This window comes from Colwellia sp. TT2012, assembly GCF_001440345.1.
In the GTDB taxonomy this organism is placed as follows: domain Bacteria; phylum Pseudomonadota; class Gammaproteobacteria; order Enterobacterales; family Alteromonadaceae; genus Colwellia.
Window position 1 is genome coordinate 461,370 of sequence record NZ_LJYX01000021.1, and the last position, 57,671, is coordinate 519,040.

Annotated in this window: 49 protein-coding genes, 2 tRNA genes, 2 pseudogenes and 1 riboswitch (1 of these 54 only partly in view); of the genes and pseudogenes, 34 read left to right on the plus strand and 19 right to left on the minus strand. The window is 39.5% G+C overall.

Annotation, left to right across the window (positions count from 1 at the left end; translation table 11 throughout):
• The first annotated feature begins 28 nt into the window (after window positions 1-28).
• The 3 genes from ASU03_RS16010 (at window position 29) to pckA (ending at window position 3,281) form a co-directional block, all read left to right on the plus strand.
• Window positions 29-433: an RNA-binding S4 domain-containing protein gene (locus tag ASU03_RS16010; RefSeq protein ID WP_057832772.1), complete on the plus strand. Its 405-nt coding sequence runs from the start codon at window positions 29-31 to the stop codon at window positions 431-433.
• Between the two features lie 5 nt (window positions 434-438).
• The gene (hslO, locus tag ASU03_RS16015) at window positions 439-1,311 is read left to right on the plus strand and encodes an Hsp33 family molecular chaperone HslO (protein WP_057832773.1); all 873 of its coding nucleotides are present in this window, start codon (window positions 439-441) and stop codon (window positions 1,309-1,311) included.
• A 332-nt stretch (window positions 1,312-1,643) separates the two neighbouring features.
• Entirely contained in the window at window positions 1,644-3,281 is a 1,638-nt protein-coding gene (pckA, locus tag ASU03_RS16020; protein WP_057832774.1) for a phosphoenolpyruvate carboxykinase (ATP), read from the plus strand.
• A 105-nt stretch (window positions 3,282-3,386) separates the two neighbouring features.
• On the opposite strand, the gene envZ is transcribed toward pckA, so the two are convergent.
• The 3 genes from envZ to ASU03_RS16035 all read right to left on the minus strand — a co-directional run bounded on the left by envZ (window position 3,387) and on the right by ASU03_RS16035 (window position 6,075).
• On the minus strand, window positions 3,387-4,676 hold the full coding sequence (gene envZ, locus ASU03_RS16025; protein ID WP_057832775.1) for a two-component system sensor histidine kinase EnvZ: 1,290 nt from the start codon (window positions 4,674-4,676) through the stop codon (window positions 3,387-3,389).
• Between the two features lie 9 nt (window positions 4,677-4,685).
• Window positions 4,686-5,408: an osmolarity response regulator transcription factor OmpR gene (gene ompR / locus ASU03_RS16030; RefSeq protein ID WP_057832776.1), complete on the minus strand. Its 723-nt coding sequence runs from the start codon at window positions 5,406-5,408 to the stop codon at window positions 4,686-4,688.
• A gap of 145 nt (window positions 5,409-5,553) precedes the next feature.
• A complete protein-coding gene (locus tag ASU03_RS16035; protein WP_057832777.1) occupies window positions 5,554-6,075 on the minus strand; it encodes a hypothetical protein in 522 nt (173 codons plus the stop codon).
• Between the two features lie 375 nt (window positions 6,076-6,450).
• On the opposite strand from ASU03_RS16035, the gene ASU03_RS16040 reads away from it, so the two are divergent.
• Entirely contained in the window at window positions 6,451-6,933 is a 483-nt protein-coding gene (locus ASU03_RS16040) for a TlpA disulfide reductase family protein (RefSeq protein ID WP_057832778.1), read from the plus strand.
• 5 nt (window positions 6,934-6,938) lie between these two features.
• On the opposite strand, the gene ASU03_RS22125 is transcribed toward ASU03_RS16040, so the two are convergent.
• Together ASU03_RS22125 and ASU03_RS16045 are read right to left on the minus strand one after the other, a co-directional pair.
• The gene (locus tag ASU03_RS22125; RefSeq protein WP_157465944.1) at window positions 6,939-7,070 is read right to left on the minus strand and encodes a chitobiase/beta-hexosaminidase C-terminal domain-containing protein; all 132 of its coding nucleotides are present in this window, start codon (window positions 7,068-7,070) and stop codon (window positions 6,939-6,941) included.
• A gap of 87 nt (window positions 7,071-7,157) precedes the next feature.
• Window positions 7,158-7,994 (minus strand): mechanosensitive ion channel family protein, encoded by an 837-nt coding sequence (locus tag ASU03_RS16045; RefSeq protein WP_057832779.1) that lies wholly within the window; start codon window positions 7,992-7,994, stop codon window positions 7,158-7,160.
• Window positions 7,995-8,169: 175 nt separating this feature from the next.
• Here ASU03_RS16045 and ASU03_RS16050 point away from each other — a divergent pair, with 175 nt between their 5' ends.
• Together ASU03_RS16050 and ASU03_RS16055 are read left to right on the plus strand one after the other, a co-directional pair.
• A complete protein-coding gene (locus tag ASU03_RS16050; protein ID WP_057832780.1) occupies window positions 8,170-10,734 on the plus strand; it encodes a DUF748 domain-containing protein in 2,565 nt (854 codons plus the stop codon).
• A gap of 44 nt (window positions 10,735-10,778) precedes the next feature.
• Window positions 10,779-11,492, plus strand: a complete 714-nt coding sequence (locus ASU03_RS16055) for a potassium channel family protein (RefSeq protein ID WP_057832781.1) — start codon at window positions 10,779-10,781, stop codon at window positions 11,490-11,492.
• 151 nt (window positions 11,493-11,643) lie between these two features.
• Here ASU03_RS16055 and ASU03_RS16060 read toward each other — a convergent pair whose 3' ends face one another.
• The 4 genes from ASU03_RS16060 to ASU03_RS16075 all read right to left on the minus strand — a co-directional run bounded on the left by ASU03_RS16060 (window position 11,644) and on the right by ASU03_RS16075 (window position 17,385).
• Window positions 11,644-13,524, minus strand: a complete 1,881-nt coding sequence (locus ASU03_RS16060; protein WP_231731611.1) for a glycoside hydrolase family 3 protein — start codon at window positions 13,522-13,524, stop codon at window positions 11,644-11,646.
• 128 nt (window positions 13,525-13,652) lie between these two features.
• Complete coding sequence (gene elbB, locus ASU03_RS16065) at window positions 13,653-14,309, minus strand: isoprenoid biosynthesis glyoxalase ElbB (protein ID WP_057832782.1); 657 nt, start codon at window positions 14,307-14,309, stop codon at window positions 13,653-13,655.
• 347 nt (window positions 14,310-14,656) lie between these two features.
• Window positions 14,657-15,898: a multidrug effflux MFS transporter gene (locus ASU03_RS16070; protein ID WP_057832783.1), complete on the minus strand. Its 1,242-nt coding sequence runs from the start codon at window positions 15,896-15,898 to the stop codon at window positions 14,657-14,659.
• Window positions 15,899-15,903: 5 nt separating this feature from the next.
• Window positions 15,904-17,385, minus strand: a complete 1,482-nt coding sequence (locus ASU03_RS16075; RefSeq protein WP_057832784.1) for an aminotransferase-like domain-containing protein — start codon at window positions 17,383-17,385, stop codon at window positions 15,904-15,906.
• 142 nt (window positions 17,386-17,527) lie between these two features.
• On the opposite strand from ASU03_RS16075, the gene ASU03_RS16080 reads away from it, so the two are divergent.
• Both ASU03_RS16080 and ASU03_RS16085 read left to right on the plus strand, forming a co-directional pair.
• The gene (locus tag ASU03_RS16080; protein WP_057832785.1) at window positions 17,528-18,445 is read left to right on the plus strand and encodes a DMT family transporter; all 918 of its coding nucleotides are present in this window, start codon (window positions 17,528-17,530) and stop codon (window positions 18,443-18,445) included.
• 527 nt (window positions 18,446-18,972) lie between these two features.
• Complete coding sequence (locus tag ASU03_RS16085; protein WP_057832786.1) at window positions 18,973-19,941, plus strand: class 1 fructose-bisphosphatase; 969 nt, start codon at window positions 18,973-18,975, stop codon at window positions 19,939-19,941.
• A gap of 182 nt (window positions 19,942-20,123) precedes the next feature.
• Here the strand turns inward: ASU03_RS16085 and rlmB are convergent, their stop codons facing one another.
• The 3 genes from rlmB to ASU03_RS16100 all read right to left on the minus strand — a co-directional run bounded on the left by rlmB (window position 20,124) and on the right by ASU03_RS16100 (window position 24,177).
• Window positions 20,124-20,879: a 23S rRNA (guanosine(2251)-2'-O)-methyltransferase RlmB gene (gene rlmB / locus ASU03_RS16090; protein ID WP_057832787.1), complete on the minus strand. Its 756-nt coding sequence runs from the start codon at window positions 20,877-20,879 to the stop codon at window positions 20,124-20,126.
• 50 nt (window positions 20,880-20,929) lie between these two features.
• Window positions 20,930-23,413, minus strand: a complete 2,484-nt coding sequence (rnr, locus tag ASU03_RS16095) for a ribonuclease R (protein WP_057832788.1) — start codon at window positions 23,411-23,413, stop codon at window positions 20,930-20,932.
• 125 nt (window positions 23,414-23,538) lie between these two features.
• Window positions 23,539-24,177, minus strand: a complete 639-nt coding sequence (locus ASU03_RS16100) for a tetratricopeptide repeat protein (RefSeq protein ID WP_057832789.1) — start codon at window positions 24,175-24,177, stop codon at window positions 23,539-23,541.
• 245 nt (window positions 24,178-24,422) lie between these two features.
• On the opposite strand from ASU03_RS16100, the gene ASU03_RS16105 reads away from it, so the two are divergent.
• On the plus strand, window positions 24,423-25,592 hold the full coding sequence (locus ASU03_RS16105) for an HD-GYP domain-containing protein (protein WP_057832790.1): 1,170 nt from the start codon (window positions 24,423-24,425) through the stop codon (window positions 25,590-25,592).
• 216 nt (window positions 25,593-25,808) lie between these two features.
• On the opposite strand, the gene erpA is transcribed toward ASU03_RS16105, so the two are convergent.
• Together erpA and ASU03_RS16115 are read right to left on the minus strand one after the other, a co-directional pair.
• Window positions 25,809-26,150 carry an iron-sulfur cluster insertion protein ErpA gene (gene erpA / locus ASU03_RS16110; RefSeq protein WP_057832791.1) on the minus strand — a complete coding sequence of 114 codons (342 nt, stop codon included), beginning with the start codon at window positions 26,148-26,150 and terminating at the stop codon, window positions 25,809-25,811.
• 356 nt (window positions 26,151-26,506) lie between these two features.
• Window positions 26,507-27,226 (minus strand): DUF6776 family protein, encoded by a 720-nt coding sequence (locus ASU03_RS16115; protein ID WP_231731612.1) that lies wholly within the window; start codon window positions 27,224-27,226, stop codon window positions 26,507-26,509.
• A gap of 23 nt (window positions 27,227-27,249) precedes the next feature.
• Between ASU03_RS16115 and ASU03_RS16120 the strand changes: the two genes are divergently transcribed.
• The 6 genes from ASU03_RS16120 to hemL all read left to right on the plus strand — a co-directional run bounded on the left by ASU03_RS16120 (window position 27,250) and on the right by hemL (window position 34,666).
• Entirely contained in the window at window positions 27,250-28,971 is a 1,722-nt protein-coding gene (locus tag ASU03_RS16120; RefSeq protein ID WP_057832792.1) for a chloride channel protein, read from the plus strand.
• Window positions 28,971-29,417, plus strand: a complete 447-nt coding sequence (gene hemJ, locus ASU03_RS16125; protein ID WP_057832793.1) for a protoporphyrinogen oxidase HemJ — start codon at window positions 28,971-28,973, stop codon at window positions 29,415-29,417. The genes ASU03_RS16120 and hemJ overlap by 1 nt, the downstream gene beginning before the upstream one ends.
• Window positions 29,418-29,587: 170 nt before the next feature.
• Entirely contained in the window at window positions 29,588-31,675 is a 2,088-nt protein-coding gene (locus ASU03_RS16130; protein WP_057832794.1) for a trypsin-like serine protease, read from the plus strand.
• Window positions 31,676-32,093: 418 nt separating this feature from the next.
• A complete protein-coding gene (locus tag ASU03_RS16135; RefSeq protein ID WP_197411264.1) occupies window positions 32,094-33,107 on the plus strand; it encodes an aspartate carbamoyltransferase in 1,014 nt (337 codons plus the stop codon).
• Between the two features lie 74 nt (window positions 33,108-33,181).
• A complete protein-coding gene (locus tag ASU03_RS20855) occupies window positions 33,182-33,343 on the plus strand; it encodes a hypothetical protein (RefSeq protein ID WP_157465934.1) in 162 nt (53 codons plus the stop codon).
• Between the two features lie 39 nt (window positions 33,344-33,382).
• Window positions 33,383-34,666 (plus strand): glutamate-1-semialdehyde 2,1-aminomutase, encoded by a 1,284-nt coding sequence (gene hemL / locus ASU03_RS16140; RefSeq protein ID WP_057832795.1) that lies wholly within the window; start codon window positions 33,383-33,385, stop codon window positions 34,664-34,666.
• A gap of 128 nt (window positions 34,667-34,794) precedes the next feature.
• Here the strand turns inward: hemL and ASU03_RS16145 are convergent, their stop codons facing one another.
• Entirely contained in the window at window positions 34,795-35,187 is a 393-nt protein-coding gene (locus ASU03_RS16145; protein ID WP_057832796.1) for a hypothetical protein, read from the minus strand.
• A gap of 103 nt (window positions 35,188-35,290) precedes the next feature.
• Window positions 35,291-36,523 (minus strand): molybdopterin molybdotransferase MoeA, encoded by a 1,233-nt coding sequence (gene moeA, locus ASU03_RS16150; RefSeq protein ID WP_057832797.1) that lies wholly within the window; start codon window positions 36,521-36,523, stop codon window positions 35,291-35,293.
• 293 nt (window positions 36,524-36,816) lie between these two features.
• Window positions 36,817-37,010: riboswitch (molybdenum cofactor riboswitch) on the plus strand.
• On the opposite strand from moeA, the gene moaA reads away from it, so the two are divergent.
• From moaA to ASU03_RS16200, 10 genes are all read left to right on the plus strand, one after another.
• Window positions 36,997-37,968 carry a GTP 3',8-cyclase MoaA gene (gene moaA / locus ASU03_RS16155; protein ID WP_057832798.1) on the plus strand — a complete coding sequence of 324 codons (972 nt, stop codon included), beginning with the start codon at window positions 36,997-36,999 and terminating at the stop codon, window positions 37,966-37,968. Its footprint overlaps the riboswitch before it by 14 nt.
• 2 nt (window positions 37,969-37,970) lie before the next feature.
• Window positions 37,971-38,636, plus strand: a complete 666-nt coding sequence (locus ASU03_RS16160; RefSeq protein ID WP_057832799.1) for an NTP transferase domain-containing protein — start codon at window positions 37,971-37,973, stop codon at window positions 38,634-38,636.
• Window positions 38,637-39,090: 454 nt separating this feature from the next.
• A complete protein-coding gene (gene moaB, locus ASU03_RS16165) occupies window positions 39,091-39,684 on the plus strand; it encodes a molybdenum cofactor biosynthesis protein B (protein ID WP_057832800.1) in 594 nt (197 codons plus the stop codon).
• Window positions 39,684-40,193 carry a cyclic pyranopterin monophosphate synthase MoaC gene (gene moaC / locus ASU03_RS16170; protein WP_057832801.1) on the plus strand — a complete coding sequence of 170 codons (510 nt, stop codon included), beginning with the start codon at window positions 39,684-39,686 and terminating at the stop codon, window positions 40,191-40,193. The genes moaB and moaC overlap by 1 nt, the downstream gene beginning before the upstream one ends.
• A gap of 580 nt (window positions 40,194-40,773) precedes the next feature.
• Complete coding sequence (gene moaD, locus ASU03_RS16175) at window positions 40,774-41,022, plus strand: molybdopterin converting factor subunit 1 (RefSeq protein ID WP_057832802.1); 249 nt, start codon at window positions 40,774-40,776, stop codon at window positions 41,020-41,022.
• Between the two features lie 3 nt (window positions 41,023-41,025).
• The gene (moaE, locus tag ASU03_RS16180; protein ID WP_057832803.1) at window positions 41,026-41,508 is read left to right on the plus strand and encodes a molybdopterin synthase catalytic subunit MoaE; all 483 of its coding nucleotides are present in this window, start codon (window positions 41,026-41,028) and stop codon (window positions 41,506-41,508) included.
• A gap of 1 nt (window position 41,509) precedes the next feature.
• Complete coding sequence (gene modA, locus ASU03_RS16185; RefSeq protein ID WP_057832804.1) at window positions 41,510-42,310, plus strand: molybdate ABC transporter substrate-binding protein; 801 nt, start codon at window positions 41,510-41,512, stop codon at window positions 42,308-42,310.
• Window positions 42,311-43,033, plus strand: coding sequence for a molybdate ABC transporter permease subunit (gene modB / locus ASU03_RS16190; RefSeq protein ID WP_057832805.1), 723 nt, complete (start codon window positions 42,311-42,313; stop codon window positions 43,031-43,033).
• Complete coding sequence (gene modC / locus ASU03_RS16195; RefSeq protein WP_082627310.1) at window positions 43,026-44,195, plus strand: molybdenum ABC transporter ATP-binding protein; 1,170 nt, start codon at window positions 43,026-43,028, stop codon at window positions 44,193-44,195. The genes modB and modC overlap by 8 nt, the downstream gene beginning before the upstream one ends.
• A gap of 29 nt (window positions 44,196-44,224) precedes the next feature.
• Window positions 44,225-44,974, plus strand: a complete 750-nt coding sequence (locus tag ASU03_RS16200) for a HesA/MoeB/ThiF family protein (RefSeq protein WP_057832806.1) — start codon at window positions 44,225-44,227, stop codon at window positions 44,972-44,974.
• A gap of 13 nt (window positions 44,975-44,987) precedes the next feature.
• Here the strand turns inward: ASU03_RS16200 and ASU03_RS16205 are convergent, their stop codons facing one another.
• Window positions 44,988-45,554: a DUF1285 domain-containing protein gene (locus tag ASU03_RS16205; protein WP_057832807.1), complete on the minus strand. Its 567-nt coding sequence runs from the start codon at window positions 45,552-45,554 to the stop codon at window positions 44,988-44,990.
• 234 nt (window positions 45,555-45,788) lie between these two features.
• On the opposite strand from ASU03_RS16205, the gene ASU03_RS16210 reads away from it, so the two are divergent.
• The 6 genes from ASU03_RS16210 to ASU03_RS16230 all read left to right on the plus strand — a co-directional run bounded on the left by ASU03_RS16210 (window position 45,789) and on the right by ASU03_RS16230 (window position 52,279).
• Window positions 45,789-47,948 carry a S9 family peptidase gene (locus tag ASU03_RS16210; RefSeq protein ID WP_082627311.1) on the plus strand — a complete coding sequence of 720 codons (2,160 nt, stop codon included), beginning with the start codon at window positions 45,789-45,791 and terminating at the stop codon, window positions 47,946-47,948.
• A 900-nt stretch (window positions 47,949-48,848) separates the two neighbouring features.
• Window positions 48,849-50,276, plus strand: coding sequence for an alanine dehydrogenase (locus ASU03_RS16215; RefSeq protein ID WP_057832808.1), 1,428 nt, complete (start codon window positions 48,849-48,851; stop codon window positions 50,274-50,276).
• Between the two features lie 252 nt (window positions 50,277-50,528).
• Window positions 50,529-50,604, plus strand: a tRNA-His gene (locus ASU03_RS16220).
• Between the two features lie 45 nt (window positions 50,605-50,649).
• A tRNA-Pro gene (locus ASU03_RS16225) sits at window positions 50,650-50,726 on the plus strand.
• A gap of 805 nt (window positions 50,727-51,531) precedes the next feature.
• Window positions 51,532-51,678 (plus strand): hypothetical protein, encoded by a 147-nt coding sequence (locus tag ASU03_RS20860; RefSeq protein ID WP_157465935.1) that lies wholly within the window; start codon window positions 51,532-51,534, stop codon window positions 51,676-51,678.
• A gap of 121 nt (window positions 51,679-51,799) precedes the next feature.
• Window positions 51,800-52,279 (plus strand): hypothetical protein, encoded by a 480-nt coding sequence (locus tag ASU03_RS16230; protein ID WP_057832809.1) that lies wholly within the window; start codon window positions 51,800-51,802, stop codon window positions 52,277-52,279.
• Window positions 52,280-52,378: 99 nt separating this feature from the next.
• Here the strand turns inward: ASU03_RS16230 and ASU03_RS21145 are convergent.
• Window positions 52,379-52,870, minus strand: a pseudogene (locus ASU03_RS21145) (tyrosine-type recombinase/integrase); the annotation flags it as partial.
• Between the two features lie 20 nt (window positions 52,871-52,890).
• Between ASU03_RS21145 and ASU03_RS20875 the strand changes: the two are divergent.
• Both ASU03_RS20875 and ASU03_RS16235 read left to right on the plus strand, forming a co-directional pair.
• Complete coding sequence (locus ASU03_RS20875; protein ID WP_157465936.1) at window positions 52,891-53,067, plus strand: hypothetical protein; 177 nt, start codon at window positions 52,891-52,893, stop codon at window positions 53,065-53,067.
• 112 nt (window positions 53,068-53,179) lie between these two features.
• Window positions 53,180-54,535, plus strand: a complete 1,356-nt coding sequence (locus tag ASU03_RS16235) for a Fic family protein (RefSeq protein ID WP_057832810.1) — start codon at window positions 53,180-53,182, stop codon at window positions 54,533-54,535.
• 79 nt (window positions 54,536-54,614) lie between these two features.
• Here ASU03_RS16235 and ASU03_RS16240 read toward each other — a convergent pair.
• Window positions 54,615-55,682 (minus strand): annotated as a pseudogene (locus tag ASU03_RS16240) (site-specific integrase).
• Between the two features lie 1,034 nt (window positions 55,683-56,716).
• Between ASU03_RS16240 and ASU03_RS16245 the strand changes: the two are divergent.
• Window positions 56,717-57,671, plus strand: partial view of a hypothetical protein gene (locus tag ASU03_RS16245; protein ID WP_057832811.1) — the 5' portion only. The gene runs 440 nt beyond the window's last position; 955 of the gene's 1,395 nt are visible here — the first part of the coding sequence; its start codon is at window positions 56,717-56,719; its stop codon lies beyond the right edge, outside the window.

The following is a 57,671-nucleotide window of genomic DNA, read 5'->3' on the forward strand; positions in this document are numbered from 1 at the left end:
AGGTAAAAATCCCACGGTTAGGTTTATTATGTCCACAAGTAAAACCCCTCAAAATAGCTCAACTCGATTAGATAAATGGCTCTGGGCAGCTAGGTTCTATCGAACTCGAGCAATTGCCAAACAAATGATTGATGGTGGCAAAGTTTTTTACAACGGCCAACGCACTAAGTCAGGTAAGGCCGTATCAATCGGTGATATAATAAAAATTAGACAAGGATTTGAAGAAAAAGTAATTACCGTAGTCGCCTTAGCTGACAAACGAAGCGACGCGACTTTTGCTCAAACCTTATACCAAGAAAGTAAGCAAAGTATTGATAGCCGGGAAAAAAATGCCCTAGCGCGTCAACAAGGCATTTTATTAAGTCCCGCTAGCGAGACTAAACCAGATAAAAAACAACGTAGAAAACTACGTGAATTTAAAGAAAGGATCTAACCTCCATGAGCCAATTCAATGTATTAAATCGCTACTTATTTACCGATGCCCATGCCCGTGGTGAGCTTGTTCAGTTAAATAGCAGTTTTAAAAATATTCTTAACAATCATAACTATCCTGCGGGTGTCGCTAAATTGTTGGGTGAATTACTCAGCGCTACCTGCCTATTAACTGCGACGTTGAAATTTGAAGGCGATATTACCGTACAATTGCAAGGCGATGGTCCTGTCGGCTATATGTCGGTTAGTGGTAACAATAAACAGCAGATGCGCGGTATTGTTAAACTAGCGACAGCAACATCAGCAAATACTTTGCAAGAATTAATTGGTAAAGGCACCATGATTATTACCATACGCCCTAATGCAGGTAAGGCTTATCAAGGTGTTGTTGCCTTAGATAAAGACAATCTTGCCGATTGCTTAGCCCATTACTTTGACGTTTCAGAACAAATTCCCACTAAAATATGGCTATTTAGTGATAGTGAACAGCAATTAACGGCGGGTGCTTTGGTGCAATTATTACCCGATAGCGATAATAGTGTTGAAAATAAAGAAAAACAGCTCATTGACTTTGAGCACTTATGCCAGCTTACCAATACCATTAAAAGTGAAGAAATATATTCACTCGAAGCCGAAGCTTTGCTCTATCGCTTATACCACCAAGAGCAAGTTAATCTTTTCGAGCCACAGGCGGTTAGTTACTTATGTGGTTGCTCTGCTGATAAATGTTTGGCGGCAATAGCACAAATAGAGCCGAGTGAAATAAAATCTATCTTAGCCGAGCAAGGTAAAATTTCCATGACTTGTGATTATTGCATCACCACTTATGATTTTGATGAACTAAGCTTGCAAAGTTTCATTTCGAAAGTTAACCCTTAAAAAAATGGCTTTTTTTCAATAGAATCCAGCCATAATAGCCGGCCTTAATTATCATTTATTCCACATAGTGATAATTAAGTGCTAGCAGAAATATCGTTACACCCCATTATTTACCTGGTTTTAGAGCGATTTAAGTTAAATAATAATACCCTTCAAACTAACCATTCATTTTATTTATAGTGAAAACGTTCACATTAAACTATTTTTTACTTTCGTTTTGATCGCTATTATCCTAAAATAGCCGGAATGAAGGCAGCGTGAAAACTTTCACGGTACACTTCATCACCTACTTACTTAAATATAAATTTGTCATACTTAGGAGTGAATTTGCTATGACCGCCCCGAAAAACTCAATTGACTTGTCACAATACGGCATCAACGATGTTAATGAAGTTGTTTATAACCCATCGTATGAGTTGCTTTTTAGTGAAGAAACTAAAGCTGGCCTTGAAGGCTTTGATAAAGGCGTAGTGACTGAACTTGGTGCAGTTAATGTAGACACGGGTATATTTACCGGTCGTTCTCCTAAAGATAAATATATTGTTCGTGATGACGTAACACGCGATACAATATGGTGGTCTGATCAAGGTAAAAATGATAACAAACCTATGACTCCTGAAACATGGGCTCATTTAAAAAGTTTAGTGACAACGCAACTTTCTGGTCAACGCTTATTTGTTGTTGATACTTATTGTGGTGCTGATGAAGCAACACGTTTAAAAGTACGTTTCATTACTCAAGTTGCTTGGCAAGCTCATTTTGTTAAGAACATGTTCATTCGCCCTACTGACGCTGAATTAGAAAGCTATGAACCTGATTTCGTCGTCATGAACGGTGCTAAAACGGTTAACGATAAGTGGCAAGAGCAAGGTTTAAACTCTGAAAACTTTGTTGCTTTCAACTTAACTGAAAAAATTCAATTGATTGGCGGTACTTGGTACGGCGGCGAAATGAAAAAAGGTATGTTCTCTATGATGAACTACTACCTTCCGCTGCAAGGTGTTGCTTCTATGCATTGTAGTGCCAACGTTGGCGAAGATGGCGATACCGCTATTTTCTTCGGCTTGTCTGGTACGGGTAAAACAACGCTTTCTACCGATCCTAAACGTCAACTTATCGGTGATGATGAACATGGTTGGGATGATAACGGCGTATTTAACTTTGAAGGCGGTTGTTATGCCAAAACAATCAACCTAAGTAAAGAAAATGAACCCGATATATACAAGGCAATCCGTCGTGATGCCTTATTAGAAAACGTTACCGTTGATGCCAATGGTAAAATTGATTTTGATGATAACTCAAAAACTGAAAACACTCGTGTTTCATACCCTATCCATCATATTGATAATATCGTTAAACCTATTTCTCGTGCGGGTCATGCTAAGAAAGTAATTTTCTTAACGGCTGATGCTTTTGGTGTTTTACCACCTGTTGCTAAATTAACACCAGAGCAAACTGAATATTACTTCCTATCAGGTTTTACCGCGAAATTAGCGGGTACTGAACGTGGTATCACCGAGCCAACACCTACGTTTTCAAGTTGTTTTGGTGCGGCTTTCTTAAGCTTGCATCCAACGCAATACGCTAAAGTATTACATAAACGTATGGCAGCAGCTGGCGCTGAAGCTTACCTAGTTAATACCGGTTGGAATGGTACTGGCAAGCGTATTTCAATTAAAGCAACTCGTGCCATCATTGATGCAATTTTAGATGGTTCTATCGATAACGCTGAAACAATAGTTATTCCAATGTTTAACCTTGAAATACCAATTAAGCTTGCCGGTGTTGAGGGTGATATTCTTGACCCACGTAATACTTACCAAGATGCCAGTGTTTGGCATGATAAAGCCGCCGCGTTAGCACAACGTTTTGTCAATAACTTTGAAAAATTCACCGATACTGACAATGGCAAAAAGTTAGTAGCCGCCGGTCCTCAACTGCAAAAAATTGAGTTAAAAGCCGTTAGCTAATCAGCTAAAAAATACCCATAAAAAAGCCACAAGTATTCACTTACTTGTGGTTTTTTTGTTTGCTCAATTGAGGCAGTGTCGCTCTCACCTGTCACGGTTAAGGACTTAGAAGCTGAGAGGCAAAGACACTTTTGCTTGTAAACCACCTGATGATTTGTTTGAGAGTTCGACTTTGCCACCATGGGTATCAACAATACGTTTAATAATAGCTAGACCTAAGCCACTGCCTTCAGTACCACGAGCGGTATCACCTTGAGTAAAAGGTTGAAATAATCGTTCAATATCGGCATCAGGAATACCGGCACCGTTATCACTGACAATAAAGAAAGCATAGTCATTCTCTACGCCAGTAAAGACATCAATTTCACCTGAGGTATAACGAAGGGCATTTTGCACTAAATTGGCAAGGGCGCGTCTAACAGCAACATGCCGTAAAGGGATTTTAGGACATTCACTGGGGTGAAACGTTATCACCCTATCACTTGGCCTTTCAACGTTCAGCACTTCATCAACCAAGACATTTAAATCGCCAAGTTCGGCCTTATCTTTAGAGTCGTGACGAAGATAATCAATAAACTGATCAATAATATTATTCATATCCTCGATATCGATTTCTATACCTTCTTTAAGAAAGCCGTCTTGATCTTGCATCATTTCACTCGCCAGCCGAATACGTGTTAATGGCGTACGCAAATCATGAGAAATACCTGCCATTAATAAATTCCGATCATCTTCGAGCTGCTTAATACCCTTAGACATATGATTAAAGGCTTGTGTTACCGCCATAATTTCAGAAGTACCTCGCTCCACTAACGGCTCAGGAAAGTCTCCTCGGCCAACATCTTCTGCCGCTATTTCTAATGACTTCAACGGTCGGTTAAGCTGTCTAACAAAAACCCAGCCGCCCATAACACTGAGTAAACCAATAACCACCATAAAGAAGATTAACGGATTAAAGTTACCTTTTTCCATACCACTGAGGGGAATTTTCACCCAAAGATGAGGGGCTTGCGGGGCGCGAATCCAAAATAAATATTCATTGCCATCAGAAATACGCACTTCTGCCTCACCACCAAGTAACAATGACATTTGCTCAGATCTATAAGGAAAATAGCCCGCACTGGCAAGACCATGCTTGATGGCCTCATCTTCTCGATAAACACCAATACCTGTTTCCTTGTGAAATGCTTGGGCCATTTTAGGGCTTAACTTGGCATCATCAATATCAATGAAAACCACCCGCACCTGTTTAGCCAACAATTGATTGATTTGCTGCTGATGTGGGTCAAAAACATAAATAGCAAAGGAAATGTAAGAAACGATTTGATTGATAAAAAGTAAAAAACCTATCAATAAAACCGTTTGCCCAAATGCACTACGAGGCAATATTTTCATACGAATAAACTAAGTAGAACTACCATCAGGGACAAAAACATAACCTAAACCCCAAACTGTTTGCAGATATCTTGGTTTAGCTGGGTCAACTTCAAGCATACGTCGCAATCTTGATACTTGTACATCAATGCTGCGCTCTAGCGCCGAGTAGTCTCTACCACGGGCAAGATTCATTAGCTTATCACGTGACAATGGCTCTCTAGGATGGGTGACTAATGCTTTTAATACCGCAAATTCACCACTGGTTAAGGGCATACTAACATCATTTTTTTTCATTTCTCGCGTAGCCAAATTTAACTCGTAGCCACCAAAAGTAACAATATTTTCTTCTAATGAAGGAGCACCAGGTGCTTCTTGCTTGCGACGACGTAATACGGCTTTTATTCGAGCCAGTAACTCTCTTGGGTTAAAGGGTTTGGGCATGTAATCATCCGCACCTAGCTCTAAGCCAATAATTCTATCTACCTCGTCTCCTTTTGCGGTTAACATAACAATGGGAATATTATTTGAGTTTTGACGTAAACGGCGGCAAATGGATAGACCGTCTTCACCTGGTAACATTAAATCGAGCACTAATAAATGAAAATTCTCACGTTCGAGTAATCGATCCATTTGTTCAGAGTTGGCGGCACTACGTACAGTAAACCCTTGTTCAACTAAATAACGCTCTAACAATGAGCGTAAACGCATATCATCATCGACGACTAAAATTTTAGGTGTCTCTTGAGGCATATTTTTTCACCTTACACGGCTTGTGGTTCGTTATATTTATAGAGTTAACGCTACTATAAGTGATATTACTTGCAATAAGAAAGTCGCAAAAGAAAAACTCCTTAAGTATTTGTTACAATTTATGTAATTCCTCAGGCCGAGGGGGCTATTTAAGATAGTGAATACTTTGCTGGGTAACGCATTGAGTAAAACTTTTTTTACGTTCCTCACGGGAAAGCGAAGACACGGATTTTTTTACTAAAAGCATCTTTTGCTCGCGCTCTACTTTTGGCAAATGGGCCAATTGCTGATGAAAACAACCAAACAGACCAAAATTTAAGGCCACATCCGATTGCATCGAATCTTCAGCTAAGCAAGCAGCTAGTTTTTCTGCCAAAATATTTTTATCCATCTCGGTGATTAAATAATTAAGCTTATAATCGACCTTGTCACTTGCTCGCACTTGATGACAACTAAAGAACATATCCGCAACGGCCACAACGGGAATTAATTGTTGATGTTGTTTACTAAAGCGCTTTGTTAGCCATTCATTATGTGCTTTATCACTATCATCCGCATTAGCGGAGGTAATAGCCGCAGTCGTGTTTGAGGAAACAAGCCACCAAGCGTGGCTAGGAAATGCGTAAAAAGTACAAAAAATTATTAATAATTTCAACTCTATTTTCATATAATTAGACTCTATAAATTTTCTGTCATGATATTTAATAATGATACTGTGTATCACCGTTTAAACTCAGTATATACCGAAACCACTTTCAGGTGCAGGGTTCAGCTGGCATTAGCAACGCCTGTAGACCGGTATTACTTACACAGCATGGGTTTTGATCAAGAGAAAAAGCTGAGGGGAATTGCGTCTGCATTATCTGTTAAGGCACTTGTTCTATCATCGGCAAGCTTTACTAAGCTAGATCAATGTCGCCTCCTTGTCGAAATCAATAAGCTAGTATAAAGTACTGCTATAATCGCCCTACTGGGCCCCTGAAAGACGCATTTTTAAATAGCTTGGCTATAGAACTTATGTGTAAATCATATAGGAAAGAGTATGCCCTATTCCCTGAAAGCCTGTGCAAAGACATTATTAATAAGCTTTTTACTCATACTTAGTGCTCTGCCTAGCTATGCTAATGCCAATGAGCCAATGGAAGAATTTGAGCAGGCCATGGCAAAATACCAAGGCAAGATAGTCTATTTAGATTTTTGGGCTTCTTGGTGTGTACCTTGCCGTAAGTCATTTCCCTGGATGAATGCCATGCAAAACAAGTATCAAGAGCAAGGTTTTGTCGTGCTGAGTATTAACCTTGATGCACAAGTAGCACTAGCTGAGCAATTTTTACAACAAACTCCAGCAAATTTTGCTGTTATTTTTGATGCTAAGGGTATCTTAGCTAAAAAATTCCAACTAAAAGGCATGCCCAGCAGTTACTTATTTGACCGTCAAGGCAAGCTCATTAGCGCACACAGCGGCTTTAATGATAAAAAACAGCAAAAGTATCAGCAAGAAATAGTACAGGCATTAGCTCAATAAGAAGGTTACTTGGTTACTGTCATAGTACGACCAGCACGTTTTTTATCTAAGGTACGGGCGCGGACTTGCACTGGGCCAGTTACTTTTACTGGCTGTTGATAAGTTTGCCACGATAATAGCCAATGGGGCTTGAAAATACCTAACTAATAAAAAAGCCTATATCAGTAAACTGAGATAGGCTTTTTAGCGCACATTAGCATGATTGCGGAATTAGCTATTAAGTATTAAGCACTCGGCGTTTGATGGATATGCACATCACGTTGTGGAAATGGAATGCTGATACCAGCTTTATCAAACTCAAGCTTCACTTTTTCCATCATATCATAGTACACACCCCAGTAATCTTCTACTTTTGTCCATGGGCGAACAAATAAATTTACTGAGCTTTCACCGTGTTCACCCACCCAAATATCAATGGCGGGATCTTTTAACACACGTTCATCTGCTTCTAACAAGGAACGTAATAACGCTTTCGCTTTGCTAATATCATCGTTATAACCAATGCCAAAAACCATATCAACACGGCGCGTACCATTAATATTAATATTGGTGACACAGCCATTAGATAACAAACCATTAGGTATGATAATACGCTGATTATCAAAGGTCTTTAATATAGTATTGAAAATTTGAATTTCTTGTACCGTACCAACATAACCTTGCGCTTTAATGGCATCACCATTTTTAAATGGACGAAATAATAAAATTAACACGCCACCAGCAAAGTTAGCCAAGCTACCTTGTAGCGCTAAACCGATCGCTAAACCTGCAGCACCTAAAACAGCAATAAGCGAAGCGGTTTGAATACCAATCATGGAAGCAAAAATGATAATTTGAATGGCTTTTAATAAGGTATTTAAAATACTTAATAAAAAGCGATGTAAGGTGATTTCAACTTCTTTCTTCGATAAACCTAATTCAACGAGATTAAGCAACCTTTTGATAATGAAGTTACCTACTAGGTAAACAACAATCGCTAATAAAAACTGTACACCAAACTGTAAGCCCATATCTCCGAGCATTTGCACGTAATGTTCGATTTTTTCTATATTGATTTCCATGAAAATGATATCCTAAACCATGTGAATTAACAGTTAATTACAATATTAACCTTTAATTCACAATAGTAAGCTTTCTACAAAATGATGTAAATTATATTCCGCTTTATTTTCACCCGGCAAGGGCAGACTTAAACACACCTTAAATATTGATTATCAACAAGGAACGTCCTCAATTATGGCAAGCTTGCTATCTTTTTTTACTCACAGATTTTTCAAAATATTGTTAGCTTTATATCTAGGTTTGTTTGCGCTTATTTGGCTAATTTCTTCACCTTTAGCTAAATATTTAATCTCCCCCATTTTAGCAGAGCAGCAATTACACTTATCTGATGATGCTAGCATACGTTTTAATCCATTCTTAATGCGCCTAACACTAAGCGACATCAATTTAATCAGTAATAAAGATACTCAGCCAGAGACAGTTTTTTCACTAGCAAAACTCAAACTTCAAATTGAGCTATGGCAGTTAGCCTTTGATAAAATAGTGTTGAGTGAGTTTTCACTTACTAAAGGCTCATTAAAAGTTACTCAGCATGATGGCCATCTAGTTATTGCCGGCATAGAAATCCCCCATTCAACAGCAGCTGAACTTAATACTGAGCAGAGTACCGAACCAACGAACGACCAAGCAATAACAGAAGCAACAGCTGAGACAGCGACAGATTTTTCTTATCAACTAGTACTACCTCATTTTCTATTGAGCCAGTTTCAGATTGAAATAGAAATAAGCAACCAAGAACAAAAAAGCAAAAACCACCATATAGAAATTGAAGAACTATCATTAAGCCTAGTCAAAGCAACACAAACGCAGCAAGAAGGTAACTTAGCGTTAACGGCATTAATTGATAAAACCTCTTTAGCTCTTTCAGCCAATGCCCAGTTAACATCAGGTAAAGGTGATATACATAGTCATCTTAGTTTAACAAACTACCCGATTGAAAAATTAGTGCGTTATGTTGAGCAACTGACCGAACTTAAAGGCTCGTTATCTTTTAATAGTCAGCAAACTATTACTCTGGCCGAACAAGGCACAAGTATTCGCGTGAAAAAGGCCAATTTAAATTTACAAAACCTAATAGTAGGCCTTGAGCAACAGCACTTAACCCTCAATAACTTAGTATTACATTTCAGCGAATTTTCTGTTGATTTACAAGACAACTTAATTACTCACTTAGCCGGAACAAGCAGCATAAAATTAACCGAGGCAGTCCTGAGCCAAAATGAGAGTAAAGCGACAATTATCGCGTTTAAACAGCTTAGCCTAGCTGATATCAATTTTGTCTTAGATGATGAACCCAGTATTGATATTACCGATATAATACTGGATGAATTTTTATTCTCTAAAAAAACCAACTTAACCGACGCCGTCGCTCGACAAGCCATGGCTAAAATTAACCAGCGTTCCGCCGAAGATGGACTTGATATTGCGGCTGAAGAAATTGTTAAATTGCCGCCGGTAATGCAGTTAAAACAATTAACGCTAAATAACCTGCATATCCATGAAAAAAGTATAACCATCAACAGCATTATCTTTGACACCTTAACTGGCGATATTATTGTTAAAGAAAACAAAGAAATTGCCAATTTAATTGCTTTGGATAATAAATCAGCCCAACAAAAAACTGATGAACCAGCCACTATAGAAGACGTCATAGTGTTAGCGGAAAACACTGCCCCTAAAACAGAAAAAATAGCGAATGATGGCTTTACTTTTAGCTTCAAAGAGTTGCATTTTATCAATGAGAGTGCATTGAACTTTACCGATTTCAGTGTTGAGCCCATCTATCAACGTACTTTATTTATCGACACCTTTGATATTGGCGCGTTGAGCAACGCTAAAGAAAAACAAGCAAAAAAAACCCCCTATACCCTGGTTGGCCGAAGTAATAAATATGCCAATTTTAACTTATCAGGCTACTTGCAACCTTTTGCCACTGTACCTAGCTACCATATAAAAGGCGACTTTAAAGAATTTTCATTACCGGCAATCTCTTCTTATCTGAAAGAGTCTACTGGTCTTGAAGTTAAAACTGGACGACTTAATACCGCCTTAGACATAACATTAATAGGTGATGAACTTGCTGGTAACGTAGTGGTTTTATTAGAGGGTTTAGAAACAGGTTTAGTGGACAGTGAAGAAGCTGGCAGCTTAATTGACCAAGGCGCATTGCCCTTAAATATGGCCATGGGTATGTTAAAAGATAGTGATGGTAATGTTGAGCTTGATGTACCGATAAGTGGCTCTACTGCAGACCCTAAATTTGGCTTAAGCAGTATTGTTACCTTAATCACCAAAAAAGCCATTATTTCTGCGACCCGAGATTACCTGCTGACCACTTTTGTTCCTTATGCCAATATAGTCTCTATCGCAATAACGGCCGGTGAATTTGCCTTAAAACTACGCTTTGATGACTTAGACTATCAAGTAAAACAAGTGGCACCAGGTAAACAGCAAGCCGCCTACTTAAAAGACTTTATCGCTTTGATGCAAGATAAAGCAGATACCCGAGTAACGATTTGCGCCATTAGTACACCTGCGGATATTGGTCTTAAGGCAGGGGTTAGCGTTAGCGACAAAGCCGCGATCAAACGTTTAATCAACCTAGGTGAACAGCGCGAACATGCCTTAAAAGACTACTTAATTGACCAAGGTAACATCGAATCATCACGCATATTATTGTGTAAACCACAAATAGATAGCGATGAGGGGGCACTGCCACGTATTGCCATCTCGGTATAACCTACTAATCCTTAACGGATAATTGAGAAACACTTTTGAAAAAAATGACTCGCCAAGATAACTTTATTTATCTCACTTTCGCTTTAATATTATTATTACTGGGCACATCATTAGCTCAACAGTTTTTTGACGATTCAGTGCCGCGTTTGGTGCAATCGACCATCATAGTGACCTTGTTAGTGGCGGTCTGGGGCGTAGACTCTAAAGATTTTGTCTTACGCAAAACGTTTATTTTCCCTTTGGCTATTTTGGTGTTTTCTTTTTTTGGCGCCTGGCTCGATGATGCTGGCTTTGATCAGTTGTATTTGCTGTTACTACTGAGTTTTTTTATTTCGAGCGCCTTACGAACCGCTAAACAAGTGTTATTTACGGGTGATATTGATGGTAATAAGATTTTAGGTGCCATTTGTTTATATTTATTATTAGGCCTAATTTGGGCGGTACTATACACCCTAGTACAACTAAGCTTTCCCGGCTCTTTTACTCATATCAGCAGTGATAGTGCCTGGTTTACCTTGTTTCCTGATTTTATCTACTTCTCGTTTGTCACCATCACCACCCTAGGTTTTGGCGATATTACGCCGCTTTCACCTATTTCTCGCTTTTTAGTCTATTTCGAAGCCATCGTTGGTCAGTTTTATTTGGCTATTTTAGTGGCTAGCTTAGTGGGCTCTCATATAAGTAACCTGAGTAAGAACGCTAACTCCGCTAAGCTGGCAAAACAACGATACAGCGACAAAAAAACACCCGCTAAATGATAAGGCTATGACAATGAACAACCGGCAAGCATTAACCACTGGACTGGCTAAACCAAACGCCTGCAGCAACACCTTCTTTTAAATCAGTTTGTTACATTATAGACAACAGTGTTCTACAACAGAGCCTAATTAATGGTGTCAGCAATAACCGCTAATTTTTCAAGGTCACCGGCAGCTTACCTTGCGCTTTCCCTTCGTTAAAAATCACCTGCAGACTAGCATTAAAACCTGGGCTTATCGCCTGTTGATGATTATCTTGATAGATCCTATCATCAAAATTCAACAAGACGACATCCGCTAAGTTACTATATTCATTTATCAAGAAAGGTGATCCCTTAGCAATAAGTATTACCGGAGTATTTAGCTTATTCGCCAGCGTAAGTTGCTGCTTCAATAAGCTCGCATAGCTTAACTTTTGCTGTTGTTGCGCTGTACTACCGTAACTAGGTGTTAAGTCATCCATACCACCTAAATCAACCAAACTTGCGGTTTTGATATCCACCGTAGCAATAACAATATCGGCATTATTTATTAAAAGCTCAGTCTCAACCGTAGCCTTGGTCGTGTCAGCAACAAAGTGACTTATTTTTATAGTGGCCAACTCTATTGAGCATAGTTTTGTCGCTAAGGCATTAGTTGCCGCATACGTTAGCGCGACTAATTCTTGCTGATTGGCCACGACAAAATGTAAGCGTTTAATGGCTGAGACATTAAGCGGTAGCAGCTGGTTATTTTTCAATAGGGTCACGGCGGCATCAGCCAGAGCTTGCTCGGTATTAATATGCTGATCATTGGCAATAATAGCTTTAGCTGTTAGTACTTGCTGCGCTAGTGAGTCATTATTCATTGTTATATATTGTTTTTTATAATCATTAAGCCTAGCTATTGATTGCTCAAATTCAGCCAACTGATAATCACCCTGCTTAATACGCTGGTTTAATTCCTTGGCGACGGCTTTAATAAAGACATTAAAGGCAGCAACATCCTCTGGGGTTCGAACCTTAAACGGCATAACAGCAAGATCGGCGCCAGCGATAAAGGTTTCTACCACGGCTTCAACCTCGCTAAAAAAGTGGCTAATGCCCGCCATATCTAGAGCATCGGTAGCAATAATGCCCTCAAAATCCATTTCCTCCCTTAACAAGTGAGTTAAAATTTTACGGGACATGGTTGCTGGCCGAATGAGTTTTTCGCCACGTCTACTGACAAAAAAACTGTCATCCAGTGCCGGATATTGAATATGAGCCGTCATGATCATCGCTGGCTTAGCGTGTTTAATGGCCCAAACAAAAGGGGCCAGATCAATTTTATCTATGCTAGCTCTATCATGGTCAACGCGAGGTAAACCTAAGTGACTATCAACATGGGTATCGCCATGGCCGGGGAAGTGTTTTAACGTGGCCATCACACCTTGCGCTTGTATAGCGTTAACTGCGCTAGCGCCCAACTCAGCCACTTGCTGTGGCGACTCACCAAAAGAGCGAGTATTAATCACTGGGTTATCAACATTGGTATTTACATCAACCACGGGCGCATAGTTATTATTAATACCTAAGGCTTTTAGCTCTTTGGCGATAACACTATTTACTTGCCTAGCAAAGTAAACTCCGTGCTGGGGATAGCTAGCGCCAATGGCCATATTACCCGCAAAGCCGGTCATTTTAGCAAAACGGGCAACACGACCGCCCTCTTGATCCATAGAGATAATTAATGGCTGGCCTTGATCTGATCTTACTGCCGCTTGTTGGATGTCATAAGTTAACTTAACCACTTGTGCTATCTCTTGCACATTTTCAGAAAATAACACAATACCACCAACATTGGTGGTGCTAATCAATTGTGCCAGGGCTTGGGGAAGTTCGGTAACGGCTTGTCGACAATGTTTTGCTGTCGGCACACTGGACTTGCCATTTATATCTGGGCAAAAGTAGCGTATATCTAGGGACATTTTTTCGGCTATTTGTCGCTCAAACTTGCTAAAAACTAATGTTGTAGATAACAAAGTGCTGCTGGACTTATTATTAGGAGTCATATTTTTTATTGTCGCCTGGCTTTGACCAGCGCTTAGCGCCATTAAAGCTATTATAAACCTACTTACCACGAAATAAGTGGCTGTTTTATGCGGTAGCTTATTGGCGCGTTTAGCCATCAACATAACACCTATTCGCTAAAGGCAAGCACATATTTTACCAGTTTATTAATACCCACTGCCGCTTCACTAATCGAATCAGCTAACATATACGCGGGTGTCGTCACCACTTTATTCGCTTCGTCAACCACGACATTTTCAACAGCACATTCAATATGAGTTAAACCCTTAGCACTAATTAACGCTGCCGTCGCATTATCTTTGCCAATAGTACCTTTTACGCCTTTAGGGTACACCAGGGGTAATAAAGCAGGCGCTATACACATATAACCGGCCGGTTTTGCTACCTTGGCAAAGGCTTTAGCCGCGATAAGCACTTGCTTATGAACACTATAATTATCATTATCTAAAGCAAAACTGCTTAAGTTTTTAGCGGCGCCAAAGCCGCCAACAAAAATGATAGCATCGAAATCTTGCTCACGTAATTCAATTAAATCCTCAACATCGCCACGATTAATGCGCGCAGCTTCAACCAAGACATTACGGCTTTCATCTTTGCTCACTTCACCGTTAAGGTGATTAATAACATGATGCTGCGCTATATTTGGTGCAAAACAACTATAGCTTGCGCCCTGCTGTTCTATCGCCAATAAGGTTAATACTGCTTCATGAATTTCACTGCCGTCGTACACACCACAACCGCTTAAGATAACTGCTATATTTTTCATTATTGAACCTTTCTTTTAGGCTACTTTTAGGTCTTTTAAACACTAAAGTAAACCATTAACTGACAACATAAGACTACCGAGTGTTAGTAGCGTTAAAACGTTGGATGAACTTCACTATTATCGGCGGTAAACATACCCGCCACAAGCACTTAAGATAACCGCTATATTTTTCATTATTGATGCTCGGTACTTACCGTATTTAAACTATTTTTATTACTAAACCATACAATTAACTGACAGCATAACACTACCGAGTATTAGTAGAATTAAAGCGTTGGATATACTTCACTACTATCGGCGGTAAACATACCCGCCACAAGCACTTAAGATAACCGCTATATTTTTCATTATTGATGCTCGGTACTTACCGTATTTAAACTATTTTTATTACTAAACCATACAATTAACTGACAGCATAACACTACCAATACCGCGAATAACATTAACAAGGCAAACGGCTTAGCGCTGCCATCATAGAAAAACGCCAGAATAGGACCAGCTAAAGCGCCAATGCCCCAACGAAGGGTACCTATTACTGCGGTAACCGTACCCGAGTGTTCGGGAAATTTGGTAAGAATTAAGGCATCACTATTTACCGCGATCAAGGAGATACTGCCCATTAACGGAAAAATCGCCACCACGGTATACACTAAGGGAAATTGTAATACATTCACCAATGCTAAAGCTGTGGCAGCAAAGACTGCAAGGCTTAAACCACAACGCAACATAGTTCGAGAGCCTTTGTGCACGACAAAGCGGATATTGGTAAAATGTGCAATCATTAAGGCGAAAATATTTAACGCGAATAACAAACTAAAGCTGTACTCAGAGACAGCAAAAACCTTTAAATACACATAAGGAATTGCGGTAATGTAAGCAAAGAAAGCCAGTGATATCATCATTGAAGTAATAATATCTAATCTTGCCTCAACATTGCTTAAGACAATTTTATAACGCTGAATAAAGCTCAATTGAACTTTTACGTTAACAGGCTTGTGCTCATCGCCTTCACTAGCAATACTACCGGCATCCGGTAAATACTTCATCACTAACAACAAGACGATAAAGCTATAAGCCGCGAGTACATAAAAAATCAGCTGCCAGCTATGAGTTAGCAATAACACACTGCCAATACCGGGCGCTACCATAGGTGCTAACATCATGATCATACTGACATAAGAAAGCCCTTTAGCCGTGTCTTTACCGTAATATTCACGCACTGCTCCTGGCACTACCACAGTTGCCGCGCTACTAATAAAGGCTTGCATAAACCTGACCGTTAGAAATTGCTCAATATTACTGACCATAGGCAGTAATAAACTGCAAAGAACAAAACCACCAATACCGAGTATGACTAATTTTCGGCGAGAATATTTATCCGCCATAGGGCCAAATAAAATCAAACCCAACGCATAGCCGAGTAGATAAATACTCAAGCTATTTTGTACCATGGACATTGGTGTATTTAGGTGCTCAGCCAAGGTTGGCATTGCCGGTAGGTACATATCAACCGCTAGCGGAGAAATAGCTAAAACAGCCGCCAATAGCGGCAATAATAACTTTAAAGATACTTTAAGTTGTGTTGTCATAACCCTTATACCAACTTGGCTGTTTTGCTGTGCGGTTGTTTTTGCTGACTAGTGAATTCAAACACCAATGCACCTAATGTTTTAATCGCCGTTTCAACCTCCTCGCCCCATTTCACGCCAAAGCTGACTCGCATGTAGTTTTGATATTTACCTGAGGGTGAAAATATTGCTCCTGGGGCAAAACTTACCCCTTGGGCTAACGCCTGTTGAAAAAACTCACCGGTATTGACATGTGATTGACAACGCAGCCAAAGTACACTGCCCCCTTGGGGTTTTGAAATACACACCTCTTTAGGAAAGTGTTCCGCAATTAACGCCCGCATGCGTTCACAGTTATACGCTAGGGTCTTGCGTAAGACACAAAGGTGGCGATCATAATCGCCACTGAGTAAATACTCATTTAAGGTCCACTGCTGTAACATTGAGGTAGAACAGGATTGTGCCCGCTTAATACGTTTGGCCTGCTCTTCAAATTTACCAGGCAATAACCAACCAATACGATAACCTGGTGCGGCGGTTTTTGAAAACGACGAACACGTCATCACTAGACCCTTTTCAGAGTAAAGCTGAGCCGGTTTTGGCTTTTTGTCGGTAAAATATATTTCGCTATAAACATCATCTTCAATCAAGGGGATATTATGCTGCTCTAACAGCATCACCATAGCTTGACGTTGCTCATCCGATTTCATTGAACCAAGCGGATTATTTATTGCCGTAGAAAATAAACAGGCGGCTATCTTATGTTGGCCAATGGCCTGTGATAACTCATCAAAACCAACACCGTCTTCGGTACAGGTATAGACTTCTAAGGCTTTCATGCCTAAGGTTTCAATCAATTCGATAATGCCAAAAAAACACGGCGATTCGATGGCAATAATATCTCCACGTTGGGCGACACATTGCAGCGCAATAGATAATGCTTCTTGGGCACCATTAGTGATAACAATATCATCTGGATGTATATCAACACCTTGATCTTGATACCTGAATGCCAGCTGCATACGTAACTTGGCATCACCGGTAACTGGGCCATAACTCACTGCTTTTTCTGATACTTTACTTAACACCGAGCGCATTAATCTGGCAAGGGTCTTGTCGGGTGGGTGTGCCTGAATAGGATTAGAGATGCCCAAGGCGACTGTATTAGGTAAATGCACGGCGGCATGAACTTGCTCGATCATGCTGCGCCCTTTTACTTCTGCTGGTTTGCATTGTGACCATTTGGCTGGCCTGGGTTTTAATGTTCTTGCTTGCGCCGCTTGTAGATAATAACCCGATTGTGGCTTGGCACTTACCCGCCCTTGTCGCTCTAATTCAATATATGCTTGTTTCACTGTTGGCACACTGATTTCGAACTGACGGCTTAATTTTCGTAAACTAGGCAATTTATCACCTGGTTGCAACGCACCAATTTTTTGCTGGTGTTCGATAAAATCAATTACTTGCTGATACAAATATGCCGAAGAACTTTTGTCTAATAACTTCATCTGTTTCTCATAATATACGCCTTGATTATAAGCGCAAACTGTATAGGTTACATTTTCAGTTTTCTGTATATGTCATTACATCAAATTATCATTACAATGTCACTTTTATCCAGTTAGTTCTCAGTTATAGGGTGTGAAATTAATGAGCAATAGTGTTTTATATATAATTACGGTAATTATTTGGGGCTCAACTTGGATCGCTATTAATTATCAATTAGGTGAGGTAGCTGCTGAAGTGTCTATTGTTTATCGCTTTGGTTTTGCTGCGTTAGTCATGTTTGCTTATTGTCGTGTTAAAAAATTACCGCTGTCATTTTCTGCCAAACAACATGTGCAACTATTCGCTTTCGGTTTGACCTTATTTGGCTGTAACTACTATTTACTTTATAACGCGCAAACATATATTAATTCAGCACTGACTAGTATTGCTTTTTCGACCCTAATGATAGTCAATATACTTAATGCTCGCCTTTGGTTTAAAACCCGTATTCCCAGCCAAGTTTATCTTGGTGGCGCCCTCGGTTTAGTCGGCATTATTACGCTATTTTGGCCACAAATAAGCCATGTACAATTTGCTGACAATACCTTATTAGGCTTAGGCTTGTGTTTCATTGGTGTTATCTTTGCTTCGACCGGCAACATGATCTCGATTAAAAATCAACACAATAATATGCCGGTACTACCTGCCACTGCTTGGGGTATGTTATATGGCTGTTTATTTATGTTAGTAGTAGCACTTATTCAAGGTCAAGAGTTTAACTTTTCTTATACCCTGCCCTATATTAGTTCATTATTATATTTATCAATATTTGGTTCAGTTATCGCTTTTGGTTGTTACTTAACCTTGCTGGCGCGTATTGGCGCTCATAAAGCATCTTATACGACCATTATGTTTCCTGCCGTTGCCGTGGTTATTTCAAGCGTGGTCGAAGGTTTTACTTGGGATAGTTATACTTTTATTGGCTTAGGCTTAATGTTAGCGGGTAATTTGGTGGTACTAGCCAACCCGGGAATATTAAAACGCTTCAGTTTTAGCCGTTTAAAAACCAGAGAAGTATAGCAAAACCTTTAAATTAATCCCGTTAGGCATGTTAAAGCAAAGGACAAACTTGCTATAATATACCCGTCACCATTCAAAGTGCTCGATTTCAGTGGGAATTAACATGGCTTTAGGCAAGGAAAATAATTGAAGCATAGTCATGCTATGGTTTAATTATTTAACGCGGTATAAAGTCAATTTAAACCCATCGAAGAAGCGTTTGAGCAACATCACTTCATCGTTGCTGTAACTCATAATGGAACAACCATTATTTCATCACAGCGCCTTGCATTGAAATTGCTCAAGCACTCTGAAACATGCATATTGAATGGTTACGGGTATAAATAGCCGCTACCAATCAAGATGCATGTTGCAAAGTGCTCTTTCAACGGTACCGGCATATAAGTCGCTTCAAATGATTAGATGAAACATGAGACGACTTTTCTTAGATATTAGTCGGTAAAATTTGCCTTGTTCCCGGGTAAATAGATACCGCCAAACTAATTCAAACTTAGCCAATCAACTTTAAAAGTAATTTAGGTAACCTAATGCAACGACTAGCCCCAGCTTTACGTCAAGACAATGTACCTCTTGATTTAATTTCATTAATAAAAACTATTTTAGCTGCCACGAAAGAGATTTCGTTTCGTGTTAGCCAAGGCCACTTAGGTGATGTCATGGGCTCAACCCTGGATGAAAACATTCAAGGTGAAGTGCAGAAAAAACTAGATGTGATTGCTAATGATTTATTTAAAGATATCTTACTTGAGTCTGGTTTTGTTAAAGCCATTTCATCAGAAGAAGAAGACCATTCAGTTGCTGGTGATGAAAACGGTAAATATATTGTTTCTTTTGATCCCCTTGATGGTAGCTCGAACATCGATATCAATTCATTAATTGGTACTATTTTCTCCATTCATGAAGCACCTACAGATATTGCTGCTGGTGATGATGATATGTTCAAACAAGCAGGTAATAGCCAAGTTTGTGCTGGTTATGTGCTTTATGGCCCATCAACTATGTTAGTGATGACCACAGGTAGTGGTACACACTTTTATGTCTTAGACAAAACTCATGGTGCCTTCTTATTGGTAGAGCGTAATGTACAAGTTCCTGCTGATACGCAAGAATTTGCCATTAACATGTCAAACCAACGTTTTTGGCAAGCACCAATGCAAAACTACATTAGTGATTTACTCGCTGGTGATACCGGTCCACGTGGTAAGAACTTTAATATGCGCTGGATTGCTGCCATGGTGGGTGATATTCATCGAGTATTATGTCGCGGTGGTATTTTCACTTACCCAGCTGATAGCAGAAAAGCAGAGCAACCATACAAGCTACGTTTAATGTATGAAGCCAATCCTATGGCATTTTTACTTGAACAAGCTGGCGGTTTAGCCATGACTAGTCAAGGCCGTATTATGGATATTGAACCCGATAGCATACATCAACGTGTTGAAGTTATTATGGGCTCTAGAAACGAAGTAGAGAAATGTTTAAGCTACTATAAATAACCTCAACTCGGCTTAAGGTAATGAAGAGCCATGAAGCCGAGTTCGCGTTAATTAAAACTTCTCAGTAAAATACTGACTGAGAAAACAGATCCAATAAAAAGGCTTATTGTTATCAACAATAAGCCTTTTTTATCAATAAAGTTCCCTTTTATAAAGATTCACCGTCCTTAGTGACGCCACCATTAAACTAAACGTTGGCGTACCATTTCAAACAAACAAATGCCTGTTGCCACTGATACATTCAAACTAGAAACACTCCCAGCCATAGGCAACTTAACTAATTGATCACAATTTTCACGAGTCAATCGGCGCATACCTTTACCTTCTGCGCCCATAACCAGTGCCATAGGACCAGAAAGTTTGACATCATATAAACAAGTGTCAGTTTCCCCGGCAGTGCCAACAATCCATACACCTTGCTGTTGCAGGTATTTCATCGTTCTTGATAAGTTAGTGACTTGCACTAAAGGCACACTCTCTACCGCTCCGACGGCAACTTTACGCACGGTTGGGGTTATTTGTGCGGCATTGTCTTTTGGTACTATAATGGCTTGTACGCCAGCAGCATCAGCATTACGTAAACAAGCACCTAGATTATGTGGATCGGTTACACCATCTAAGATAAGCAGAAATGGCGGAACACCTTTTTTCTCTGCGGCTTGTAAAATGTCATCTAGATCATTTTCGTTATAGACTTTTCCGGGTCTAACACGAGCAACTACGCCTTGGTGCTGTTCACCTTCACTTTTTTCATCCAGTACTTTACGACTGACCAATTGAGTACCAATACCGTATTTACGAGTTAAGTTTATGATTGGCATCATGCGATCATCTTCACGACCTTTTAATAGCCAAATTTCAATAAAACGCTCTGGTGCTACGTTTATTAAGGCATTAACTGCATGAATACCAAAAACTAACTCTTCATTTTTTGCCATGATCTTTCTCTGTCTTTAAATTAATAACCGAAGTAATAGGGTTTATTTCACTATGTTGTGGTATTGCTCTTGGTACTCTTGCGGGCATTTTTCCCTGGGCGTTTTTTACGGGCACTGCGCTTTTTCACTTTACTCTTCTCTTTTGGCTTTTCTTTTGCAGAGCCTTTAGACTTGCCTTTAGTTTTACTTTTTTTGGCTTTACTGGCGCGATCACCCGAGCTAGCTGTTGACTTGGCCTCAGTTGATTTTTCCGTTGAGCGCCTAGCGCCCTTACCTTTAGATTTTCCTGTAGACTTACTTTTAGCGCGCGAAGAGCCTTTATTTTCACTATCAGAATCAACACCATCAAGTCGCAAGTCTATTTTCTTTTCATCTAGATTAACCGCGGCAACCTGCACGCGGATTTCATCGCCAACACGGAATTTATTGCCACTATTTTCACCCGTTAAACACATACGGACATCATCATAATGATAAAAATCACGGCCAAGAGAAGTGATATGAACTAAACCTTCAATATGTAAATCTTGTAAACGAACAAACAAACCAAAGTTAGTAACCGTTGAAATAACGCCGTTAAAGCTATCACCAACATGGTCTTGCATAAACTCACATTTGAGCCAATCAGCAACATCGCGAGTAGCTTCATCGGCGCGTCGCTCGGTCATAGAGCAATGTTCGCCCAGCTCAATCACTTCTGCCAATGAGTATTGATAAAAGCCTTGGTTAGCAGCATTTTTTGCTTCTTTTTCAAGAATAGCCTTAATCACTCGATGCACCACTAAATCAGGGTAGCGACGAATAGGGGAGGTAAAATGACTGTATGAGGGCAGCGCTAAACCAAAATGTCCTTCGTTATCACTTTGATAAACCGCTTGGCGCATTGAGCGTAATAACATGGTTTGAATAAGCTCTTGATCCGGACGACCTGCCACTTTCGCAAGGATTTCACCATAATCTCTTGGCTCTGGCTCTTCTTTTACCGGCATTGATAAACCCAGCTCATTTAAGTAAGTAATAAAGTTACGGTACTTGTCTTCATTGGGTTTTTCATGGACACGGAATAGGCCAGGAATTTCATGCTTTTCAATAAATTTTGCTGTCGCTACGTTGGCCAAGATCATACATTCTTCAATGATTTTATGAGCATCATTGCGAATAAGTGCCTCAACACTTTGTATTTTTTTATCTTCATTAAAGATAAAAATAGACTCTTGGGTTTCAAAAGCGATGGCGCCACGCTGAAGACGGGCATCGCTTAGCGCGTGATACATGTCTTCAAGATTTTTCAAATCAGGCACTAAGCTTTGAAATTCTTGACAAAGCGCTTCATCTCCGTCAAGAATAGCGGCGACTTTAGTGTAAGTAAAACGGGCGTGCGAACGCATCACTGCTGGATAAAACTTACTGCCTGATAATTTCCCCGCCGCGCTCACCGTCATTTCACAGACCATACATAAACGGTCGACATCCGGTTTTAGTGAACATAAACCATTAGAGAGTTTCTCTGGCAACATAGGAATAACTTGGCTGGGAAAATAGACCGAATTCCCCCGAGAGATGGCCTCATCGTCTAAGGCAGTACCATCTTTTACATAATAACTGACATCGGCAATAGCAACCCATAAGCGCCAACCACCGGATTTTTTCGGCTGACAATAGACCGCATCATCAAAATCCCGGGCATCTTCACCATCAATGGTCACTAGGGGTAAATCACGTAGGTCTTTGCGTGGCAGTTTAGCTGACTCTTCAACCTCATCCGCAATACCCGCAACTTCGGCTTGTACCGTATGAGAGAATTGATGTGGTAGATCATGAGCACGTAAGGCGATTTCGATTTCCATGCCTGGCGCTAGATGATCCCCTAACACTTCAATAACTTTACCAATAGCTTGGGAACGTCTAGTTGGTCTTTGTACTAATTCCACCACCACCATTTGACCGTGGCGAGCACCCAGTTTTGCTTGTGGGTCGATTAACACTTTTTGTTTAATCTTACTGTCTTCAGCGACAACCGAACAAACATGGTGATCAATATATAAGCGCCCTACTATTGGCGCTTTTCTTGGTTCAATAACCTCAATGATTTTGACTTCTTTACGACCCTTACGATCGGTACGGTCAACCAAAATAGCTTGGACAATATCACCATGAAAAACACGCTGCATTTCATGGGACGAAATATAAAAGTCTTTGCCCTTTTTATCTGTTATTGATGAATCATCCGGAGAAAAGAAACCAAAACCGTCCCTATGGCCAATAACTTTGCCGGTTAACAGGCTATTTTTTTCCGGCAAGGCGTATTGTTTAAATTTATTAAAAATTAACTGACCACTATTTTCCATAGCGCGTAAACGACGTTTTAAACCAATAAGTTGGTATTCTTCATCATACTTTAGTGTTTTAAGCAGGCTATTAAAACTGGGTGGTGGCGAGCATTTTTCGATGATTGATAGCAATAATTCGCGTGAGGCAACTGGCTTATCGTATTTTTTAGCTTCGCGTTTAGCGTGTGGATCGTTATAGGTCACTATAAAGGGTCAGTATTTAAGGATAACTGCTTGCCAGTATACCATAAAGTTTAAATAAGCAGCTTAATACCAATCAGTATAAGAAAGTGAACACTTCTTTATGCTGAATGGTATAACACTAATGCCTAATTGGTATAGCTGGTGTTTTTCGCTTGTTCGACCACTTTATCGGGCATTTTACTGGCAAGTACCGCCAGTAACTCACTGATTTTTTTATGGGTTGCTTTATCATCGGTTAAAGAATGATGTAATTGAGAATACAATGCTGGGTAATCTAACGGGCTACCAAAGTCCTGTTGGTATAAACCCGCTAAACGCATTTGTGCGGCCAAGTTATTTAAACTTGCCGCAGTTTTTAAATAAACAATGGCACGTTCAATATCAACCTGCATAAATTTACCAATATGGTAATAGCGACCTAATTGTTCTAAGCCTTCCGCTAAGCCCTGATCAGCTGCGAGATGCATATAGTGTAAACCTAAGGGAATGTCTTTTTTGACACAGACACCATAGGCTAACATATCACCCCATAAAAATTGGTATGAGGGCATTTTAGCTTTATTAGCGCGAGCTTCAATATCTTGCACTAACTGACATTCATCTAACACTACTTGACTTAAATGTTTGTTATCTTTTATTAAATCAAGCAATAGATTATCAGTATAAATCTGCACTGCTTGCATATTTTTAGTCACAGCAATAGCTGATGGCATAATAAATAGAGCACTGACTAAAAAGAGCAACAACAAAAATAACAGACGCATAATAATCCTAACTAGGCTAAACCGGCTTACCACCCTATATCGGCCAGTAAGCGCTAAGTATGAAATTTATTGCACTAAGCTGGTATTGTAAAGCAACTTTAACGCCAAGTTCATATTTTAAACGGGTAATAAAATTGAATAAGTGCTTAAGTATGGCTAGTATTATTGAGCAAACACCCGCTAACATCCTAAATTCCCCGAATCACTTATGTTGAAATACTCCCCCTAAATAACGGCGCCTAAATATGCTAATTGAAAAAAAACTTGCTGAGTTAACTGTTGGCCATTATGTGGTAAAAATTATTCACCAAGCGAATAACTTCTCTTTAACTGCCGCCGGACACATTAAAAGCAAAGCGGTCATTAACCACCTTAAAAGTAAAAAGGTTTATTGTGTACTCATTGACGAGAGTAAAACAATAACACCGAGCGGTACAGAAGCTGGGCCTCTACTTGCCAAACCCTCGAAAAATAACTTGCGAGATCTTAAACAGGCACAAGAAATTTTTAACCAATCTAAAGTAATTCAGCAAAAATTGTTCAATGACGCCCTCAGTGGTAGCAGCCTTGATTTATTGCCGGTAATTGAAATTACCAATAAGTCTATCGATGCCATATTTAATAGCCCTGACTCCCTTGCTTGTATGTTAAATATTCGAGAAAAAGATGAATACCTCTTGGAACATTCTGTTGCTGTTGCCGTTTATATCACACTATTTTCACGTTATTTAGGCTTAGATAGAGACATTATTGAACAATTATCTATTGGCGCATTTCTTCATGATATTGGCAAAATAAAAATACCCGATGAGATCCTCAATAAACCAGGTAAATTAACCGATGATGAATTTACCATCATGAAAACTCATGCCAATCATTCCATCGATATCATTACAGCAACCGCGGGGGTAAGTGCATTGAGTCTTGAAGTAGCCGCCCTACATCACGAGAAATTAAATGGTAGCGGTTACCCTTTTCAAGTTTCGGGTGATGATATTAGCCAATATGGCCGTATGATCACCATTTGTGATATTTTTGATGCCTTAACCGCTAGACGTGTTTATAAAGAAGGCTATACCCATGGTAAAGCCTTTGCCATTTTACGAGAATTAGCTAAACAAGAGCAGTTAGATAGTAGTTTGGTTGATCAATTTATCAAGTGCATTGGCGTATTTCCAATCGGCTCTTTAGTGCAATTAAAATCAAACAAACTTGCTTTGGTTAAATATCGTAATGATAACGATCCGACCAACCCACAGGTTCACTCCTTTTATAGCGTCAAACACCATCATTTTCTCAATAAGCAAGAAATTGACCTGTCAATGAGCGATGATTTCATTGTTAGGGGTGTCACAGCGGAAGAATTTGATCTGGATATGCAGCAAATCATCGAAATGTTACTGATGGAAGGCTAGACCTTTCATTACGTTGGTGTTCTTGTTGTGCTTAGAAATCAATTCAGGACAAATCTCTCAATTGGCCAATAGCTGACTATTGGCATTGAGAGCAATACCGTCTTAGGTGAGAAAATATGACCATGCCGACACTAATCTAGGCATGGTGTCGGTATTAAATAGCTACGAAATTTAGTCTCGACTATGCTAGAGGGGTAAATTTATCTAACTAATAGCCTAGATAGAAAATGATGAACCGCAACCACAAGTAGTTGTTGCATTTGGATTGTTTACTACAAAACGACTGCCCTCTAAACTTTCAAGATAGTCAACTTCGCCATCAACAAGGTATTGTAAACTCATAGGGTCTACCACCATAACAACACCTTGCTTTTCAATAGTCATATCTCCATCATTCACTTTTTCATCAAAGGTGAAGCCATATTGAAAACCTGAACAACCACCACCGGTAACATATACACGTAGCTTAAGAGCAGGATTTTCTTCTTCTGTGATTAACGAAAGGACTTTAGTTGCCGCTGCATCGGTAAATTTAATGGGAAATTCAGGGTTTGACATGGTGCTCTACTTAGTACAATAAAGTACGAAAAAATACGCTATAAAGCGATGGATTGAAACAAAGTTAATTATCTTAAACCTGACTAATTTAATCAAGTATTATTCGCAAATAACCACCAAAAGCTATTTAACCTAAATCACGAATGATGACTAGTTTATATTTATGTAAAATCAACAAGTTATATCAATCTAAAAATTAACAAGCAACTAAAATAGCTATCATAGCCAATCAATGGCTCAATTTATTCAATTCTCAAAGCAAAAAATTTATCAATAGCGGGCTATTTATCGACGTTTTAGTGCAGAGAAATGAATAAAGGTGAGCTTGAGTAAGTGGCGCTTATGCAGCGTTTAGGTTATTTACTTACCGACCAGGGCAAATATTTATCTTTTTTAGCATATTTTTGCCAACGAGATTTGCTTAATATTGCCGAGACCAAGACGTTTTCCGGAATAAAATTAACCGGTAAGGTAAATTTGCCACTAATAATCTGAAAATATTGAAAACTAAATTTTACATCTTGCTTATTCAGCTGAGAAACTTGGGCCAGCTTAAGTTTTATTGGTTTGTCACCTTCGTAGCCTTCAAAAACCAAGTCAATATAGCCTTTACTATAGCGCCGCTTTAATTGCTGTTGCACTAAGGTCACCTGAAAGTGGTATTGATTGGGAATTTTACTGGCTGTTATTTTTACCTCCTCGACTAACAAGCCTGCCGCCTGCTTTTCGGGTGCCATTATTTTTTCGTAAAAGGCCAACTGTTTTTTCACTTCAAACTGTTGCTTAGAGGCGATTTTAAGTGAATTTTGTACTTGTTCATTGGCAAGTTGCTCAACAGCTAACTCAACTTCTAATGAGTGAATTCGCGCTATACTCTGTTCTTGCTGGTGATAAAGCTGTTCTAATCTAAGCTTTTGTTGTTCAAGGCTGGTCACTTGAAAATAATGGTAATAATTTCCCAAACGATAGCCGATAAAAAGGCAAAGAATGATCACTGAGCCTAAAAACAAAGCTGATTTAAAGCTGCCTAAGCGCTCAACAACGACGCTAAGGTTTATTTTTGCTAACCATTTCATTTGTAAAGTATTATAATCCTGTAATGATAATATCAATCGCCGCAATACGAAAACATCTAGCTTTGCCAAAAATCTCTTGGCAAATTTGTTTGCTGGCCATAATTGGTGGCTGCGCTTCCGCTTTTTTAGTGGTGTTATTTACCCTCACTATCGAAGAGATCCAGCAGCTTTACCTCATAAAACGCGATAACTATAGCAGTTTAGATGAATTAAGTCGTTTTGATTTACCTATAATAGGCGCCATTATTATCCTGTTTTTTGGTTGGCTTACCGGTTATAAATATTTACGCACTGGCATCCCCTTTGTGCTGCATCGATTAAAAGTGGCTCATGGTGTCATTCCCTTTAAAAACACCCTTAACCAATTTTGGGGTAGTGCGGTAGCACTAGCGTCTGGTTTTTCTGTTGGTCGTGAAGGACCCGCCGTACACCTTGGTGCGGCATGTAGTAGCTATATGGCTAATGCGTTAAAGTTACCTTATAACAGTGTTCGTACCTTATGTGCTTGTGGTATAGCCGCTGGTATAGCAGCAACATTTAACACCCCGATAGCCGCAGTGATTTTTGTTATGGAAGTGATCATGCGTGAATACAAGGTCCATATTTTTGTGCCTGTCATGCTTGCAGCTATCGTCGGCTCCTTGATTACCCGAAGTGTCTTTGGCAGCAGTCATAATTTTGAATACTTTCATCCCATAGCGCTTGACCAATACCCTTATTTTTCTTTAGTGCTGCTAGCCATAGTTTTAGGCATATTGGCGGCCGCATTTAATAAGTACCTTGTTTTAATCATCAAACTGAGTGTTAAATACCACATAGTGCCACGCTTATTGCTTGCCGCTTTTATTACCGGTATTTTAGGCTATTTAGTCCCTGGCGCTATGGGCACAGGTACCAGTGCCATCGATATTTCCTTAACGAGCAACTTGTCGCTAGGTTTGTTGTTTAGCTTACTTATCGCTAAATTATTAATGACCATGTTTGCTCTTGGTTTAGGTATACCTGGTGGTATTATTGGACCAACACTCGGTATAGGAGCTATAGCAGGTGCCTGTGCAAGTGCGTTATTAATACAAGTTTTGCCCGGTGAGCACCTTGGCAGTGAGTTCATCCTTATGGGCATGGCAGGTTTTATGGCTGCCAGCTTAAATGCGCCACTTGCAGCCTTGCTTACTGTGGTTGAGCTATCCAGTCAACTTGAGCTGGTTGTTCCCGCCATGATTGTTATTACTATCGCGAGTATAGTATCTCGACAACTTTGTAAAAATGAGTCCATTTTTACCATGCAATTAGATGCGCAAAACTTATCCTATCGCAAACCGCCCATTGAAGAATCATTGCAAAATATTGGGGTCTTGGCGGTAATGAATGATAATTTATTGATTTTAGAGCAGGCAAGTACTCGCACTATTATCGGTGAGCTACTCAGTAGTCATCAATCTCAACTCATTATTAACCAAGAGTCGAGCCAAGCCACAGAGATAAATAGCTATTATTGGGCGCAATTCGATGCGGAAATCGCTGATGATGACGCTGAGAACATTGAAGATAATCTTGCTAAAAAGTTGATATTACATAAGCTTATACCACTAAATCATCAAGTAACCTTGGCCGAAGCTTATTTAGCCTTAGTAGAGCAACGCTCAGGGGCGGTATATATTTATGGTAAAGATATTAACGACTGCATTGGCTTGGTCACCTTTGAACAACTTAGAATTTATTTGGTAGAAGGAAAACTCCATTAATGGACACGTTTTTAATCAATAATATCCTCTGGCTTAAAGCCTTCCACGTTTTTTTTATGGTCGCTTGGTTTGCCGGTATCTTTTATTTACCACGCTTATTTGTCAATCATGCAGAAACTAAGTCAACTGACGTTGCTCAGCAACTAAAAGGCATGGAAAAACGCTTATTGTATTTTATTACGCCTTTTGCCATTTTCACCCTAGTGATGGGCTTAGCAATAATCCACGCTTACGGATATGACTGGTTTGTTGCCGCTAAATGGCTACATATCAAATTGAGCTTAGTGGCTGTGCTCTTTGTTTATCATGGCTATTGTTTTAAATTAGTGAAAACCTTTGCCCAAGATAAAAATACCCGCTCAGCACGCTTCTATCGAATTTTTAATGAGCTTCCCGTACTTATATTATTGGCAGTAATTATTTTAGCTTATGTTAAACCTGGCTGATTTTCACCGTCGAACCGTTTAATAAACAAAGACTCATAAATCAATAGGCAAACTATTAGCACGGTGCAAGATTTTTCAGGTATTGCAGTTATAATCAAGATAGGATAGCCTGCCCACATGTAAACAGGATGTTACTAGCACTTTAACTTTCTTAGCTTAGGGAACATTTAATGAAGTATTTTTTATGCGCTTGTATAGCGTTCACTGCACTGCTAGTAACAGCAAATGCCAGCAATCAATCGACCGTACCAATAGCCAAGCCCAAGATTGTTGGTGGTGAGCTTGCTAACCAAGGTGACTGGCCTTGGATGGCAGCCTTAGTCTCTACCCATAATGAAGTAATAACCTCTTTACAGGTTGCTGGTACTGGCTATGATAGTTCGCCTTTTTCCAATAGCCCCTCAGGTCAAGTAAGTGCAGCTGTAATCGATTGTGGTCTTGGCGATAAACAATGTAGTTTAGCCGCTGACAAAATATGTTTAATTGCCCGGGGTGAAATCGATTTTTCCGTCAAGGTGGATAATTGCCAAGCTGGCGGAGGCATAGGGGCAATTATCTTTAACAACACTAACGGTGCTATTAATGGCACCTTAGGCGATAACTTTTCCGGTAGTATTCCTGTTATAGCTATTAGCCAAGACGATGGTGCTACGCTACTGAACCTACTTGGTAGTATTGCCAGCCTTAATGTTACTGCGCAACAGAAAATAGTACAAAGCGCTAGCTGTGGCGCTAGTTTTATTGGTGATAAATGGCTACTTACCGCGGCTCACTGTGTTGAAGATGCCGATATTAACTTGCTACAAGTCAATGTCGGTGAATACGACTTAAGCAATGGTGCTGAAAATGCCAAAGCCATTAAGCGTATCTATATACATCCAGAATATAATCAAGATAGCGCTTTTAATAATGATATTGCCTTGATTGAGCTGGTCGAAACAATTAGCCATGTCGCAGTTAAACTTGTTGATTACGATACTAGTAGGCAATTAGCACTCACCAATAGCTCGGTAACGGTTATCGGTTGGGGGAACCAAACGGCTTATGGGCCAAACGATGAACAACCCGCTAATGACCAGCCTGATAAATTACGTCAAGTTGAACTCAACTTGCTCAGTAATGAGCAATGTAAAGATAAACTAGCGCAAGCTTATACTGACTTGGAAGGTATTAACTATTTACCTCATCAAGTAGGTATTACCGACAGCATGATATGTGCAAATTATGTCGGTGGCGCTAAAGGCTCATGCCAGGGTGATAGTGGCGGGCCATTATTAGTTAACACCAATCAAGGTTGGCAACAAATTGGTATCGTTAGCTACGGTATCGGCTGTGCCAATGCCGAATTTCCAGGTGTTTACGCCCGTGTTGGTAAATTTACTGACTGGATTAACAGTATCAGCAAAGGCATCGCCATTGAGCCAACTTATGACTTTGCCATTACTCCACAACACACAGCACAAACAACCCAGCTAACCGTCAGCAATAATAGTGAGTTAACTGCTAATTTAACTTTCACCCTAATAATTGACAAAATTGGCAGTAGTGGCTTTAGTCTAACTCCTAATAGCTGTAATACTTTAGCAGCAAAACAAAAGTGCACCATTACCCTTGCCTTTGATGCTAAAACCCTTGGTCAGCATAAAATGCGGATTATCATTCATAGTAATGATGACAATATCCCCACCAGTCAAAGTTATATCAGTGCACAGGCAATTGCCGCAAATAACGACATTAACACGCAGTTATCTAATGGCTCCACTGAACTACTTTGGTTTAGTGGTGGCGATCAATCTTGGTTACTTGATAATAGCGAAGTAGCAATTATCAGCGGTGATATTGGCGATGGTCAGCAAAGCGTTGTTATGCTAACTTTCTCTGGTGCTGGTAGCTTATCATTTGATTGGGCAGTTTCCTCGGAAGAAAATACCGACGCCCCCGAAGAGCCTTTCGATACCTTATATTTGATTATTGACGGTGAGCAAGTCGACTTTATTTCCGGTGAAGTCCCTTATGTCAAGGTAACCATCCCTGATTTAGCTAAGGGAAAACATCAAATAACCTGGCTTTACTTAAAAGATAAAAATACTAGCGCAGGAAAAGATCAAGGCTCTCTAAGAAATGTGGTTTTCACCCCAGAGACACCGCCAGCGAGTTCTATTTCCCCTGCGCCGATAGCAACTAAATCGAGTGGTGGTAGCGTAACTTATCTGTTGCTGCTACTTACCTTGTTACCCTTTAAGCGTCGACGAAGTTAATATTTAACTGTCAAGTATAAAAAGGCAGTTTTATCTGCCTTTTTTAGTTCCCGCTTGCCACCGACAGACCGTTAAAATATTGTTTATAGCCGTTACCATTCAAGATGCATGTTTCAGAGTGCTTGAGCAATTTCAATTCAAGGCGCTGTGATGAAATAATGGTTGTTCCATTATGAGTTACAGCAACGATGAAGTGATGTTGCTCAAACACTTCTTCGATGGGTTTAAAATGACTTTATACCGCGTTAAATAATGAAACCATAGAATGACTATGCTTCAATTATTTCCCTTGCCTAAAGCCATTTTAATTCCCACTGAAATCGAGCAATTTGAATGGTAACGGGTATATCATTCGCAAATTGGTGGTTTTATGCTATATTCTTGGCAAATTTTTTTCCTTTCAATGTAAGCAATCAAGATGATGAAATTTCAAGGTAAGCATATTCTATCGGTATCACAATTTGACCGTGAAGCTATCGCAAAGATTTTGCAAATTTCTGCGCAAATGACACCTTATGCGTCACGAAAAAAACGTTGTTATGTACTCGAAGGCGCCATATTAAGTAACTTATTTTTTGAACCCAGCACTCGTACCCGGGTAAGTTTTGGTACCGCTTTTAATTTATTGGGCGGATTTGTCCGTGAAACCGTTGGTCAAGAAAACTCATCGCTGAGTAAAGGTGAATCTTTATTTGATACCGCGCAAGTGATCAGCGGCTACTCAGATGTCATTACCATGCGTCACCCACAAATGCATTCAGTAGATCAATTTGCGCTAGGTAGTACGGTCCCGGTTATCAATGGTGGTGATGGTGCTAATGAACACCCAACTCAGGCTTTACTGGATCTATTTACTATTCAGTCAGAAATGATGCACTTTAATAAAGGCTTAGATGATTTAAATATTGTCTTGATGGGTGATTTGAAACATGGCCGCACAGTACATTCTTTATCTAAATTACTCAGCCTCTATGACAATGTCAAAATCACTATGGTAGCACCCAAGGCCCTACAAATGCCTGATAGTGTCATCTCAACGTTAAGTGATGCGGGTCATGAAGTGGTGTTAACCGAAACTATGGAAGGTAATTTATCTTGTGACGTAATTTATCAAACCAGAATCCAGCAAGAACGCTTTGCCAGTAAAGATGAAGCTGAGTTATATCGTGGCCATTTCAGTTTGAATAAAAGTGTCTACCAGAAATATTGTCAAGAAAATACCGTTATCATGCATCCATTACCACGAGATTCTCGTCCAGAAGCTAATGAGCTTGATACCGACCTAAATGATTTAGATAACCTAGCTATTTTTAGGCAAGCGCAAAATGGTGTTTTAGTACGCATGGCCTTATTTGCCTTAACCTTAGGTGTTGAAGATCAAATAACGAATTATGAAAAACCGGTAAACTGGTATACCAATAAAAACACTTAATTACCATGCTGGATTTAGCCTGCGCATGGGCTATTTCCGAGTATTACCCTTAGGTATTGCAGACCAAGTAAGCAATGATGAAAAACCGGTCAACTGGTATACCAATAAAAATACTTAATTACCATGCTGGATTTAGCCTGCGCATGGGCTATTTCCTAGTATTAACCTTAGGTATTGCAGACCAAGTAAGCAATGATGAAAAACCGGTAAACTGGTATACCAATAAAAACCTTTAAGTGCCACGCACATCGATTAAACTTTTAGAAGAAGCAATTATGAATAAATCAGAACAGTTATTTGAACAAGCTCAAAAGGTAATCCCAGGTGGTGTTAACTCTCCAGTACGTGCTTTCAATGGCGTTGGCGGTAGCCCTTGTTTTATAAAACGTGCTCAAGGCGCTTATATTTATGATGCCGATGATAAAGCTTATATCGACTATGTTGGTTCTTGGGGGCCAATGATCTTAGGTCATAACCACCCAGCCATTCTTGAAGCCGTTATTACTACCGCAAAAAACGGCTTAAGTTTTGGCGCACCCACCGAACTTGAAATTACCATGGCTGAAAAGGTCCGTGAGTTAGTGCCATCGATGGAATCTTTACGTATGGTTAGCTCTGGCACTGAAGCCACCATGAGCGCTATCCGTTTAGCCCGTGGTTATACGGGTCGCGATAAAATACTAAAATTTGAAGGCTGTTACCATGGTCACGCTGACTCATTGTTAGTAAAAGCAGGCTCAGGTGCCTTGACCATGGGTGTACCTAATTCACCAGGTATCCCGAAAGATTTTGCTAAACATACCCTCACGGTTAGCTATAACAATATAGAACAAGTAAAAGAAATTTTTGCTAAATACGCCGATGAAATTGCTTGTATTATTGTCGAGCCAGTTGCCGGTAACATGAATTGTATTCCGCCTGTCGCTGGGTTTCTTCAAGGTTTACGTGAGGTTTGTGATCAATACGCTAGCGTATTAATTTTTGATGAAGTGATGACTGGCTTTCGCGTCGCACTAGGTGGTGCTCAAGCGCTTTATAATATCAAACCCGACCTAACCACGTTAGGTAAAATTATCGGTGGTGGAATGCCAGTCGGCGCTTTTGGTGGCAAGCGAGAAATTATGGATTATATCGCGCCAGTTGGTCCGGTATATCAAGCGGGGACTTTATCAGGTAACCCAATTGCTATGGCTGCTGGCTTAGCATCATTAACTGAATTAGCTAAAGGTAATAAACATCAACAATTAAGTGCTGCTACGGAAAAGCTAGCCATGGGCTTTAAAGCCGCAGCTGAGCGTAACGGCATTAACTTAAGTGTCAATTATGTTGGCGCTATGTTTGGCTTCTTCTTTACCGACGACAAAAATCCTATCACCAGCTTCGAACAAGCCACTCAATGTGATGGTGAGATGTTTAAACGTTTCTTCCACTTGATGCTAGCTGAAGGGGTGTACTTAGCGCCATCGGCTTTTGAAACCGGCTTTTTATCAACGGCGCACAGTGATGACATTATTGAAAAAACACTCGTTGCTGTGGATAAATGTTTCGCTCAGCTATAAGTTCACAGTCTTTGTTGTGATATAAAAAAGCGGCTTAAATAAATTTAAGTCGCTTTTTTTATTTAATTTTTAAACTTTTCTTAGTTATCAAGCCTGAAATTTAGCACTATCCCTTGACAGCGTTGACATCAAATAACCAATAAATTAAGTTCACCTTGCAGCCAATCATAACCTTGCTGCCAGCCCAGTTCTAACGCTGAAAACGCCTTTAAGTTCAAATCGTCTATCGCTCTCAGGGACATCACATCGTCAATTATTTTGTGGTCTGCCGCTTTATATATAATCACAGCAATGGCGATTAATTTTTCATGTGAGGCCATACTCATCTTGGCCTCAAAAGTAAATTTATAACTATGTAGCTTATTGATCAGTAAGGCAAAGTGATCACTCAGGTGCTGACTAATAAAAGCATCGAATTCGTCAAGCATCTCCATTGAGACTTCGATACCCTCAGTTATAATGATTTCAGCAATACCATCACTTAATACATTGACTGTTGCAAAGCTTAGTTGATGCTTCATGGTTACCTGCTCCACCTACTCTGTTTATTTTTTGTACTCTATAGTAAAACTAGCACCTTTGCCAATAGTTGCTTTATTTAATGTACCGCGTGCTAAATAGTCACTATAAAAACTGATCAAATAATTGCACTTGTACCATTTCACCCGCTTGTACCTTACCTTGTGCACTTGGCAAAATAATATAGCAGTTAGCCTTAGCTAAGCTAGATAAGATACCCGAGCCTTGCGCACCAGTTGAACTGACCACATTTTCACCTTGTGCGTTCACAGATAAAACACCGCGTTGAAAATCCATGCGCCCAGGAGATTTACGTAGGTCACTGCTGCATTTCACCCTTAAATGGGTACGCTTTAACGGCTGGGCATTTTGCATCTTAGTTAAAGCCGGCAAAGCTAATTGATGAAAGGTCACTAAAGCGGATACTGGATTGCCCGGTAAACCAAAAAATAAACTATTGCTTAGCTTACCAAAAGCAAAGGGTTTACCTGGTTTCATCGCTATTTTCCAAAAAGCAATTTCGCCCAGTTCATCCAGCACAGTTTTAGTGTAATCCGCATCGCCAACCGAAACACCACCAGTAGAAATCACTGCATCTGCTTGTTTATCTGCACTGATAAAAGCGGCTTTTATTGCCTGAAAGTCATCTTCAATAATACCAAAGTCAATCACCTCTATATCGAGCTTTTGCAACATGGCGGCTAAGACAAAACTGTTAGACTCATAAATATCACCAACTCGCAGTGCTTGTCCTGGTCGTTTCAATTCATCTCCCGTGGCAATTAACGCCACCTTTAATTTGCGATAAACCTTAACTTCAGCGACTCCCAATGACGCAAGTACACCAATATCAACCGCGGTCAACTTATGACCAGATTGCAATACTTGTTGACCGAGTTTAATATCTTCACCGGCATTACGTACATGAGAGCCAAAAATTTTATCGGCTAAGAAAGTAATTTTTTCTCCATCAGCGCTAACGTTTTCTTGCATCTCTACCGAATCACAACACGTTGGCATTTTAGCCCCAGTCATAATACGAATACACTCTCCGGGCTGGCAAACACCTTGAAAAGGTGCGCCGGCCATAGAACGACCAACAAGTCTTAGCGTTTTATTAGCCGCTAAACTATTAATCGAAAAAGCATAACCATCCATAGCGGAGTTATCATGAGGGGGGACATTTAATGGACTAGTAATTTCTTGAGCTAAAACATAGTTCAGGGCTTGCTCAATGGACAAGGTTAGTGTTTCGGTGACCGGTGACACTTGCGCTAGCATATTCGCTAAGGCTTGTTCAAAAGGTAAAAGCCCTGGAGCGGAACAACAATCAGACATAAAAACTCACTTAGATACATTACAATTACTTGGTACCATAAATTTCACTCTAAACTAGGCCAATTTGCAAGCCTCTTCAGAAAATACCACTCAATAAATCAATCCATTTGCTATTGATTTAGTATCGCTTAACTAGCCACACAAATAATAGCGATATAAGCGCAATTTTATTGATTAGGATCAATAAGTAGGTCAACAAAAAAAATTACCATATCGCCAGCAGAGTAATATATCCGCGTTTCCCTGAACTTGCATCTTGAAGTAAAGCGGGTATATACTAAATTTGAACAGAACTTTATTTATAACACCGAGCTATCACAGCTAACATTACTGTATTTTCCGGCTAAATTAAGTCAGCTTATTGAAGGTATTCATGTTGTGATATGCCGCAACTAAGTCCATGTATTTAATGGGCTTTAGTTGCCAGGGTTAACAAGGAAACGCGTTAGCCTCCCTACATTTGGAAAGGTGACATGTTAACAGACAATTTTGGCCGTAGGTTTTATTATCTACGCCTATCCATTACTGACGTGTGCAATTTTAGCTGCACTTACTGCTTACCTGATGGTTATCAGTGTGATCAACCACGTGATTTTTTATCACTATCTGAAATCAAACGTTTAACTAAAGCTTTCGCCGAGCTCGGCACAGAGAAGATCCGCATTACCGGTGGTGAGCCGGCTCTGCGGAAAGACTTACCTGAAATCATTCAAATTTGTAAAGAAACACCCGGTATAAAGAGAGTAGCCATTACCAGTAATGGTTTTAAATTACCCGACCACTTGCCTCATTGGTTAGATGCCGGCATTGATGCCATCAATATCAGTATAGATAGCTTAGATCCTCGTCAATTTCATGCCATAACAGGGCACGATAAACTCAAGACCATTCTCAAAGGTATTGATATGGGCTTAGCTGATGGCAGAGCATCCATTAAAGTTAATACCGTATTAATGCGTGAATACAGCGGCCGAGATATTCAAAGCTACCTGGATTGGCTAAAAGATACTCCTATCACTTTACGTTTTATCGAGTTAATGCAAACCGGTGATAATAAAGATTTTTTTGATTCACAACATGTGCAAGGTTCACGCATCAAACAGAATTTAATTCTTGATGGCTGGCTGCCTGTTATTCAAAATAAATCAGCAGGTCCGGCACAAGAGTTTTATCACCCTGATTATCAAGGTAAAGTTGGCTTGATCATGCCCTACGCCAAAGATTTTTGTAATAGCTGTAATCGTTTAAGAATTAGCTCAAGCGGTAAGTTGCATTTATGTTTATTTGGTGAAGAAGGCTTATCATTGCGGGAACAATTGCAAAGTGATGATATCGCTCCATTACAAGAAAAAATAGTTGCTTTACTTGGTGATAAAAAAGCGACCCATTACTTACATGAAAAACTGACTGGGGCAACTAAACACCTTGCCATGCTTGGGGGTTAGCGATGAACTTTCAAGCTATTGACTGTTTAGGTGTAGTACTCGCTGGCGGTTTATCTTCACGTATGGGGCAAGATAAAGCCCAACTAACACGTGTAAAAAGCGCAAGTAATACCACGGCACAACCTGCAACAAGTATGCTAGATTTTTCTAAACAACTGCTTAGGGATGCGGGTATAAAAGATATTGTCGTCAGTGGTGATAACCATCAAATTCCTGATTGTGTGCCACAGGCTGGCCCTGTTGGTGGAATTTATAGTGTTTTAGCCCATTACCCAGAACACTTACAACCCAAAGCATTATTAATCTTGCCCGTTGATTTACCTTTAATGACCGCAACAAATTTAGCAAAACTACGTCAAACCGGTGAGCTGAGTCAGCAAGCTGTTTTTTTCAGTGATAGCCAAAAACAAGCGCATCACATCCCATTATATTTGCCCAACAATGCTTTTTTGCAATTGTTTCTAGCACAAGCATTCCAACGGGAAAAATTACTGGCTAACTTCAATGAAAATAGCAATAAAAACGGTAATAAAAACAATAAAAATGGCCCTTCAGTGAGGGCCCTGTTAGCGCAAGTGCCTCACAAAACCATTACCAGCCAAACTAATCGAATACTATTTAATAGCAATACGCCGGAACAATGGCAACAAGCACAGCAACAGTTTTAGAGCGCACGTATTGATGAGCAATACACTCACTGTCAGAGAATCAATGGTGACAAGCACAGCAACAATTTTAGAACGAACGTATTGATTAGCAATACACTCACTGTCAGAGAATCAATGATGACAAACACAGCAACAGTTTTAGAGCGCACGTATTGATGAGCAATACACTCACTGTCAGAGAATCAATGGTGACAAGCACAGCAACAATTTTAGAACGCACGTATTGATTAGCAATACACTCACTGTCAGAGAATCAATGATGACAAACACAGCAACAGTTTTAGAGCGCACGTAATGATTAGCAATACACTCACTGTCAGAGAATCAATGGCGACAAGCACAGCAACAGTTTTAGAACGCACGTATTGATTAGCAAGACACTCACTGTCAGAAAATCAATGGCAACAAGCGCAGCAACAATTTTAATTTACAACATTTAGTAAAGGATAAACCTATGTCAGCACATAGCGGCAATACTTTCATTCCCTTAAACATCGCGATTTTAACGGTATCAGATACACGTACACAAGAGAACGATACGTCTGGACAAGCGCTGGTTGAGCGTTTAACACAAGCGGGCCACAAGCTAGCCGATAAAGCCATCGTCATTGATGATATTTATCAACTGCGTGCACAAGTTTCGAAATGGATTGCCGATGACAGCATTCACGCCATTATATCTACCGGCGGTACCGGCTTTACCGACCGTGATAATACACCTGAAGCATTAACGCCACTATTTGACAAAGCGATAGAAGGCTTTGGTGAGATTTTTCGCCATGTTTCCTTAATGGAAATAGGCACCTCAACCATTCAATCCCGTGCTTTTGGCGGCATCGCCAACAAAACGGTAGTCTTGTGTGTACCTGGCTCAACTAACGCTTGTAAAACGGCTTGGGATAAAGTGATTAAAGAACAACTTGATGCCAGTCATCGCCCATGTAACTTTGTCCCTCACCTCAATATCACGGCAGAGCCCTCAGCGAGTAAAGCGTCATCAACAAGTAAAGAGACTGCAACCATTGAAAAGTGCGAGAGTCGCGGCTAATGACAACTAATACTGCTAACACTTCCGACACACCTGAATTAAGTCACCTGAACCAACAGGGTGAAGCGAACATGGTCGATGTCACGGAAAAAGCCATCACCTCACGCACCGCAACCGCACAAGGTTTTATCAAAATGAACCGAGCGACCTTTGAATTAATCACCACAGGTAAACATAAAAAGGGGGATGTATTTGCTGTTGCTCGTATTGCTGGTATACAAGCCGCGAAAAAGTGCAGCGATTTAATTCCTTTATGTCACCCGTTAATGTTAACTAAGGTGCAAGTAGACTTCACCCTTGATAGTGAAAACAGTCAAATACAAGTGAATAGTTTATGTCGTTTAACCGGACAAACTGGCGTTGAAATGGAAGCGTTAACCGCTGTCTCTATTGCTTGTTTAACCTTATTTGATATGTGCAAAGCCGCCGATCCGGCCATGGAAATTCATGGTATCAAAGTCTTAACAAAAGAAGGTGGCAAGTCGGGTCATTGGCAAACACCAAAGTAAGTGTCCGTGTTTCCATTGGAAATTCACTGCACTGTACACTAACAAGTCTTAACAAAAGAAGGCGGCAAGTCGGGTCATTGGCAAACACCAAAGTAAGTGTCCGTGTTTCCATTGGAAATTCACTGCACTGTACACTAACAAGTCTTAACAAAAGAGGGTGGCAAGTCTGGTCATTGGCAAAGCCCTTCAGCTTAACCTAGCCGAACTAAATTTGAGGCTCTGTTCCATCATACTGTTGTCCACAGGGCAACTATATGACTTAATAGGAAGTGTTGCTGAAGTGATAAAAGCGAGCTTCACAAACAAGACGGTATATGGATATACCTTACTATACAGTGCAGACGGTACAGGAAGCACCTTATGCGGATAATGCAGGAGCAATTATCCTGAGCATACTGTCCTGATGTTTGTGCCGAGCCCCATGGATGGGATTATATCGCGGTGACAGACGTTACATGGATGTAACTTATTAGAGATTGCAGGATGCACATTCCCCTGATGTCAAAGAGCGTGTACGCGTATCGCTTGTTTACTCAACAACACTAAACTACAACAGAGCCACACTTTAAGAGAAAATATTATGATTAAAATTGTTTTTTTTGCCGCGTTAAGAGAGCAGCTAGCTTGTGCTGAACTGTCTTTAAATGCTGAAGGTGTGAAAACTGTCGGTGACGTGAAACAGCGCTTAAGTGATAAAAATTCACAATGGCAACAAACGTTTAGCAAGGCATCACTGTTATCGGCGGTGAATCATGACATGGTTGATGACAGTCATTTAGTAAAGTCTGGTGATGAAGTTGCCTTTTTTCCTCCTGTGACCGGTGGATAAGTGATGACCAGCCAAGACCCTTTTAAAGAAATATCCATCCAAACTGAGGACTTTAGCTTAGCGGATGAAGTGGCTTTACTTGAGAAAAACAACCTAACCGATGGCGCTGTCGTTACTTTCACTGGCAGAGTTAGAAATAACAATAATGGTAATAGCGTCACTAGCTTAACGCTAGAGCATTACCCAGGTATGACTGAAAAATCTTTAGCTAAAATTATCAAACAAGCTAAAGAGCAATGGCACATAGGTAGAGTCAAAGTGATTCATCGCATTGGCGAACTTCACATAGGTGAACAAATTGTCTTTGTTGGCGTGACCAGCAAACATCGACAAGATGCTTATGCAGCTAATGAATTCATCATGGATTATTTAAAAGTTAAAGCACCGTTTTGGAAGAAAGAAAAAATAACCAATGCCGGGAAAACCTCCGAAAATTGGTTAGCTGCTAAAAGCAGCGATACTGATAAAGCCGACCTTTGGAGCTAGCGTGTTACGTTTTCTTTTAGTCACCGCCTTTACCATTAGTTTACTGTGGGTAACCAGTAGCCAAGCCCAACAAAATAACGCGGATGACAGCGATAGTGATGATAACAACACACCGCTACGTATTGCCGTTGCCGCTAATTTCACCCCGGTATTAAAAGTATTACTTAAAGAGTTCAGCAAACAAACTGGTATCAACAGCCAAATAATCAGTGGTGCCAGTGGTGCCATGTTTTTACAAATAAAACACGGCGCGCCCTTTGATATTTTTCTCAGTGCCGACAGTCGCCGGCCAAAAGAACTTGAGCAAGACGGTTTTGCCCGCAAAAATAGTCGTAAAACCTACGCCATAGGTCAGCTAGCATTCTATACCACGACTATGCCTTCACTTGAGCAATTATCTATTGACCTAGAAAAAAAACCACCACAACGCTTTGCTATTGCCAACCCTGATATTGCCCCCTACGGTAAAGCGGCCAAAGAAGCATTGCAACACTTAGGTTTATGGTCAACTTTGCAACATAAATTAATAACAGGCATTAATATCGGACAAACCTTTGCACAATTACGCAGTAAAGCCGTTACCCGTGGTATTGTTGCCAATAGCCAGCTAGTGCTAAACAACTTATCTGGCGTACTTATCCCAACGAGTTACCATCAGCCGATTGAGCAACAGTTAATTATAATTCGCGCCAGTAAGCGACAAGCCGCAGCGAAAAGTTTAAGTGATTTTTTACTCTCCGCCAAGAGCCAGGCAACCATAGTCAGTTATGGCTATGCACCAACACCAAGAGCTAAGGGTTAAATGATAAATTCTGACTTACAAGCACTGATAACCACCTTAGAAATGGCGACATTAACCACGATAATTTTATTGCTTATCGGTACCCCTCTTGCTTGGTATCTGGCCAAAATGACCAGTCGATTTAAGGTTATCATCGAGGCTGTAGTGGCTTTACCCTTAGTATTACCGCCAACAGTATTAGGCTTTTATTTATTGATTGCCTTTTCCCCGGAATACTTACCCGGACAAATGTGGCAGCAAGCGACGGGGCAACAATTAGCCTTTAGTTTTTCAGCCATCGTTATTGGCTCGGTTTTGTACTCACTGCCTTTTGTGGTTCAGCCACTGCAAAAAGCCTTTGAACAATTAGGTGACTCGCTCTTAGAAGCTGGGGCGCTACTTGGCGCCGGCCCTATTGACCGATTTTTTACTATTGTATTGCCGTTAACAAAAGCCAGTTTTATCACCGCAGCCAGTCTAGGTTTTGCCCATACAGTGGGTGAATTTGGTATTATCTTGATGATTGGCGGTAATATACCTGGAGAAACACGGGTACTTTCTATTGCGCTGTTTGATCATGTCGAAGCCTTTGATTATGCCCGAGCGCACCTACTATCCATCAGCTTATTAATAAGTTCTATGGTGTTATTAGCCGCTATCTATTGGTTAAATTTACCCAAAAGAAACAAACCTAAAGATTTAACGGTTAACACTAAGCGAGAAGAGCAAAGCGCCGATGAATGATTTTCCTATAAATAATGCGGCTTTGAATAGTCTTACTAACCATAAAGCGCCTCAGCTCAATATAAATATTAACATTAGTTATCAACAATTCGATTTAGCCATTGCGTTGCCCATACCCTTAAAGGGCATCACTGGTATTTTTGGCCACTCGGCCTCAGGCAAGTCAACCCTACTGCGTGCCATTGCTGGTCTAGAAACAACACTGACGGGTGAGATAACCTTAGTTGATACTTCTTTAATCAGTAAGCGTTTAGTCAGTAAAACTTTAGTCAACAGCGAACAAGGTATATACCTCAAACCCGAGCAGCGCCAAGTTGGCTTAGTGTTTCAAAATAGTCGTTTGTTTAGCCATTTAACGGTACTGGGCAACCTAGAGTATGCGGTCAAACGTTGTAAAAATAGTCGGCTGTCATTAGCTGAGGTCATTAAACTTACTGAGTTAAGTGCCTTACTGGATCAGGAGGTAAATCAGCTCTCCGGTGGTCAACAACAAAGAGTCGCCTTAGCCAGAGCTATTCTAGCCGAACCCAAGTTATTATTACTTGATGAGCCGTTAAGTGCCCTGGACCGACACAGTAAAATCCAACTGCTAAAAATGATGCTTAACATTCAAAAGCAGCTAAGTTTACCTATGTTATACGTCAGCCACTCTTTAGATGAATTACAGCAAGTTTGTGACACCTTATTAGTACTAGCACAAGGTAAGGTGGTTAGTTTTGGTAATATTCATCACGTTATTCATCAGCTCAATAATAACCCTGAATGTGACCTTATCCAGCAACAAACCAGTTTATCACTGCCGATAAAAACCTTTAATAATGGTCATGGCTTAACCGCTTTAGCGTTAAATGCCCAACAAGATATTTTTCTTAGCTGTGATCAGGCCTTTGAGCAGCAAACTCAGTTGCGCTGCTTTATTTTGGCCAGTGATATTAGTATTATCCTAACGGAGCCAACCAATAGCTCTATCGTTAATCACCTCTTTGGCACGATAAAACAAATTAATCCTCAGCAGAATAATGTTCTATTGACGGTTATTTGTGGTTCACAAGATTTTTTTGTCACTATCAGTGCCTTTTCTCAACAAAAGTTATCGCTAACCCTCAGACAACAGGTATATTTGCAGTTTAAAGCCAGTGCTGTGCGTACTTTTATCCATTAACTCTGATAAGAAATAAACTAGGAATACACGTGTTAAGTAATCAAGAGCAAGTTAAATACTCCCGGCAAATTATGTTGGCTAAGATTGGCACCTCAGGACAAATGGCATTGCGCAACGCAAAAGTGCTTATTTTAGGTGTTGGCGGTTTAGGTAATCCAGCCAGTTTATATTTAGCGGCCGCAGGTGTCGGCACCCTTTATCTCGCCGATGGCGATTGCATAGAGCTCAGTAACTTACCCAGACAAATTCTCTTTAGTGAAAGTAATATTGCTGAAAATAAAGCGGATGTCGCCGCGGAAAAATTACAACAACAATTTCCTGATGTAACGATTGAAGCTATTGATGAAATGCTTGATGAAGAGTTATGTGATTATTATCTGCCCCAAGTCGATTTAGTGCTCGATTGCTCAGACAATATTGCCACACGCTACTTAATCAACCAAGCCTGTGTCCAGCATAAAGTACCACTGATAGTGGGCGCTGCTACTGGCTTTGATGGCCAACAACTCACTATAGACCCGCGTGATGACAACAGTGCTTGTTACCATTGTCTTTTTCCTGCCAGTGAAAAATCGCCCGCCAATAATTGTCAAACGGTTGGTATCATAGGCCCAGTATTAGCCATGATTGCTGGTATGCAATGTTTACAAGCCATTAAGCTATTAACGGGAAATAAAGTACAGCTGAACCAACTTAACTTACTTGATGGTTTAGCCAATCAATGGCAGCAATTTACCATAAAAAAACAAGCAAGTTGCACCGTTTGTGGCTCAAGCTAGGATTAGTTACCTATTAATAACTGCCTAAACTAAATTGACACTCGGCACTGCTAATGATTAGCTCAGTGCCATTTTTACTTTTAATTTCTTGAGCAATATCAACCCACTGATAATAAACATTACGATGAACCTTCGCTGTTAGGTTGCGTCGTACGGTTACATAAAGATCACCATTTTCACTGATGATTAATGGATGTTGTTCATCTAGGGTAAATTCGTCGTCTAAGTTGGTGCTAACCTGCATAACCGTTTTTTCTTCATCAAGCCAGCGCCATTGAGTGAGCATAAAAGGTGCATCATCTACCTGAATTTTCACTTTCTCTACTGGCGTCACTAAAAAGTACTCCGCAGTAGCTTTGCTTACTCCTTTATTTACCTCTGTGTTTACCTCCTTAATGAGCACGGAAGCAAATAGCTTTACCAGTGCTAAGCGCTTAAAGATAGTACCGTGGTAATACCAATCACCATTGGCTTTTATCTGGATATCAATTTCACCACAATAAGGTGGATTCCATGACTCGACTGGTGGTAATGATTTTTTACTGCCAGCTAGTTGAGCTGAAATTTTATCTAATGACATAATGGCGGCATATCCTTACAAAAAAGCGCTGCAATGGCTAAAATGGGTTAGCTTAACCCTATTACGCGATAAGTGCATTTGATTATAATTAATATCATGCTAACTTATTGCCCGATACATTTTTTTAACATTTGAGCCAATGCCAACAGTATTGGCTTACAATAACCCCCCAGTCTATTACGTTACTTACCGCTCAGGAAGAATTTAATCGAATTGGTCTAACAAGGAATATAGATGAAAATAGCCTTCACTAAGACTAAGCTAAGCTTAATAGTCTCCTCTGCTCTGCTTATCGCAGCGTGCAGTAATCAAAATAATGAAAGCACTAATACCATGGCAAATATAAACGCCCCTGTCGCTAAAAAAGTACCTCATGAAATGATTATTCATAATCACACTCGTGTCGATAATTATTACTGGATGCGTGATGACAGTCGAACTAACCCAGAGATCTTAGCGCATTTAGCCGCAGAGAATGATTATACTAAGGCACAGTTAAAACATACCGAGGCGATGCAAGAACAGATCTTTCAAGAGATCAAAGCTCGCATTGAAAAAGACGATAACTCAGTAGCCACTAAAACCGGCGATTATTACTATTCACGCCAAATGCACGGCGAGAATGAGTACCCTATCTACGTTAGGTCAACTGACTTTCAAGGCAGTAATCTGGAAGTTTTACTGGACGTTAATGAATTAGCCAAAGCACACGACTACTACCAAGTGACGGGTTTAACAGCCAGTCCAAATGGCAAGTTATTAGCCTACGGTGAAGATACCTTGAGTCGTCGAGTCTATACGGTTCAGTTTAAAGACATTGCCGGTAACACCCTACTTGCCGATAAACTTACCGGCACCAGTGGTGGCATTGTTTGGGGTAATGACAATAAAACCGTTTATTACATCAAAAAAGACCCACAAACCTTATTAGGTTACCAAGTATTTCGTCATATCTTAGGCACAGCCCAAGCTGATGATGAAATGGTCTACGAAGAAAGTAATAAAGCTTACTATACCAGTATCAGTAAATCTAAAGATGGCAGCAGTGTCTTTATTTGGCATTCAAGTACAGAAGCAAGTGGTGTGTCAGTCATTGATGCTAATAACGCTAAAGCCATGCCTCAAAAATTCATTGAGCGTGAGGAAGACCATGAATATTCAATCTCTAAGTTAAATGATTGGTATTACATCCATACTAACTGGCAAGCAACCAACTTTCGTTTAATGAAAGTTGATAAAAACCATCTTGGTGATAAAAGCCAATGGCAAAATGTTATTCCAGCCAATGATGCCGTTAAGCTTGAAAACTTTGAGTTATTCACCGACCACCTTGTTTATCAACAACGTGAAAATGGCATCAGCCGAGTAACTATCCAGCAACTTTCAACGGGTAAAGAGCAACAGCTAAGCTTTAATGACACCGCCTATACCTTGCACTTATATGGTAATAATGAAATAGGCAATAAAGCATTACGTCTTTACTACACTAGCTTTACTACGCCGGGTACCGATTATGATATTGATTTATCCTCGTTAGTTAAAAGCAAATTAAAACAAACTAAAGTATTAGGTGACTTTGACAGTAACAACTATGCCTCTGAACGTATTTTTATTACGGCACGTGATGGTAAAAAAGTACCAGTATCATTGGTTTATCGCAAAGATATCTTCAAAAAAGATGGCACTAATCCATTATATCAATATGCCTATGGTTCGTACGGTAACACCATAGACCCTTACTTCTCTGTCAGTCGTTTAAGCTTGCTTGACCGTGGTTTTGTCTATGCCATTGCTCATATTCGTGGTTCAGAAATGCTTGGCCGACCTTGGTATGAAGACGGTAAAAAACTGACAAAAATGAATACCTTTACTGACTTTATTGATGTCACTAAAGCCTTAACAGCACAAGGTTACGGCGATAAAGATAAGGTATTCGCTGCGGGTGGTAGTGCCGGTGGTTTACTGATGGGCGCAGTGATTAATATGGCACCTGAGCTTTATCAAGGCATTGCTGCAGCAGTTCCTTTTGTTGATGTAGTAACTACTATGCTTGATGAAAGCATTCCACTAACAACCAATGAGTTTAAAGAATGGGGCAACCCAAAAGAAAAAGTTTATTATGATTATATGTTGTCATACTCACCGTATGATCAAGTGAAAACCCAAGACTATCCTAACATCCTAGTCACCACAGGATTACATGACTCACAAGTACAGTATTTTGAGCCAATGAAATGGGTTGCTAAGTTGCGTGAATATAAAACAGATGACAACCTATTAGTCTTTAAAACCGATATGGAAGCAGGACACGGTGGCGCCTCAGGGCGATTCAAACGTATTCATAATACGGCCTTACAATATAGCTTCTTTATTGACTTACTTAATAAGAGTTAATCAATAGTAAGAAAAGCTATTTAGCTTAGCCAAAATAAGCATCCTCACCTAGGTACAGCAAGGTGAGGATGTTTTTCTGCAGCAACAACACCCTAATATTAACATCAGTTAGTAGTGAACCTGGTAACCACATGATTTCAGGGAATTGAAGCAGGCTATAACTCAGGATTAGCGGCGACTCTTGATGTCTTGATATTAGTGCCGGTCAATTACCTTATTGTTGAGCAGGTTAAAAGCATCTTTTCCGCTAAGGCTGCCAGTAAAAATAGCAGTGATAGACAAGTGGCCTAACCCAATAGAGTATGATGAACTAACATTAATAGACTTGATTGACTTAATTTTACAAAAAAGGTTATTATCTAATTGAGTGCTGTAAATTGCAATATGACTTTATATGAACAAAGTAAGGCTGATAACTATTCGCTAGTTGAACCACCAGACTAAGTACTTTATTATTTAGACAGATTGCAGATGTCTTTAGTCAATGCTGTTGATTAAAGGCTAATTTGACAGCAGATTTAACTGATAGACAATATATTTAGTAGGTTGGTAAATGAGATTAAGAAAAAAGAAACTTATGTTACGAAAAAATAAAAATCACTTAAAAATAAGGGTGTTACGCTCGATGAAACGGCGAAATATTGCTCATTTTTATAAATTAGATGAAAAAACCATTAGTTAGCCCGCAGAGCCATCCCAAGTAAACGTAAGTACACTTTCAAACTCTGCTCTCAATTATCTTATCAAAAACGGGTTATCATAACGGCACTTTACCCTTTAGCCACGTCAAAGCCGGATATTTTTTTGATAGCCCTATTGAGCCAAATCCGCATAATAACGACAACAATTATTCGTGTTATGCTGCAACCATATTCTCCACATTTTCTAAAGAGTACCGCTATGCCACAGACATTTTCTCGTTATTCCTCCATCGCCCTTGTTAAAGAAATAGAATCACCTGAAAACCCTGGCGGTTTAGAAAAACGTGTGGCCTTAGTACCTAGTGATGTCGGTCAACTGGTATCAGCGGGCATTAAAGTCTATGTGGAAATGGGCGCAGGAGAAGGGGTTGACTTTAGTGATGAAGAATACATTAAACATAACGCTATTATGCAAACAGCTGAGCAGATATATAAAGATAAAGCGCTGATTATTAAGTTTAAAGGGCCTGCTCTTAGTTCCATAGAGCAGATGAGTGCAGCTTGTACACTATTATGTATGGCACATTTCAACTCCTATCCAGACAGAGCAAAACTTCTCCAAGACAGTCGTATTAATGTTATTGCCATGGAAGAGATTTGTGAGTCACCAAAACAAGACTCGGATGAGCGAATTCTTGGCCGTGTCGCCATGAATGCTGCCTTAACCCCCTTCTTTAACGACAATACTATTGGCGGATTACGAGTAAGAATTATTGGCTGGAGTGAGCGTTTACGCGGTGCTATTAATCGTTGTGGTAATCGTAGCCCTCGATCTTTACAAGTTATCCAGCCATCACTTGCCTTTGAAGAACTAGAGGCCACTGGCACTAATGCATTATATTTTTACGACAGTAAAAGCTTTAAAGATCCCCAAGGCATACTACAAAAACTACGCGCATTAAAAACCCATACTTTTGATATTAATGACTTTGAAATAAAGCAAGGTCAGCAAGCCATCGCTGATTATCAAGCAAGCCATCCACCGGCACAATTTGGCCTACGCCGTATTCAATGCCTACATGAAACCGGACGAGCCGGAGCAAGGTATGGCATGGGTTTATTAGCTGACTATAAGCCGTCGATAAAAAAAGCCAATATCAAGGCGGTTATTCTTGGTTATGGTAATGTCGCCCAAGGCGCTTTGGATGAATTGCATCAGCAAGGCATTAAACACATCCATGTTTTAGGCCGAGCTCAAACGGCTAAAAGCCGTATTGATTATTGGCTCAAAGATGCTGATATTATCATCAATGGCGCTGAACAATCCGTTGAGTTAAGAGGCAAAAACTTCCTGATCAGTAATAAGCACCTCAAAGAGTTAATCCCTGAAAATTCGGTGGTTATTGATTTAGTCGGTGGCAGCCCAACCAATAGAAGCCCAGTTGAAGCGGTGTTGAGCTGTAGCTTTTTAACAGCACCTTATTTTGTTCAAGATGGCGTACTAGTCTCCTCTTTATGGGGTTGGCCGATGATGGGCATGATGCGTGAAACCGCCATTCGTTATTCAGGACAAATTGTTGAGGTATTAATTGGCAAGGAAAAACTTATTGAAGGCCTAGGTTTACTCAGCCCTGGTGTTAAACCAGCCTTAGTTTGTGGACCTTTTTCAGACACCCCTAAGGATTAGTCATCTTATGTTTAGCCATTGTCCTCGTGACGAGAGCAATGGTGATAACTAGCAAAACAAATACTCGCTGACTTAGCTGTAGATTAATTAGACAAAGATGATAAAACAAAAGCAATTATGGATAAATACCATTAAAAGCAAAGATTTTCCTTGTCATGCTAGGCATAAATGCACTACAATCGCCGCGCTGTTAAGTAGCAGCACATATATTTATTGCTCCTAGCATAAAGTATATCTCAGTACACCTCAGTGGTGGCTATAGCTCAGTTGGTAGAGCCCCGGATTGTGATTCCGGTTGTCGAGGGTTCAAGTCCCTTTAGCCACCCCATTTTTATCTCCCCATATTTTAAAATATAAACTACGAAAAAATAATCGGTGATTAGCGCAGCTTGGTAGCGCACTTGGTTTGGGTCCAAGGGGTCGCAAGTTCGAATCTTGCATCACCGACCACTTTTAAGTTAAATATCCTCCTAAAAATACTGACGGTGGCGTTAAGGAACTTTTCAGCCCCTTCAAAAGTTCCGGTTCTTGTGCCATCACATGGCAGCTCTAACTCTTGGTTATTCGTATTTAGCTTGAACGTCTTAGCTCCCCAAATATGTTTGATTAGACACAACACTTTGCTGTTCGTTAAGTTGGTTATAGCAAATTCGTTTTTTTCTAAGTTAGACCATGATAGTAAAAGCATTCTGTTAGTTCCTTGATGGCTTCAATTTAATGTGTACCCGTCGCGTAGCGACATAGGGGTGCGCGCTTAATTTGATGCTAATCAAACAGAGTGAGAGAATAATTTTGTCAATGAAAATCACGGAGTGTCTGGGTTATTTTCGTCTTTTTGAAAATGTTCTAGAAACCGTTATTTTACTTTACTAAATTAGGCTTGAAGCTCTTTGGAACCGTCTATTGAACTTTCTTTTGAACTTTGGGTGTGTTTGTTTAGGTAGCGAACAACGAGTTCCGAGGGCGAAGCCTGAGCAACGAGGAAGAGTAGAGAGCGGAGATGATAAACCCCCGTCATGTATTACGGGGGTAGATTCCACCATACTATGCAGCTTTTCGTTCATGTTGCTTGGTTCTATTGGTTATTACTGAGAATTGTTTTTGTATAAAGAAGGGGATTCACCTCACAATAAACTATTATGTTTCCTCAACAGCAGCTATTATTTGTATACTTTTAACTCTCATATTTTTGTTGTATAATCGTAAAGGACTTAGATTTTTAATATAATAATTTATTAATATTAAGGTGGCTATTATGAGTCAAGAAGAAGCTAAAACAATCATAGACAAATTAAAAGAACATACAGTTGAAAATACATCAAGTGTAGAGAAAGCACGCGCTGCTCTAGTTGCAGCTGGCTTGATTAAAGATGATGGTACTCCAGAAACTCAGTATGTATAAAAACCACCCATCTTTAGTTTTAGGTTTTCATGCGTGTGAAAGGGTAATAGGAGAAGATATATTAAGTGGAAATAAAGGTTTTAAAGCAAGCGAAAACAGCTTTGACTGACTAGGTACTGGTATGTACTTTTGGGAAAACAGTCCCGAAAGAGCTAATGCCTACGGAATAGAACTTAAAGAAGCCCGTAAAAAGCTTAAAGACCCAATGGTTATAGGTGCAGTAATACATCTCGGTAGGTGTTTTAATCTACTAGAAGCGCAATGCCTTAGTGTACTTAAGGCGAACTACGAATCTATGAAGAGTGTATACGCCCTCCTCAAACTACCCCTCCCCACTAACGAAACAGCTTATACAGGCGATAGCGATAAACTATTTAGAAAATTGGACTGTGCTGTTATCCAGTATATGCACTGTGAATTACTTAAACAAAATGAGAAACCCTTTGATACTGTAAGAGCCGCCTTCTGGGAAGGTGATTCACTTTACCCTGATGCAGGTTTTAAGGAAAAAAATCATATTCAGCTTTGCGTTATAAATCCAAATAGTATCAAGGGTTATTTCAGACCCTTAATAAAAGATGAAGGTTATGCAAGCGTATAACTTCCTGTTAAAGAAAAGTAACAAGTAATTCAAGAGGATAATTGACAGTTTCATTCCTTTACTGCGTTCAATTATATCAAACCACTTAATTGAACATTATTACTCGAACTTATCATGCAGCTTATGGGGAAAAATCTGTGTATAAACTTGCCAAAGAATATTCAAGTTTCTATGTCCTGTGACTTGTGCCACTTCTTCAATGCTATAACCTTTCTCAAATAACCTAGATGCACCCTCTCGCCTTAAGTCATGATATCTTAGGTGTTATACCCAAATCATTCCTAACACGCTGAAAACCTGCTGTTACAGACCTAGGGTTATAGGGGATATTCTATCATCCGTTTCTGTCTGCTTTTTTACTAAGTCATATGAACCAGCTAACAATGGCACGATCATATGATTACCCTCTTTTTTCCTTGGGTCTTTCCTGTCTCGTACAATTACTGTTTTATGTGCATGGTTTAAGTCTTTCCATTCGATTTTACCAACTTCTCCTATTCTCATGCAGGTGAATATAGAAAAATTTAGAATATCAACAAAGGGAATTTTACTGTCCTGCCTTTTTGTTAATGCTGCAATTAACTTATCGAGTTCATTATCAGTAGGCCTGCGTGTTCGATTTTGACTCTACCTTGAAAAAAACCGCTAACTTCATTTCAATTAGTACAGGTCATGTATTACGGAGGTATATTCCAGCAAAAAATGCGGCTTTGGCTAATAATCGAGTATTTCATCGATATTTACTTAAAATTATTCACTTTCGTCGCATGACTGAAAAGTATGCATAATAAGCTGTTATATTTTTACCTCCACCAAAGTAAACGTAAAATCCTATATTTAAGTTGAAGTGTTTTTGTTTTGTTATAAACTCAAATTAATGTTTTTAAGTTTTGGTGCGTTATGGCAAGAATTAGAGTTCCTATTCCTTTTACCGAATTGATGGAAAAAGTGTCCAATGAAGTTTTTATTCCGCTTTTATCTAAATATAAAGCGACGGATCTACAAGGTAATTATTTACATTGGGATAAATTTAAATGGAAAGTAGATACTGGTGATGATGAGGATGCGGCTTGGATTGCAACCAAGATATCTAGAAATTCCACTAAAAAATACATTGCAAAATTACAGGGAAAGAATGAAGGGGAGCTATTTAGTTATTGCGTACCTGATTCGCTATTTTCTCAATTACATTATATAGATACACTCACTGGCGGAGGTCACTCTATAGGTGATGGTGCATTTATTACTACACGTGAAAAAGATAAATATTTGGTTAAAAACTTAATAATGGAAGAGGCAATAACATCTTCACAATTAGAAGGTGCTTCTACAACAAGAAAAGTTGCCAAAGATATGCTGGAAAATAATAGAAAGCCTATTAATAAATCAGAGCAAATGATCTTTAATAATTACCTTTTAATGAAGAAGGTAGTTGAACGTAAAGATGAAGATTTATCTATTGGATTAATTCTCGAACTACATTCTATTGCTACTTTCGAAGCAATAGATAATGATGCTATTTCAGGTGAGTTAAGAATAGATAATGATATAACAATTAGAAATGGTTATAACGAAGTAGCGCATGAGCCGCCCTCCTTTGAATCACTTAAAGAAAGACTAACTTTATTATGCCAATTTGCTAACGAATGTAGTGATGGAAAAAATTCTGATACATTTATTCATCCATTAATTAAAGCAATAACTCTTCATTTTATGATCGGCTATATTCACCCCTTTGGTGATGGTAATGGCCGGACAGCAAGAGCATTGTTTTATTGGTTTATGCTTAGAAGTGGATATTGGCTATTTGAATATGTTTCAATTAGTAAGCTTATTCAAGAAAAAAGAAGTGACTATGATGCGGCTTATATTTATACAGAATCTGATGACTTAGATTTAACATATTTTATCTACCATCAAGTTGATATTGTGATAAAAGCTGTAGATGCTTTGCAGAAACATATAGCAAGTAAAAAGGGTGAGTTCTATCAATTTATGGAATGGATTGATAAAAGCCCTTTATCTAAAAAATTAAAAAGAACGCAACTTGAATTACTCAAAGATGCAATCAAAGAACCAGGGAAAATATTTACTGCTAAGCAAGTATCTGCTGAGTTTGATATTAATCAAAACACGGCTCGTACATACCTAAATGGGTTAGTTGATGAAGACTTACTTATATCAACTAGAAGTAAAAAAGGAAAAATGATTCTTTATTTAGCACCATCAGGTCTACGGGATAAGTTAAAAATATAACAAGTTACTCGAGCGGAAAATAATATTTGATCATCGTGCCGCGATTATAGCCAATTATTATTTTCCGTTTCACAAAGCGTTATTCATCAAACTTGTCATGCAGATTATGCGGAAATAACTGAGTATAAACTTGCCAAAGGATATTCAAATTTCTATGGCCCTGTAACTTGTGCCACCTCTTCAATGCTATAACCTTTCTCAAACAGCCTAGACGCAGCCTATCACCTTAAATCATGATATCTTAGGTCAGTTTATACACTAAGTCCGTCCTAACACGCTGAAAACCTGCTGTTACAGACCTAGGGTTATAAGGTAAGATTCTATCATCAGTTTCTGCCTGCTTTTTTACTAAGTCATATGAACCAGCTAACAATGGTACGATCATATGATTACCCTCTTTTTTCCTTGGGTCTTTCCTGTCTCGTACGATTACTGTTTTATGTTCATGGTTTAAGTCTTTCCATTCTATTTTGCAAACTTCGCCAATTCTCATGCAGGTAAGTATTGAAAAGTTAAGAATATCAACAAAGGGAATATTACTTCCTTGCTTGTTCTGTCTTTCAGTTAATGCGGCTGTTAACTTTTCCAGTTCATCTTCTGTAGGTCTACGTGTTCGTTTTTGGCTCTTACCGACTAACTTCATTTCAATTAGTACGGGTACAGCATCTTCAAAAATTTTCCAGTTGGCCGTTACATCAAAAACAGGTAAAGCTATTTTCATTACACTTCGTAAATAGGCAATGTCATGATAAATGGTTGCACCACCAGCCCCTGCCCCTCTCCGCATTTTACAGTGAGTTATTAAATCACTGCTTTTAAGCTGGTTTGATAATACATCTGCTATTGGGCAATCTCTTAGCATTTTCACCACGTATTGCTTAGTTCTACCAGTAGCCGCCCACAAATCAACGTCATTGATAAATAGGTCTAGTAATTCACCAATTGATATCACCTTATCTTGAGCTGTAATACTATTTAGCTCTACAGCCTCTCTGCGTATTTTGCCCCATGTTTTGGCTAATTCTTTTTTACTGAATGTTTTAGATTCTCTATGTATAATTACACCATTCTTTTTTACGCGAATTGTGCAACGGTAGCTAAAGTCTCCGTTAGCCTTTTGGCGTTTATCAATTGTTACTGATGCCATTGTATTATCCTTAATCGTCCTAGCCAAAATGGGGCGCATTTGGAACACCTTAAACGGAAATTCAACGAAAGTACAGGCGATTCAAGGCGATTTAGGGTATAACCAAATGACTACAATTACGACTCCAAAGCTATATAAATCAAGGCCTACAATAGATCATAGGCTAAGTGTAGCGCCTATGCTAGATTGGACGTAAATCACTATATTTACTAGCCTCCCCTCACTCATGGAACCCTATTGGAACCATTGAAAATAAAGGAATATAAAAAGGGCCCCAAATCGAACGCCAACTGCATAGTTAATTCTGTATTCCTCGCTGAAAACTTCTTATATAGATCACTTGGATACGAAAACTGACGTTTCACTAATTAGTTTCTCTGACTTCTTTGTGCGCATTGCGGACTTTAGCTTCAAAATATTTTCCCTATATTTTCTAATGAATCACTCACATGATGTTACTAAGACGTCTTAGTAACACACCTTAAGCAAGTATGAACGATTATAACTAATTGAAATTACTGTGATTAATGTGTTATTACATTAACTTGTTACTGAGGCCTCTTAGTAACATCCAATTATTTATATAAAATTTACAGTGTACGGTTTCTAATATATTGATACTATGGGATATTAATATTTATGGTGCGCACATTACTAAGACGTATCCATAATAAGCTGTTGAACTAAACCGCTTCGCGGGGAGCGACAGCTACCCGAATTTCTCTGCATTTCAGCCACATCTTACGTGTTAAAAATAGGTAGTAATAGGTTGCAGGGTGAACTAAAGTAGAAAAATAGAAAATGGATTGATCGAATCAGAGTTGATGCTGAAAAGTGTTTAAAAGGGAATTATTTAACTCGAAGCCCCCTGAAAAACAATACCCATATTGCATAACTAGTGCCAACTAGAACGCTCTGATTACGGCTCAGTCCAACAGGACATTTATCTCTCATGCTTCGACAAGAGATAAATGCTTAATTGTTATACATTTCATCTAATTTTGTGCTCTATATAAGTCATTAAGGAAAACAACTTGAAACTACATTTAAGTAACTTGGATGAACTTCTCCAAAAGGTTAGGAATTCCCATTCAAAGAACTATTTAAATGAAGCAATTGCTTCATACAGAATAGGTGCATATCGAGCTGCATTAATTACCACATGGATTGCTGTATGTGTTGATATTATAGAGAAAATAAAAGAATTGAGTTTAGGCGGCGATCCAATTGCGAAGCGATTAGAAGAACGTTTAAACGGTATTAATTCAAATGATCCTTCTTCGATGCTTTCTTTTGAAAGAGACATTTTAGATATGGCTTGCGATGAACTGCAATTGATATCTGCAATCGAAAAGTCACACTTAGAAAGACTTAAAAATGACAGAAATGTTTGTGCACACCCAACCTTTTCAGAGGATGGAAATCAGTTCACGCCATTAGCTGAACTTGCACTTTCATATGTAGTTCAAGCATCAAATTACCTTTTAATTCATGCGCCAGTTAAAGGAAAAGTGGTAATCCAACGCTTATTTGATTTAATTAATGAACCTTCTTTTCCGGAAAACTCAGAAAAAGCGTTCACTGTACTTTCATCCGAAAATAATTTAGGTAGAGCGAGGGAAAGTAGTATACGCAATTTATCTTTAATTTTATTAAAAAGAGTTTTTCGTGATGAAAATGGGATTAGCACTGAACTTTTAAATCGTATTTCTGCTTCTCTTGGGGCAATAGAGCGAATAGCACCTGATGTCTACAATGAAGTAATGGATAATAAATTTGGAACTATGCTTTCGATCGCCACAGATATTCAATTAATGCGAGTATTTCAATTCCTAATTACAAGAGATGTTTGGGGGAATATTGACGATGCTGAAAAAATCAGAATAGAAGGTTTAATTCAATCAATGTCTGTTGATGATCTTATAAAATACGGTGTGACAAAACTCTCAGAGTTAAATTATGAAATAAAGTCGAAGTTAATACCTGTAA

Bases quoted from the DNA above. Each gene is read 5' to 3' on its own strand.
- moaB (WP_057832800.1), top strand. From the start codon at position 39,091: ATGTCAGCACATAGCGGCAATACTTTCATTCCCTTAAACATCGCGATT.
- hslO (WP_057832773.1), top strand. From the start codon at position 439: ATGAGCCAATTCAATGTATTAAATCGCTACTTATTTACCGATGCCCAT.
- ASU03_RS16085 (WP_057832786.1), top strand. From the start codon at position 18,973: ATGCAACGACTAGCCCCAGCTTTACGTCAAGACAATGTACCTCTTGAT.
- ASU03_RS16160 (WP_057832799.1), top strand. From the start codon at position 37,971: ATGAACTTTCAAGCTATTGACTGTTTAGGTGTAGTACTCGCTGGCGGT.
- erpA (WP_057832791.1), bottom strand. From the start codon at position 26,150: ATGTCAAACCCTGAATTTCCCATTAAATTTACCGATGCAGCGGCAACT.
- ASU03_RS16060 (WP_231731611.1), bottom strand. From the start codon at position 13,524: ATGACTCCTAATAATAAGTCCAGCAGCACTTTGTTATCTACAACATTA.
- moeA (WP_057832797.1), bottom strand. From the start codon at position 36,523: ATGTCTGATTGTTGTTCCGCTCCAGGGCTTTTACCTTTTGAACAAGCC.
- envZ (WP_057832775.1), bottom strand. From the start codon at position 4,676: ATGAAAATATTGCCTCGTAGTGCATTTGGGCAAACGGTTTTATTGATA.
- ASU03_RS16210 (WP_082627311.1), top strand. From the start codon at position 45,789: ATGAAAATAGCCTTCACTAAGACTAAGCTAAGCTTAATAGTCTCCTCT.
- ASU03_RS16215 (WP_057832808.1), top strand. From the start codon at position 48,849: ATGCCACAGACATTTTCTCGTTATTCCTCCATCGCCCTTGTTAAAGAA.
- ASU03_RS16080 (WP_057832785.1), top strand. From the start codon at position 17,528: ATGAGCAATAGTGTTTTATATATAATTACGGTAATTATTTGGGGCTCA.
- moaE (WP_057832803.1), top strand. From the start codon at position 41,026: ATGACCAGCCAAGACCCTTTTAAAGAAATATCCATCCAAACTGAGGAC.
- ASU03_RS16055 (WP_057832781.1), top strand. From the start codon at position 10,779: ATGACTCGCCAAGATAACTTTATTTATCTCACTTTCGCTTTAATATTA.
- ASU03_RS16230 (WP_057832809.1), top strand. From the start codon at position 51,800: ATGTACTTTTGGGAAAACAGTCCCGAAAGAGCTAATGCCTACGGAATA.
- modB (WP_057832805.1), top strand. From the start codon at position 42,311: ATGATAAATTCTGACTTACAAGCACTGATAACCACCTTAGAAATGGCG.
- ASU03_RS16145 (WP_057832796.1), bottom strand. From the start codon at position 35,187: ATGAAGCATCAACTAAGCTTTGCAACAGTCAATGTATTAAGTGATGGT.
- ASU03_RS20860 (WP_157465935.1), top strand. From the start codon at position 51,532: ATGAGTCAAGAAGAAGCTAAAACAATCATAGACAAATTAAAAGAACAT.
- ASU03_RS16035 (WP_057832777.1), bottom strand. From the start codon at position 6,075: ATGAAAATAGAGTTGAAATTATTAATAATTTTTTGTACTTTTTACGCA.
- ASU03_RS16010 (WP_057832772.1), top strand. From the start codon at position 29: ATGTCCACAAGTAAAACCCCTCAAAATAGCTCAACTCGATTAGATAAA.
- elbB (WP_057832782.1), bottom strand. From the start codon at position 14,309: ATGAAAAATATAGCAGTTATCTTAAGCGGTTGTGGTGTGTACGACGGC.
- ASU03_RS20855 (WP_157465934.1), top strand. From the start codon at position 33,182: ATGATGAAAAACCGGTCAACTGGTATACCAATAAAAATACTTAATTAC.
- ASU03_RS16235 (WP_057832810.1), top strand. From the start codon at position 53,180: ATGGCAAGAATTAGAGTTCCTATTCCTTTTACCGAATTGATGGAAAAA.
- ASU03_RS16120 (WP_057832792.1), top strand. From the start codon at position 27,250: ATGATAATATCAATCGCCGCAATACGAAAACATCTAGCTTTGCCAAAA.
- ASU03_RS16115 (WP_231731612.1), bottom strand. From the start codon at position 27,226: ATGAAATGGTTAGCAAAAATAAACCTTAGCGTCGTTGTTGAGCGCTTA.
- ompR (WP_057832776.1), bottom strand. From the start codon at position 5,408: ATGCCTCAAGAGACACCTAAAATTTTAGTCGTCGATGATGATATGCGT.
- ASU03_RS16105 (WP_057832790.1), top strand. From the start codon at position 24,423: ATGCTAATTGAAAAAAAACTTGCTGAGTTAACTGTTGGCCATTATGTG.
- ASU03_RS16045 (WP_057832779.1), bottom strand. From the start codon at position 7,994: ATGGAAATCAATATAGAAAAAATCGAACATTACGTGCAAATGCTCGGA.
- pckA (WP_057832774.1), top strand. From the start codon at position 1,644: ATGACCGCCCCGAAAAACTCAATTGACTTGTCACAATACGGCATCAAC.
- moaA (WP_057832798.1), top strand. From the start codon at position 36,997: ATGTTAACAGACAATTTTGGCCGTAGGTTTTATTATCTACGCCTATCC.
- ASU03_RS16050 (WP_057832780.1), top strand. From the start codon at position 8,170: ATGGCAAGCTTGCTATCTTTTTTTACTCACAGATTTTTCAAAATATTG.
- rlmB (WP_057832787.1), bottom strand. From the start codon at position 20,879: ATGGCAAAAAATGAAGAGTTAGTTTTTGGTATTCATGCAGTTAATGCC.
- ASU03_RS16135 (WP_197411264.1), top strand. From the start codon at position 32,094: ATGATGAAATTTCAAGGTAAGCATATTCTATCGGTATCACAATTTGAC.
- ASU03_RS16070 (WP_057832783.1), bottom strand. From the start codon at position 15,898: ATGACAACACAACTTAAAGTATCTTTAAAGTTATTATTGCCGCTATTG.
- hemJ (WP_057832793.1), top strand. From the start codon at position 28,971: ATGGACACGTTTTTAATCAATAATATCCTCTGGCTTAAAGCCTTCCAC.
- hemL (WP_057832795.1), top strand. From the start codon at position 33,383: ATGAATAAATCAGAACAGTTATTTGAACAAGCTCAAAAGGTAATCCCA.
- ASU03_RS16130 (WP_057832794.1), top strand. From the start codon at position 29,588: ATGAAGTATTTTTTATGCGCTTGTATAGCGTTCACTGCACTGCTAGTA.
- modC (WP_082627310.1), top strand. From the start codon at position 43,026: ATGAATGATTTTCCTATAAATAATGCGGCTTTGAATAGTCTTACTAAC.
- ASU03_RS16100 (WP_057832789.1), bottom strand. From the start codon at position 24,177: ATGCGTCTGTTATTTTTGTTGTTGCTCTTTTTAGTCAGTGCTCTATTT.
- moaD (WP_057832802.1), top strand. From the start codon at position 40,774: ATGATTAAAATTGTTTTTTTTGCCGCGTTAAGAGAGCAGCTAGCTTGT.
- ASU03_RS16205 (WP_057832807.1), bottom strand. From the start codon at position 45,554: ATGTCATTAGATAAAATTTCAGCTCAACTAGCTGGCAGTAAAAAATCA.
- ASU03_RS16075 (WP_057832784.1), bottom strand. From the start codon at position 17,385: ATGAAGTTATTAGACAAAAGTTCTTCGGCATATTTGTATCAGCAAGTA.
- moaC (WP_057832801.1), top strand. From the start codon at position 39,684: ATGACAACTAATACTGCTAACACTTCCGACACACCTGAATTAAGTCAC.
- ASU03_RS16040 (WP_057832778.1), top strand. From the start codon at position 6,451: ATGCCCTATTCCCTGAAAGCCTGTGCAAAGACATTATTAATAAGCTTT.